At 70.6% G+C, this 57,671-nt stretch carries 38 protein-coding genes, 1 tRNA gene and 3 pseudogenes (1 of these 42 running past the window's edge); 14 read left to right on the top strand and 28 right to left on the bottom strand.

Annotated elements, in window-relative coordinates:
• The coding region (locus ABZ887_RS28790; RefSeq protein ID WP_361295083.1) for an FAD-dependent oxidoreductase at nucleotides 1-384 on the bottom strand (384 nt) is incomplete at its 3' end.
• A 239-nt stretch (nucleotides 385-623) separates the two neighbouring features.
• On the opposite strand from ABZ887_RS28790, the gene ABZ887_RS28795 reads away from it, so the two are divergent.
• Nucleotides 624-1,181 (top strand): GNAT family protein, encoded by a 558-nt coding sequence (locus tag ABZ887_RS28795; RefSeq protein ID WP_361295086.1) that lies wholly within the window; start codon nucleotides 624-626, stop codon nucleotides 1,179-1,181.
• A gap of 69 nt (nucleotides 1,182-1,250) precedes the next feature.
• Here the strand turns inward: ABZ887_RS28795 and ABZ887_RS28800 are convergent, their stop codons facing one another.
• From ABZ887_RS28800 to ABZ887_RS28810, 3 genes are all read right to left on the bottom strand, one after another.
• A complete protein-coding gene (locus ABZ887_RS28800; protein WP_361295089.1) occupies nucleotides 1,251-2,561 on the bottom strand; it encodes a cytochrome P450 in 1,311 nt (436 codons plus the stop codon).
• A gap of 324 nt (nucleotides 2,562-2,885) precedes the next feature.
• Nucleotides 2,886-3,620, bottom strand: coding sequence for a YcnI family protein (locus ABZ887_RS28805; RefSeq protein ID WP_361295092.1), 735 nt, complete (start codon nucleotides 3,618-3,620; stop codon nucleotides 2,886-2,888).
• A 51-nt stretch (nucleotides 3,621-3,671) separates the two neighbouring features.
• Nucleotides 3,672-4,313 (bottom strand): hypothetical protein, encoded by a 642-nt coding sequence (locus tag ABZ887_RS28810; protein WP_361295095.1) that lies wholly within the window; start codon nucleotides 4,311-4,313, stop codon nucleotides 3,672-3,674.
• A gap of 237 nt (nucleotides 4,314-4,550) precedes the next feature.
• Between ABZ887_RS28810 and ABZ887_RS28815 the strand changes: the two genes are divergently transcribed.
• Nucleotides 4,551-6,497: a DUF262 domain-containing protein gene (locus ABZ887_RS28815; RefSeq protein ID WP_361295097.1), complete on the top strand. Its 1,947-nt coding sequence runs from the start codon at nucleotides 4,551-4,553 to the stop codon at nucleotides 6,495-6,497.
• A gap of 59 nt (nucleotides 6,498-6,556) precedes the next feature.
• On the opposite strand, the gene ABZ887_RS28820 is transcribed toward ABZ887_RS28815, so the two are convergent.
• From ABZ887_RS28820 to fusA, 6 genes are all read right to left on the bottom strand, one after another.
• Nucleotides 6,557-8,437: a discoidin domain-containing protein gene (locus tag ABZ887_RS28820; protein WP_361295100.1), complete on the bottom strand. Its 1,881-nt coding sequence runs from the start codon at nucleotides 8,435-8,437 to the stop codon at nucleotides 6,557-6,559.
• Between the two features lie 194 nt (nucleotides 8,438-8,631).
• Complete coding sequence (locus tag ABZ887_RS28825) at nucleotides 8,632-9,990, bottom strand: GH1 family beta-glucosidase (protein ID WP_361295103.1); 1,359 nt, start codon at nucleotides 9,988-9,990, stop codon at nucleotides 8,632-8,634.
• A 38-nt stretch (nucleotides 9,991-10,028) separates the two neighbouring features.
• Nucleotides 10,029-10,889 (bottom strand): carbohydrate ABC transporter permease, encoded by an 861-nt coding sequence (locus ABZ887_RS28830; protein WP_089103974.1) that lies wholly within the window; start codon nucleotides 10,887-10,889, stop codon nucleotides 10,029-10,031.
• Nucleotides 10,882-11,874, bottom strand: a complete 993-nt coding sequence (locus tag ABZ887_RS28835; RefSeq protein WP_361295106.1) for a sugar ABC transporter permease — start codon at nucleotides 11,872-11,874, stop codon at nucleotides 10,882-10,884. Before ABZ887_RS28835 ends, ABZ887_RS28830 begins: the two co-directional genes overlap by 8 nt.
• Before the next feature lie 5 nt (nucleotides 11,875-11,879).
• Entirely contained in the window at nucleotides 11,880-13,196 is a 1,317-nt protein-coding gene (locus ABZ887_RS28840; protein WP_361295109.1) for an extracellular solute-binding protein, read from the bottom strand.
• 396 nt (nucleotides 13,197-13,592) lie between these two features.
• Nucleotides 13,593-15,737, bottom strand: coding sequence for an elongation factor G (fusA, locus tag ABZ887_RS28845; protein ID WP_361295112.1), 2,145 nt, complete (start codon nucleotides 15,735-15,737; stop codon nucleotides 13,593-13,595).
• Between the two features lie 1,066 nt (nucleotides 15,738-16,803).
• Here fusA and ABZ887_RS28850 point away from each other — a divergent pair.
• Nucleotides 16,804-17,982, top strand: a complete 1,179-nt coding sequence (locus ABZ887_RS28850; RefSeq protein WP_361295115.1) for an MFS transporter — start codon at nucleotides 16,804-16,806, stop codon at nucleotides 17,980-17,982.
• 336 nt (nucleotides 17,983-18,318) lie between these two features.
• Entirely contained in the window at nucleotides 18,319-20,025 is a 1,707-nt protein-coding gene (locus ABZ887_RS28855; protein WP_361295118.1) for a carbohydrate binding domain-containing protein, read from the top strand.
• A gap of 100 nt (nucleotides 20,026-20,125) precedes the next feature.
• Here ABZ887_RS28855 and ABZ887_RS28860 read toward each other — a convergent pair whose 3' ends face one another.
• A complete protein-coding gene (locus ABZ887_RS28860; protein ID WP_361295121.1) occupies nucleotides 20,126-23,467 on the bottom strand; it encodes a lectin in 3,342 nt (1,113 codons plus the stop codon).
• A 358-nt stretch (nucleotides 23,468-23,825) separates the two neighbouring features.
• Nucleotides 23,826-24,422: a helix-turn-helix domain-containing protein gene (locus ABZ887_RS28865; RefSeq protein ID WP_361295124.1), complete on the bottom strand. Its 597-nt coding sequence runs from the start codon at nucleotides 24,420-24,422 to the stop codon at nucleotides 23,826-23,828.
• A 181-nt stretch (nucleotides 24,423-24,603) separates the two neighbouring features.
• Between ABZ887_RS28865 and ABZ887_RS28870 the strand changes: the two genes are divergently transcribed.
• Nucleotides 24,604-25,815, top strand: a complete 1,212-nt coding sequence (locus tag ABZ887_RS28870) for a cytochrome P450 (RefSeq protein ID WP_361295127.1) — start codon at nucleotides 24,604-24,606, stop codon at nucleotides 25,813-25,815.
• Between the two features lie 95 nt (nucleotides 25,816-25,910).
• Here the strand turns inward: ABZ887_RS28870 and ABZ887_RS28875 are convergent, their stop codons facing one another.
• The 3 genes from ABZ887_RS28875 to ABZ887_RS28885 all read right to left on the bottom strand — a co-directional run bounded on the left by ABZ887_RS28875 (nucleotide 25,911) and on the right by ABZ887_RS28885 (nucleotide 31,847).
• Nucleotides 25,911-28,865 carry a hypothetical protein gene (locus tag ABZ887_RS28875; RefSeq protein ID WP_361295130.1) on the bottom strand — a complete coding sequence of 985 codons (2,955 nt, stop codon included), beginning with the start codon at nucleotides 28,863-28,865 and terminating at the stop codon, nucleotides 25,911-25,913.
• A 2-nt stretch (nucleotides 28,866-28,867) separates the two neighbouring features.
• Nucleotides 28,868-30,715 carry an HSP90 family protein gene (locus tag ABZ887_RS28880; RefSeq protein ID WP_361295133.1) on the bottom strand — a complete coding sequence of 616 codons (1,848 nt, stop codon included), beginning with the start codon at nucleotides 30,713-30,715 and terminating at the stop codon, nucleotides 28,868-28,870.
• Between the two features lie 148 nt (nucleotides 30,716-30,863).
• Complete coding sequence (locus ABZ887_RS28885) at nucleotides 30,864-31,847, bottom strand: hypothetical protein (protein WP_361295136.1); 984 nt, start codon at nucleotides 31,845-31,847, stop codon at nucleotides 30,864-30,866.
• A gap of 198 nt (nucleotides 31,848-32,045) precedes the next feature.
• Here ABZ887_RS28885 and ABZ887_RS28890 point away from each other — a divergent pair, with 198 nt between their 5' ends.
• Nucleotides 32,046-32,477 (top strand): VOC family protein, encoded by a 432-nt coding sequence (locus ABZ887_RS28890; protein WP_361295139.1) that lies wholly within the window; start codon nucleotides 32,046-32,048, stop codon nucleotides 32,475-32,477.
• A gap of 136 nt (nucleotides 32,478-32,613) precedes the next feature.
• Here the strand turns inward: ABZ887_RS28890 and ABZ887_RS28895 are convergent, their stop codons facing one another.
• From ABZ887_RS28895 to ABZ887_RS28910, 4 genes and pseudogenes are all read right to left on the bottom strand, one after another.
• Nucleotides 32,614-33,150: a GNAT family N-acetyltransferase gene (locus ABZ887_RS28895; protein ID WP_361295142.1), complete on the bottom strand. Its 537-nt coding sequence runs from the start codon at nucleotides 33,148-33,150 to the stop codon at nucleotides 32,614-32,616.
• Between the two features lie 454 nt (nucleotides 33,151-33,604).
• Nucleotides 33,605-34,849, bottom strand: a pseudogene (locus tag ABZ887_RS28900) (glycoside hydrolase family 71/99-like protein); the annotation flags it as partial.
• A gap of 46 nt (nucleotides 34,850-34,895) precedes the next feature.
• Nucleotides 34,896-38,456: a choice-of-anchor D domain-containing protein gene (locus ABZ887_RS28905; protein WP_361295145.1), complete on the bottom strand. Its 3,561-nt coding sequence runs from the start codon at nucleotides 38,454-38,456 to the stop codon at nucleotides 34,896-34,898.
• A gap of 198 nt (nucleotides 38,457-38,654) precedes the next feature.
• Nucleotides 38,655-41,393, bottom strand: a complete 2,739-nt coding sequence (locus ABZ887_RS28910) for a carbohydrate-binding protein (RefSeq protein WP_361295148.1) — start codon at nucleotides 41,391-41,393, stop codon at nucleotides 38,655-38,657.
• 334 nt (nucleotides 41,394-41,727) lie between these two features.
• Here ABZ887_RS28910 and ABZ887_RS28915 point away from each other — a divergent pair, with 334 nt between their 5' ends.
• Nucleotides 41,728-42,561 (top strand): PIG-L family deacetylase, encoded by an 834-nt coding sequence (locus ABZ887_RS28915; protein ID WP_361295150.1) that lies wholly within the window; start codon nucleotides 41,728-41,730, stop codon nucleotides 42,559-42,561.
• Nucleotides 42,562-42,597: 36 nt separating this feature from the next.
• Here ABZ887_RS28915 and ABZ887_RS28920 read toward each other — a convergent pair whose 3' ends face one another.
• Nucleotides 42,598-43,197, bottom strand: coding sequence for a DinB family protein (locus ABZ887_RS28920; RefSeq protein WP_361295153.1), 600 nt, complete (start codon nucleotides 43,195-43,197; stop codon nucleotides 42,598-42,600).
• 270 nt (nucleotides 43,198-43,467) lie between these two features.
• Between ABZ887_RS28920 and ABZ887_RS28925 the strand changes: the two genes are divergently transcribed.
• Nucleotides 43,468-44,610 (top strand): acyl-CoA desaturase, encoded by a 1,143-nt coding sequence (locus tag ABZ887_RS28925; protein ID WP_361295156.1) that lies wholly within the window; start codon nucleotides 43,468-43,470, stop codon nucleotides 44,608-44,610.
• 220 nt (nucleotides 44,611-44,830) lie between these two features.
• Nucleotides 44,831-45,835, top strand: coding sequence for an AsnC family transcriptional regulator (locus ABZ887_RS28930; protein ID WP_361295159.1), 1,005 nt, complete (start codon nucleotides 44,831-44,833; stop codon nucleotides 45,833-45,835).
• A 12-nt stretch (nucleotides 45,836-45,847) separates the two neighbouring features.
• On the opposite strand, the pseudogene ABZ887_RS28935 reads toward ABZ887_RS28930, so the two are convergent.
• The 3 genes and pseudogenes from ABZ887_RS28935 to ABZ887_RS28945 all read right to left on the bottom strand — a co-directional run.
• Nucleotides 45,848-46,581, bottom strand: a pseudogene (locus ABZ887_RS28935) (MFS transporter); the annotation flags it as partial.
• Between the two features lie 263 nt (nucleotides 46,582-46,844).
• Nucleotides 46,845-47,963, bottom strand: coding sequence for an acyl-CoA desaturase (locus tag ABZ887_RS28940; protein WP_361295162.1), 1,119 nt, complete (start codon nucleotides 47,961-47,963; stop codon nucleotides 46,845-46,847).
• Between the two features lie 7 nt (nucleotides 47,964-47,970).
• A complete protein-coding gene (locus ABZ887_RS28945) occupies nucleotides 47,971-49,029 on the bottom strand; it encodes a ferredoxin reductase (protein ID WP_361295165.1) in 1,059 nt (352 codons plus the stop codon).
• A gap of 86 nt (nucleotides 49,030-49,115) precedes the next feature.
• Here ABZ887_RS28945 and ABZ887_RS28950 point away from each other — a divergent pair, with 86 nt between their 5' ends.
• Both ABZ887_RS28950 and ABZ887_RS28955 read left to right on the top strand, forming a co-directional pair.
• Nucleotides 49,116-50,255, top strand: coding sequence for a helix-turn-helix domain-containing protein (locus ABZ887_RS28950; RefSeq protein ID WP_361295168.1), 1,140 nt, complete (start codon nucleotides 49,116-49,118; stop codon nucleotides 50,253-50,255).
• A 129-nt stretch (nucleotides 50,256-50,384) separates the two neighbouring features.
• Nucleotides 50,385-50,723 (top strand): thioredoxin domain-containing protein, encoded by a 339-nt coding sequence (locus ABZ887_RS28955; RefSeq protein ID WP_361295171.1) that lies wholly within the window; start codon nucleotides 50,385-50,387, stop codon nucleotides 50,721-50,723.
• Between the two features lie 184 nt (nucleotides 50,724-50,907).
• On the opposite strand, the gene ABZ887_RS28960 is transcribed toward ABZ887_RS28955, so the two are convergent.
• Together ABZ887_RS28960 and ABZ887_RS28965 are read right to left on the bottom strand one after the other, a co-directional pair.
• A tRNA-Leu gene (locus tag ABZ887_RS28960) sits at nucleotides 50,908-50,992 on the bottom strand.
• 137 nt (nucleotides 50,993-51,129) lie between these two features.
• Nucleotides 51,130-51,387: a hypothetical protein gene (locus ABZ887_RS28965; RefSeq protein ID WP_361295174.1), complete on the bottom strand. Its 258-nt coding sequence runs from the start codon at nucleotides 51,385-51,387 to the stop codon at nucleotides 51,130-51,132.
• Between ABZ887_RS28965 and ABZ887_RS28970 the strand changes: the two are divergent.
• Nucleotides 51,349-51,462 (top strand): annotated as a pseudogene (locus ABZ887_RS28970) (LLM class flavin-dependent oxidoreductase); the annotation flags it as partial. The gene ABZ887_RS28965 and the pseudogene ABZ887_RS28970 overlap by 39 nt on opposite strands.
• Before the next feature lie 183 nt (nucleotides 51,463-51,645).
• Here the strand turns inward: ABZ887_RS28970 and ABZ887_RS28975 are convergent.
• From ABZ887_RS28975 to sucC, 3 genes are read right to left on the bottom strand one after another with little or no spacing between them, the layout of a single operon-like run.
• A complete protein-coding gene (locus ABZ887_RS28975) occupies nucleotides 51,646-53,181 on the bottom strand; it encodes an aldehyde dehydrogenase family protein (RefSeq protein WP_361295177.1) in 1,536 nt (511 codons plus the stop codon).
• A 2-nt stretch (nucleotides 53,182-53,183) separates the two neighbouring features.
• The gene (sucD, locus tag ABZ887_RS28980; protein WP_361295180.1) at nucleotides 53,184-54,101 is read right to left on the bottom strand and encodes a succinate--CoA ligase subunit alpha; all 918 of its coding nucleotides are present in this window, start codon (nucleotides 54,099-54,101) and stop codon (nucleotides 53,184-53,186) included.
• 11 nt (nucleotides 54,102-54,112) lie between these two features.
• Nucleotides 54,113-55,243, bottom strand: coding sequence for an ADP-forming succinate--CoA ligase subunit beta (sucC, locus tag ABZ887_RS28985; RefSeq protein WP_361295183.1), 1,131 nt, complete (start codon nucleotides 55,241-55,243; stop codon nucleotides 54,113-54,115).
• A 144-nt stretch (nucleotides 55,244-55,387) separates the two neighbouring features.
• Here sucC and ABZ887_RS28990 point away from each other — a divergent pair, with 144 nt between their 5' ends.
• The gene (locus tag ABZ887_RS28990) at nucleotides 55,388-57,070 is read left to right on the top strand and encodes a thiamine pyrophosphate-binding protein (protein ID WP_361295186.1); all 1,683 of its coding nucleotides are present in this window, start codon (nucleotides 55,388-55,390) and stop codon (nucleotides 57,068-57,070) included.
• A gap of 12 nt (nucleotides 57,071-57,082) precedes the next feature.
• Nucleotides 57,083-57,671 carry the beginning of a formyl-CoA transferase gene (gene frc, locus ABZ887_RS28995; RefSeq protein WP_361295189.1) on the top strand. It continues 644 nt past the right edge of the window, so the window shows 589 of its 1,233 coding nt (coding positions 1-589); the start codon lies at nucleotides 57,083-57,085; the stop codon falls past the right edge of the window.

Below are 57,671 nucleotides of genomic sequence, written 5' to 3' on the forward strand. Positions count from 1 at the left end.
CTCGCTCGGCACGAACCACGGGCGGGCCCGCACCCCGGTGGAGATCAGCACCCGGTCGAAGGGGACCTCGCGTCCGTCGGCGAGCCGCACATGGTGCGTCGCGAGATCCAGCCCGTCGGCGGGCACGCCCAGCAGCCACTCCGCTTCGATGGCACGACGGCGCGGCAAAGTGGTGCTCCCCGCCGGCACCCACCCGGTCAGCACCTGCTTGGACAGGGGCGGACGGTCGTAGGGCTCGTACGGCTCGTCGCCGATCATCGTCAGCGATCCGGTGAACCCCTCGTCGCGCAGGGACTCCGCGGCCCGCAGTCCCGCCAGCGACACCCCGACGACCACAATGCGGCCGTCGCGCCGGAACGCACGGAGGCTGTCGGCTCTGGTCACCCCGACCTCCACAGGAAGCTGGGAGCTGAGGGCCCTCAAGGCCGCGCCACTCCGGTGCGCGGCAGGGGGCTGCGGCGAACCGCGTCCGACCAGGGACGTGTCCCCGGCCGTTGGATTCCGGTCGCGTGAGCGGCGCTCATACCGTCAGAGGGTCAGCGTAGACAGCGCCACCGATACCGGCGAGTCGACTGCGGTGCGCCTCCCGGCCTCGTGCGCACGGCAGCGTGATCAAATGGGGCATGGCATCGTCCTGGACCGGTGAACGGGTACGCCTGCGCGCTGTCGAGCCCGGCGACTGGACGGCGTTCATGCGCCTGGCAGACGACGACGGGCGGCGCGGGAGCAGGCTGGATCTGCCGCGGTCCGCCGAAAGCTACCGTGCCTGGGCGAAGGAGCAGGCCGTCGCCGAGTGCGACGACGACCGCTTCCGGCTGGCGGTCGAGGCGACGGCCACCGGAGAGCTGGTCGGCGCCGTCGGCTCACATCGCACCGGCCCCCGTTCAGGCTGGTTCGAGCTTGATGTCACGATCGGCGCCGACCACCGGCGCCAGGGCTACGCGTCGGAAGCCGTGGTGCTGCTGCTGCGCTTCATGTTCGCGGAGCGGCGCTATCACAAATGCCTGGCGGCGGTCCTCGCCGACAACGAGGCGTCGCTGGCACTCTTCCGTCGGCTCGGCTTCACCGAGGAGGGGCGCTTGCGGAAACACGTCTTCTTCGCCGGCCGGCACCACGACCTCGTCCTGATGGGCATGCTCGCCGAGGAGTTCGACCAGCGGCACACGAAGAGCCGGCCATGAGCCGACCGAGCCGGCCGTGAGCCGACCGTCCACGCGGGGCGGGAAGCGGGCCGGAGGGCCGGGTTGCCCTCAGCCGCGCGAGGTGGCCCGCAGGCGCAGGCCGGCAGTCGCGAGGCCCTCAAGGGTGGTGACGTGGTAGCTGGGTTCCGGTCCGGGCGGCTCGCTCAACTCGTGGCGGCGGGCGGTCTGTGCGGTCAGGAGCGTCAGCATCGCCATGGCCAGCGCGGTGCCCTCGCAGCCGTGCGGCCCGGTACCGAAGGAGAGGAAGGCCCCGGGTTTCGTCGGCGGGCCCGCATCGGAGAGCCAGCGCTCGGGCCGGAACCGGTCCGGCTCGGGATGTTCCCGCGCGTCGCGGTGGGCGGTGTAAGGGCAGACGAGAACGGTGGTCCCGGCGTCGACGGTGTAGTCGGCCAGCCGGGTCTCTCGCGGGGCGCGCCGGGCCAGCAGCCAGCTGGGCGGGTACAGCCGGAGCACCTCACTCACCAGAGCCTGCGTGTACGGCAGGCCGCCCAGGTGGGTGCTGGTCGTCGCGGCCGGGTCCGCGGGCAGCGCGGCGGCTTCGGCGGCGACGCGGCTCGCCGCCTGGGGGTACCTGGCCAGGTGCAGCAGGATCCACCCGGCTGCCCGGGAAGGGGTCTCGAAGGTGGCGACGGTGATTCCGGGGAGCGTGTCGAGGATGGCCTCCTCCGGCAGCAGGCCGTGGCGGGGGGAGGGCCGGAGCATCTGTCCCAGCACGTCGTCACCGAGCCGTCCCGATGCACGACGGCTGCGGACGACGGGCCGCAGGGCGTCGGTGAAGGCGATCTGCTGCCGGGTGCGGAACCGCCGTGCCGGGGTGGGCACCCAACGCGGCCACACCCAGCGCGAGGGCTGTACGAGTACCTCCCGGGCCAGGAAGAGCTGCGCGGCATGGGGCAGCAGGGCAGGAGCGTCTTCGGAGAACAGATAGCTGACGCCGATCTCTGCCAGGGCGTGCCGGACCTGAGGCAGGATCTCGACGTCCCGGCCCGTGGGCCACTGGTCGGCAAAACGAGCGGTCCGGGACGCGATCTCACCGATCCGGGCCGCTACCGCCTGCGCACGCAGTCCCCGCATGCGGGCCGCGTGAGCGTACGCACGCTCCTCGCGCTCCTCGGGTGTCGGTGCTCCGCCCGACCGGCTCAACGGCGGGAAGAGAGGCGAGGACTCCTTGGGGAAGTCCCGCGCGCGACGCAGGACCGCTTCGCACGGCCCGGCCGCGGCGGCCACATAGACCCCCGGCTCCAGCTGCCAGACGTCCCCGCACTCTTCGGCGCCACGGCGCGCCAGCGCCAGCCGGTCGCAGCTCCAGGCCGCGAAGCTGCCTTCGGGCAACCGCGGCGGCTCGTTCCCTCGGCCCATGAGACCGTCCCTGACCTCTGGCGGGCGCCCATGGGACGCCCGCCGGCGGTGCGATCACACCGAGTCGTCGCAGTACGCCGCCCAGTCGTGGGCCCCGTACGCACCGTAGTGACGGGTGAAGGACAACTTGCGAAGCAGCTTGGCTATCACGATGCGCTCCTTTCACCTCTCCGAGCCCTATCGGTCAAGGACTCAAAGGGAAGCTCTGGCTAGCACAAAATGGCATATACGTAGCATATGACGCATCACCTCATGCGCAGGACGGATGTGCCGACAGAGCCCGGGAGACCGGCCCGGGCTCCTGCCCGGCTTGCCTACGTTGGCCTACGACCGTGCGCCCCGCGTCCGTACGACGGCGAACGCGGCCGCCGCCAGGCCCAGGGCGCCGACGATCAGGCCCGCGATGCCGAGGCCGCGGGCGGTCGAGTCGCTGGAGTCGGCGGCCGCGGTCGTCGCCTTGGCGCTGCTCTTCGCGGCCGGCGCGGCCGAAGCGGTGTCCTCGTCGCCCGCCGCCGTCAGCTTGAGCGTCGGCGCCGGGTTCTCCGGCTCGTCGTCGCCGCTCTGCGCCTCCTCGATCCAGCGGACGACCTTGCCGTCGGAGTAGGTCTGGAGGGTCTTGAAGGTCAGCTGGTCGGTGTCCTCGGGCAGCTGCCCGAAGGCGACGTCGAAGTCCTGGTACTGGCCGGCGCCGATCTTGCCGCCGGTCCAGGTGACCTCGGAGACGGCCTCGGTGATGGTGCCGTCGTCGGTCTTCACGGGCGTCTTGAGCTTGGTGGTGGTCACCTTGGCGGTCCAGCCGTCCTGCGGGGTGACGAGGACGCCCAGGACCGGGTGGTCGGTGGGCAGGTAGACCTGGACCTTGGTGGTGGAGGCGGTGTCCTCCTCGTTGGGCACCCGGAAGGTCAGCACGCCGTCGGTGGCGCCCTTGGCATAGCTCTCGGGGTGGACGGTGACGTGCGCCGAGGCGACGCCGGCGGCGACGAGGACGGACGCGGCGGTGAGCGCGGTGACGGTGGCGGCGCGGCGCAGGGTGTGACGGGTCGCAGAGACAGCAGGCATGAGTGAGTCGATCTCCGTACGAGTGATGTCTGTTAGAGAGTCTTACTGGTGTTAGACCGTGTACGGGATCGGGTTCGGGGGGCCGCGTCGGCTCACGGCGTGCCGCAGCGCGAGCAGCGGGCGGGGCCGTATCGGGCCGGCCGGGGCCAGGCGGGGGCCGGCGGCCCGGGCGGGCAGTGGGGCATCCCGCCACCAGGCGGCCAGACCGGGGACGAGCGCGGCGGTCCGCCTCAGCAGCGACCACAGCGCGGCCTCGCCGCGCCGCAGCCACCAGGAGGCGACGAGCGCGGCGACGACATGGGCGACGGTGGCGTGTGCGGTCAGGACGTGGACCTGCGGGTGCTGCTGCGCGGCACCGGCCACACCCGCCATGCCGGCCATGGCATGACCGTGCATGCGCATGGGGGCCATGTTCATGGTGGACGCCGGAGCCGGACCGACCGCGCGGGCCGCGTCGAAGCCGAAGTGCAGGCCGGCCTGGGTGAGGAGCATGCCGACGCCGATCTCCGGCAGCCCACGCTCACGTCCCGCGAGGGCGCGGCCCAGGGCGAACACGGCGGCGAACCCGGCCGCGTCGGCCCACAGCGGCGGCATGTCGCCCATGGCGAGACCGTGGCCGGCGGCAGCCAGGAGCACGCACACCGCGGCGAACACCGCGGCACGCAGGCTCCGTACCGCCGGTGACGCATTCATGGTGAGCGATCCTCCCACGGTCGGGGGATACGCGAGGCACGGACGCCCCGTTCACTAACGGCTGGGGTTTTCCCGTGCGAGGGCCGTGGCCTGCTGTGAGGGCTCCGGCGCGGAGACCGAACCGCGTCCTCGCCCGCCGTCCCATTCCGGTGCCCCCCACACAGACCGGCTGATAACGTGTGAAGATCGCATGGATCCTGGTGGGGGGACGCCGCCGGGCCGGAGAGCAGGAAGACAGTGCGTATTTCCCAGATTCTCGACAAGGTGGACTCCGGCGACATCGCCCTGCCGGAATTCCAGCGCGGATACGTGTGGACGCGTGACCAAGTACGCGAGTTCTTCCAGTCGTTGTACCGGGGTTATCCGATCGGCGGCTTCCTCACCTGGAGCACCAAGGCCGAGACCACGCAGACCAGAGGCGACGGCGCGGCCCGGGACGGCGCGATCCACCTCCTTCTGGACGGCCAGCAGCGTGTGACGACGCTCTACGGGGTGACCCACGGCCGTCCGCCCCGTTTCTTCGAGGGCAATCCGGCGACCCTGGCCGGTCTTCACTTCAACCTGGACACGGAGGCGTTCGAGTTCTACGCGCCGGCGAAGATGAAGGACAACCCGGTCTGGGTCGACGTCTCCTCGCTGCTTCAGCAAGGGCTGGCAGGCCATTTCCAGCAGGTCACCGAACTCACCCAGGGGGACGGCCGGCTGTACGGCCCCTACATCGAGCGGCTCAACCGGATCACCCAGATCAAGGAACGCGACATCCACATCGACGAGGTCACCGGTCAGGACAAGACCATCGACGTCGTCGTCGAGATCTTCAACAAGGTGAACTCGGGCGGCACCAAGCTCTCCAAGGGCGATCTGGCGCTGGCGGCGATCTGCGCCTCCTGGCCGGAGGCCCGGCCCACGATGAACGCGGCGCTGTCGACCTGGTCCGACGCGGGCTTCGACTTCAAGCTGGACTGGCTCCTGCGCAACGTCAACGCCGTACTGACCGGCGAGGCACAGTTCTCGAAGCTCGCCGATGTCGATGTGCCCACGTTCCAGAAGGGTCTGACGGAGACCATCGACTCCGTCGCCCATCTGCTGAACGCCCTGGGTGGCCGGCTGGGCCTGGACCACGGCAAGGTACTCAGCGGCCGGGGCGCGTTCCCGGTGATGAGCCGGCTGCTGCACGACCACGGCGGCCGCTTCCCGGACGCGATGACGCGGGACCGGCTCTTCCACTGGTACGTGCACAGCTTTCTGTGGGGCCGGCACACGGGCGCCACGGAGACCGCGCTCAACCAGGACCTCCAGGCACTCGAGGACGGTGGCGTCGACCAGTTGACCGACCTTCTGCGCCGCAGCCGCGGTGGCCGGCTGGAAGTCAGGCCCGACGATTTCGTGGGTGCCGGGATGGGATCGCGCTTCTATCCGCTGCTCTACATGCTCACGCGAGTCCACAGGGCGCAGGACCTGGGCAGCGGGGTACCGCTGCGGGACGGCATGCTGGGGCGGCTGAGTTCGCTCCAGGTGCACCACATCTTCCCCAAGGCGCGCCTGCGCGAGTACGGGTACAACCACGCCGAGATCAACGCGGTCGCGAACTTCTGCTTCCTCACCCAGGACACCAACCTGCGGGTCGGCGCCAGGAACCCGGCGGACTACCTGGCGGAGATCACGCAACGGGTGCCGGGCGCTCTGGAGTCGCAGTGGATCCCCGTGGATCCGAGGCTCTGGCGCGTCGAGAACTACCTGGACTTCCTCGCGGCCCGTCGCGAACTGCTGTCCTACGCGGCGAACGACTTCCTGGACACCCTGCACGACGGACCCTCGCCCGTGGACCTCATGGCGGCCACTCGAACCGGTCTGCCCCCCACCACCGTGGCCGTGGCCGGGCCGGCGGTGGACGACGTCCCCGGCCTCCCGTTGCTGCTGACCGAGGTGGAGAAGGCCGGGTTCGCCGCCCCGGAGCTGGACAGTGAGGTCATCGACCCGCGCACCGGCGCCGCGATCACGGTGGCGGCCGCCTACTGGCCGCAGGGGCTTCAGGAGGAGGTGGGCGCTCCCGTGGTCCTTGCTCTGGACCCGACGGCGAAGGAGCAAGGGGCGTTGGAGGCGAGCGACTACCGCGTCTTCCACAGCGCCGACGCTCTGCGGCAATACGTCAGGAACATGCGCGCTCAGCATTTCGAGCAGTGATCCGGCCGGGTCTCGGGCGGGTCTGCTCCCGCCCGAGGTCCCGGCGCACCTGGGTCGTGCTACTTCTTCTGCTCCACCCGCACCCAGTCCACCTCCGCCTGCACTCCCCCGGCCGCGATCCTGTCCACGCTGGACTGCGGGAGGCCCCAGTAGGGGGTGGTGACCTGGTTCCAGCCGGCCGGGTAGGCGCCGCCGAGGGCGAGGTTGAGGATGACGTACTGGTTGTGGTCGTAGACCCACTGGCCGCGGGTCGACTCCAGGACGTTGCGGGTCGTCTCCTGGACCAGGGTGTCGTCGACGTAGAAGCGCATCGCCGTCGGCGTCCACTCCACCGCGTAGGTGTGCCACTGGTCGATCGTGCCGCCGTTCGGGAAGGTCTGGCGGGCGCCGATGTTGCCGTCGGCCGAGTAGCCCGGTCCGTGGAGGGAGGTGCTCGTCCAGGTCGGGTAGCCGATGTTCTCCATGATGTCGGTCTCGCCGGAGGCCGGCCAGGAGACCGACGGGTCGTCGACGTTGCTGCCGAGCAGCCAGAAGGCGGGCCAGAAGCCGTCGCCCACGGGGAGTTTCATGCGGGCGCTCACGCGGCCGTACGTGAAGTCGAAGTGGGTGTCGGTGTCGATGCGGCCCGAGGTGAAGTCGTAGGTGCCGCCGCCCGCCTGGGTGCAGCCCTTGCAGTACTTCGCCTTGAGGATCAGCTCGCCGTTCTGCGTCTGGATGTTGTCCGACGAGTCGACGTACGCCTGTGCCTCGCCGTTGACCGAGCCCATCTCGGTGCCTGTGCGCACGACCCGCCACTTGGAGCGGTCGAGCGAGGAGCCGGTGAAGTCGTCGAAGAACGTGGTCTGATAGGTGCCGGACTGGTCGCCGGGGAGGGCGGGGTAGGCCGCCGAGACGCTGCCGCCGGTGCCCCAGACCTGGAACTCGTAGAGGGAGTAGCCGAACTGCGCGGTGTAGGGCGCCGGGTTGTAGAAGCTGCGGCGCTCCTTGCCGAGCATGCGGACGTAACGGCCGGTCGTCGGGGAGGCGAGGGTGACCGTGTCGTGCAGGCCGGAGGCGTCCGAGGGGGACACGACGTTCGCGCGGCGGGCGGCGATGTCGGCGGCCGAAGGCTCGTACACCGTGCGCCAGTTGACGTTGTCGTCGGAGACCTGGAGGAGGTAGTCGACCGCGTACGCCGACTCCCAGTAGAGGTCCACGGAGGAGATCGTGGAGGTGGCGCCGAGGTCGACCGAGATCCAGCGGTCGGCGTTCCAGTCGCTCGACCAGCGGGTGTAGTCGCCCTTGAGGTCCGCCGGCCAGCCGCCGTCGGTGGCGAACGCCGGTGAATTGCCCGCGTGCTGGTAGTAGTCGGAGTACGCCGGGTGGTTCAGGGCCAGGTTGGTGACGGTCGAGGACGCGGGGGCGGGTTCGCCGCCGTAGACCTTGAAGTTCCAGAGCGAGTAGCCGTAGGGATTGGCCCGCTGGATGCCGCGCATGCGGACGTATCGGCCGGTGACCTCCTGCGGGTAGGTGTGCGCGGTGACCGAGCCGCCGGTGCCCGCGGTCTCGGTGTAGAAGGGCGTCCAGTCCGTGCCGTTCTTCGAGGCCTCCAGGACGTACTTCTTGCCGTACGCGGCCTCCCAGTCGAGTTGCACGCTGTCGATGCGGATCGTGGTGCCGAGGTCGATCCGGATCCAGGCGTCGTCGGCGAAGTTGCTGGACCAGCGGGTCGCGCCGTTGGCGTCGAAGGCCAGGCCGGGGGTGGTGCCGGCGTTCTCGTAGCCGGAGGCGGTGACGGCGGCGGGGTTCGCGGCGTAGGCGGTGTTCGCGCGGTCGGTGTCCCAGGTCACGGCGGTGGCGGCCGAGGATGCCGGGGCGGCGAGGATCGTGCCGGAGGTCAGCAGGGCGGCTGCCGCGAGGGCGGCCAGGACGGTACGGGGGATGCGGAACGGGGATGGCATGCGGGTCTCCTGAGCGTCAGTGGTCCGTTCGAGCGTTGGCGTTCCGTTCGGTTTGTGGTGTGGGCATGTTGTGTTGTGGGCATGACAGATCAAGCTCCGTGCCTGGTGCTCGTACGTGTGGCGATGACACATGACGGTCGTGTTGTGTGCGGTGGGCGCGGAACTCCCCTGGTCCGCGCCCACCGCGGTGTGTGTCAGGCCGCCCGGCGGGCCTGTCCCCGGTGGTCGCGGATGATGTCCGCGTACCGGTGGCCGCTGCCCTTGATCGTGCGGACCTGGGTGCGGTAGTCGACGTGGACCAGGCCGAAGCGCTTGTCGTAGCCGTACGCCCACTCGAAGTTGTCCAGCAGCGACCAGGCGAAGTAGCCGGCCAGCGGGGCGCCCTTGCGGGCCGCCGAGGCGCAGGCCGCGAGGTGGGCGACCAGGTACTCCTGGCGCTCGGGGTCGTCGACGGTGCCGTCGGGGCGGACCACGTCCGGGTAGGCGGAGCCGTTCTCGGTGACGTAGATCTTGCGGGCGCCGTACTCCTCGGTGAGGCGCAGCAGCAGCGTCTCGATGCCGCTCGCGTCGATCTCCCAGTCCATGCCGGTGCGCGGGACGCCGGGGCGGTAGATCGAACGGGCGTAGGGCGCGGGGCCGTTCGGGTCGTTCTCGATGTAGGCCGGGAAGTAGTAGTTGAGGCCCAGCCAGTCGAGCGGGGCGGCGATGGTCGCCAGGTCGCCCGGCCGTTCGGGGAGTTCGACGCCGTACGTCTCGACCATGTCGGCCGGGAAGCCGCGGCCGTGCACCGGGTCCAGCCACCAGCGGTTGACGTGTCCGTCGTGGCGGCGGACGGCGGCCGCGTCCTCGGGACGGTCGGAGGCGGCGAAGACGGTGGAGAGGTTGTTGACGATGCCGACCTCGGCGCCGGGCGCGGCGGCACGGATCGCCTGGGCGGCCAGGCCGTGGCCGAGGAGCAGGTGGTAGGAGGCCCGGACGGCGGCCGTCAGATCGGTCCAGCCGGGGGCCATCTTGCCCTCCAGGTGGCCGATCCAGGCGGAGCAGGAGGGCTCGTTGAGGGTGGTCCAGTGCTTGACCCGGTCGCCGAGGCGTTCGGCGACGACGGAGGCGTACCCGGCGAAGTGCTCGGCGGTCGCCCGCTCCGGCCAGCCGCCCCGGTCCTGGAGGGCCTGCGGCAGGTCCCAGTGGTAGAGGGTGACCGAGGGGGTGATGCCGGCCGCCAGCAGGGCGTCGATCAACTCGTCGTAGAAGTCGAGGCCCTTGGCGTTGACCGGGCCGTCGCCACCGGGCATCACGCGTGGCCAGGCGACCGACAAGCGGTAGGCGTTCGCGCCCAGTCGGCGCATCAGGCCGATGTCCTCGCGCCAGCGGTGGTAGTGGTCGCACGCGACGTCGCCGTTGTCGTCGCCTGCGATCTTCCCCGGGGTGTGCGAGAAGGTGTCCCAGATGGAGGGTGCACGGCCGTCCTCGGCGACGGCTCCCTCGATCTGGTACGCCGCGGTTGCCGTGCCCCACAGGAAGTCGTGCGGGAGGGCGGCGAGGTCGATGGTCACGAAATTCCCTTCGGAACTGTCCTCGTTGCGAGGTGGGTTCACTTGACGGCGCCGGCGGTCAGCCCGGCGACGAGGTAGCGCTGGAGGAGCAGGAAGCCGGCCACGACGGGGACGCTCACCACGAGCGAGGCGGCCATGATCTGGTTCCAGTACACGTCGTTGAGGGTCGAGTAGCCCTGGAGGCCGACGGCCAGCGTGCGGGTGGTGTCGTTGGTCATGACGGAGGCGAAGAGGACCTCGCCCCAGGCGGTCATGAAGGCGTAGACGGCGACCGCGACGATGCCGGGGATCGCGGCCGGTACGACGATCCGCAGCAGCGCGCCGAGCGGCCCGCAGCCGTCCACCAGCGCCGCCTCGTCCAGGTCCCGCGGCACCGAGTCGAAGTACCCGATCAGCATCCAGATCGAGAACGGCAGCGAGAAGGTCAGGTAGGTGAGGATCAGGCCGCCACGGGAGCCGAACAGGGCGATGCCGGTGGCGTTGCCGATGTTGACGTACAGGAGGAACAGCGGGAGCAGGAAGAGGATGCCCGGGAACATCTGCGTGGACAGCACGGTGACCGTGAAGACGCGCTTGCCGCGGAACTCGTAGCGGCTGACCGCGTAGGCGGCGAACACCGCGACGACGACCGAGCAGACGGTCGCCGCGACCGACACGATCAGCGAGTTCACGAAGTACTTGGCGAGCGGGACCGTCGACCAGATGTCGATGTACGGGCGGATGGTCAGCCCGCTCGGCAGCCAGCGGAACTTGCCGGTGACGTCCGCGAGGGGCTTGAGCGAGCTGGAGATCATCACGTACACGGGGATCAGCACGAACCCGGTGAGCAGCGTGAGGAAGATCCGGCGGGACCAGAGGAAGGACCGCGGCGGGGCCATCGGCGAACTGGGGCTAGACATCGGCGGTCCTCCGTCCGCGTGAGGTGAACACCAGGTACACGCCGGTCACCACGAGCAGGAACAGCAGCAGGAGCACGGACATGGCCGAGCCGCTGCCGAAGTTCCAGGTGACGAAGGAGGCCTGGTAGATGTGGACCGAGATGAGGTCGGCGGCTTCCGGGGCGGACTTGCCGAACAGCACGTACGGCGTGTTGAAGTCGTTGAACGTCCACAGGAACAGGACCAGGATCAGCACCTGGTTGACCGGGCGCAGGGACGGCAGCGTGATGCGGCGGAGCTGTTGCCACATGCCCGCGCCGTCCAGGGCGGCCGCCTCGTACAGCTCCCGCGGGATGTTCTGGAGTCCGGCCATCACGATCAGGAAGGCGAACGGCCAGCCCTTCCACACCGACACGGTCAGCAGGGCGTAGAAGCTGTTGTCGCCGATCAGCCAGAAGGACGGCTTGTCGGTGAGGTGCAGCTGGTCGTGCAGGACGTGGTTCACCAGGCCGTTGTCGTGCTGGAACATGAACACCCAGGTGATGACGGCCGCGTAGACCGGCAGCGCGTACGGCACCAGGAACAGGGCGCGCAGCAGGCCCCGGCCGCGGAACGTGTCCTGCATGAAGACCGCGGCCGCGGTGCCGATCAGCCAGCACAGGCCGACCGAGAGCAGGGTGAAGCTGACGGTGACGAAGAAGGAGTGCAGCAGGGCCTTGCCGACCGGGGCGTCGAAGTCGACGGACATCTTGTAGTTGTCGAACCCGGACCAGGGAGCGGTGGTCCAGTCCCGGATGTAGAACTGGGTGAGTTCCTTGAAGCTCATCACGACGCCGATGACCATCGGGATGAGGTGGACGAGGAGTTCGAGCAGCAGGGCGGGCAGGAGCAGCAGGTACGGCAGTCCGATCCGGCGGATCCGCCCGGGGCGGCGGCCCGAGCCGCCCGCCGCCCCGGGGGAGTTCGCACGCACCGGCTCTTGTACGGCGGTGGTGGTGGTCGTCATGGTCCTCAGGCCGCCGGCATCTGCTGCTGGGCCTTCTCCAGCTCGGCCTTCACGGAGTCGGTGGTGACGGCCTTTCCGGCGGCCACGGCGGCGAAGAGGTTCTTCACGGCCGTGCCGACGGTCGTCTCGAACTGGGACTCCGAGGCCACCTGGGGCAGTGCCGCGGCGCTGGTGGCGAGGGTGTTCTTCAGGACGGAGTTGGCCGGGGTGTTGAAGGCCGCGTCCTCCTGTGCGGTCTTGACCGGCGGGATGGAGCTGTAGGCGGTGTTGAGGATCTTCTGCTCGTCGTCGCTGGTCATGAACTTCACGAACTTGGTGGCGCCGTCCAGGTTCTTGGTGTTCTTGAAGACCGCCAGGTTGATGCCGGCGACCATCGAGTTGACCTGGGTGCCGGTGCCGGGGGTGCCGGACTGCACGGGCACCGGGGCGATGCCGTAGTCGCTGTCGCTCATGCCCTGCGACTTGAGGTTGGCGGACGCCGACTGCCACAGCAGCATGGCCTGCTTGCCCTTGGCGAAGTCGCTGACCGACTGGTTCTGCGCGTACTCGGCGTCGCCGGTCGGGATGACCTTGTCCTTGGCCATCAGGTCGACGTACTGCTTGACCGCGGCGACGATGTTGTCGTTGGTGAAGTCCGGCTTGCCGTCGGAGGTGAAGAAGTCGGCGCCGTGCTGCTTGGCGAAGACGAAGACATGGTGGATGTTCTCCGAGACGTTGCCGCCCTCGGCGCCCAGCACCGACTTGCCCTTGGCCGATATCTTCTTGCCGTCCGCGATCAGCTCGTCCCAGGTGACCGGGGGCTGGGAGATGCCGGCGTCGGCGAAGATCTTCTTGTTGTAGTAGAGCGCGTACGCCATCGAGTACAGCGGTACGGCCGCCGGGTCCTTGCCGACGGCGCCCGTGGAGCCGAGTGCGGAGTCGACGAACCGGTCCTTGCCGCCGATCTTGCCGAAGTTCTTGGCGTCCCAGGGCAGCAGCGCGCCGGTGGCCTGCAGCGAGGCGCTCCAGGTGTTGCCGATGTTCAGCACGTCGGGGCCCTGGCCGGACGTGGTCGCGGTCAGGATGCGGTTGAGAAGGTCCGACCAGGGCACGACCTCCAGCTTGACCTTGATGCCGGTCTGCTTCTGGAACTTGTCGAGCTCCGGCTGGAGCGTCTTCTTGTCGATCTCGATGCTGGCACCCTGGTTGGAGGCCCAGTAGGTGAGCGTCTTCGGGGAGTCGTTGGACCCGCCCCCGGTGGACGAACCGCCACCGCAGGCCGTGGCCGCGAGGGCGAGAGACATGGTGACGGCGCCTACGGCCGCGGCTCGGATGCTGCGCATGGCTCCAGCTGTGCCTTTCCGGGAGTCGAGAACCCCGAGAGGGCTTCGCGAAGGCCGGCGCCCGCGTGTGCGGACGCCTGGACCGACGTTCGGCTTCCAAAGCCCCTCATGGCTTAATTTAGGACGTGAGTTAATCCCCCGAACAGTAGCTCGTCAAGGGATCCGGCACGGGTATCCGTGCAGGCGGGCCCGGGAACAGCTGGTTCCGGGCCGATGGTAGGGCCGCGCCCGGCGGTGTGACCTGGGCCGGAGCGGGGTGGCCTGCGCGGAGAGGGGCCGGACGCCGTTCCACAACGGTTGTGTTTCGACGGCCGATTGCGGTCGGCGGGAGGTGTCGCGCGGTGCCGGGGTACGACGGCGGGGGCCGGGGAGGTCGTCCCCGGCCCCCGCCCCGTGTCACCGGGCGGGCGCCGCGACCGGGGTCGCGGCCGGGGCCGGCGCGTGGCCGGCCGGGCGGGCGGTGAAGGTGCCCCGGCCCTGGGTGCGGCCGCGCAGCCGCGTCGCGTAGCCGAACAGTTCGGCCAGCGGCACGGTGGCGGTGAGCACCGCCGCGCCGCCCCGGGCCGCCGAGCCGGTGACCCGGCCGCGCCGGGCGGCCAGGTCGCCGAGCACGCCGCCCACCGCGTCCTCGGGCACGGTGACCGTGACCTCGGCGACCGGCTCCAGGAGCGTCATCGCGCAGGCCCGCAGAGCCTCCCGGAGGCCGAGCCGGCCCGCGGTACGGAACGCCGTGTCGGAGGAGTCCTTCACATGCGTCGAGCCGTCGGTCAGGGTGACCCGCAGCCCCGTGACCGGATGCCCGCCGAGCGGACCCTCGGCGAGGGCGTCCCGGCAGCCGGCCTCGACCGCGCGCACGTACTCCTGCGGCACCCGGCCGCCGACGACCGTCGAACGGAACTCGAAGCCGCCCTCGCGCCCTCGCTCACGCCCGTCCCCGCGCCCGTCCGCGTCCTCGCGCCCGCCTTCGAGCCCGCTTTCCTGCCCCAGGGGTTCGACGTCCAGGACCACGTGCGCGAACTGCCCCGCCCCGCCGGTCTGGTGGACGTGCCGGTGGACGAAGCCGGTCACCCCGTGGGCCACGGTCTCCCTGAGGGCGACCCGCGGCCGGCCCACCGTGACCTCGGGGCCGCCGTCCCGCCGGATCCTCTCCACCGCGACCTCCAGGTGCAGTTCGCCCATTCCGGACAGCACGGTCTGCCCGGTCTCCGCGTCGGTCCGTACCACCAGCGAGGGATCCTCCTCGGCCAGCCTGGCCAGCGCCTGCGCCAGCCGGTCGGTGTCGGTACGGCGGCGGGCCTCGACGGCGACCGAGACCACCGGTTCCGCGACGACCGGCGGCTCCAGGAGCAGCGGGGCGTCCGGAGCGCACAGCGTGGCGCCGGGGCGGGCCGACTTCAGCCCGACGACGGCGACGATGTCACCGGCGACCGCCCGGTCCAGCGGCTGGTGCCGGTCGGCCATGACGCGGAGGATGCGCGCCACGCGTTCGGTGCGGCGCGTCACCGGGTCCCACACGGTGTCTCCCTTCTCGATCGTGCCCGAGTAGATCCGGACGTGGGTGAGGCGTCCGGTGGCGGTCGCGGTCACCTTGAAGGCCAGCGCGGCGAACGGGCCCTCGGGGTCGGCGGCCCGCCGCTGCTCGGCGCCCCGGTGGGTACCGCGCACGGCGGGGACGTCGAGCGGCGAGGGCAGGTACGCCACGGCCGCGTCGAGGAGCGGTTCCATGCCCCGGTTGCGGTAGGCGGAGCCGCACAGGACGACGACGCCCTCGCCGGTCAGGGTGAGGTCGCGCAGGGCCCCGGCCAGGGTCGCGTCGGACAGCCGGCCGGGCGGCGCGCAGAACTCCTCCAGCGCGGCCGGGTGCAGCGCGGCCACCGTCTCCTCCAGCGCACGCCGGCGCCGGTCCGCCGTCTCCCCCAGCTCCTGCGGGACGGGCCCCTCCAGCGCCGTACCGCCGTCGTCCGCCCAGACCAGCGCGCGCATGCGCACGAGGTCGACGACGCCGGTGAAGCCGTCCTCCGAGCCGATGGGCAGGTGGACGACGAGCGGGGCCGGGTGCAGACGGCCGCGGATCGACTCGACGGCCCGGTCGAGGTCGGCGCCCGCGCGGTCCAGCTTGTTGACGAAGGCGATCCTGGGGACGCCGTGCCGGTCGGCCTGCCGCCACACCGACTCGCTCTGCGGCTCGACGCCGGCGACCGCGTCGAAGACGGCGATCGCGCCGTCGAGGACGCGCAGGGAGCGTTCGACCTCGTCGGCGAAGTCGACATGGCCGGGGGTGTCGATGAGGTTGACGCGGTGACCGTTCCAGGCACAGCTGACGGCCGCGGCGAAGATGGTGATGCCGCGGTCGCGTTCCTGGGGGTCGAAATCGGTGACGGTGGTGCCGTCGTGGACCTCGCCGCGTTTGTGGATGGTGCCGGCGGCGAAGAGGATGCGTTCGGTGACGGTGGTCTTTCCGGCGTCGACGTGGGCCAGGATGCCCAGGTTGCGAACGACGGCAAGAGGGTTGACGGAGTTCGGGTGGAGTTCGGCGCGCATGGCCCGATGCCTTTCGAATGACGGATTCCCGGAACGGCTCCGGGAAGGGACGGCGCAATTTCCCGTGCGGCGAAGTTCACCGGTCACGACTGACGGCACGTCAATGCGTGGGCATATGCCGGTAGTTGATTGATCCGGTCGCGCGTCACGGAGTCCGGGGCCGGCCGCGCGGCGGGCACCGGAGGGACGGGGACACGAGGATCACCTCGTAGCGGGAACGGGGAGAGACGACAGCGGTGCGATCCCGCATGGCCCTCTCCCCTCATTCGTCCGAACTCGTCATGGCAAAGCACCCGGGCCGCGTTCCGCGGCTACGGTGCGTGATACCGGGTGAGTGTAGGCAGGCGCTGCGGGGCGCGGCACGCGGTTTTCGACCGGCCACTTCGTTCCGGCACTTCGGGCACTCCCGGCACTCCCGGCACTTCGGCAGGGGTCGCGACGGGCGGGGCGGCCCGTGGGCCGGGCAGGGATTCCGGTTCGTTCCCTTTTCTCCACCGCTCGGGGAATGAGGCGGCCCGTTGTCCCGGCATTTTCCGGACATTCATCTGGCCGGCATCGATAACGCCGTGCATCGAGAAGGCGCTTTCCGGATCGACGGACCGGAGTGGACTTGTTCACCGGCAGAGACCGCCGCAACTGCAGCGATTGGCCGGAAAACACGCTTTACGGTTCCCACGGGGACATCGGGGCGCCGATCCACCGCACCGGGGCCGCCGAGTCCGGAAAGGACGTCCGGAACGCCCCGGATGCACGTCATCCCGGGTGGCACCGGGAGTGGGCCTTCCGGCGCCGGCGCGGCGGGAGTTGGTGTGGAACATGTGTGGACATTCGGTGAAGCACTGTTCTTGGCTGAGAAATTGGGATCCCGCCTCGGGTTCCGGTGGGGCGCGCAATGACCGGGAAGCGGTCCGTCCCGGTGGCCGGTGAACGCTCTACCGCAGTACGAGCAGGCCTAATCTGATGCGCGAGCAGGGTGAATGGGCCCGGTAAGCGGACGGATTGGAATCGATTGGACACGGAAAAGCCGCGGAGAGCGCCATTCGGCGCGCTGCGCCCGGGTACCTCGATGCCGGTCGCCGCGCAGGTGCTCATCGCGGGAACGATCTTCTCCCGTCTCGGTGACACCCTTGCCTCCCTGGGCCTGGTGCTGCACGCGGCGGACCGGGACATCCGCTTCGGGGTGACCGAGGTGATGCTCGCCGAGCTCATCCCCACGGTGCTCGCGGCACCACTGATCGGCACCGTGGTGGACCGGTTCAGTGCGCGCGCGGTCTGCCTGTGGGCGCTCCTCGCGCAGGCCCTGTCCCTGGGCGCGGCCACCGCGGTCGGCGGGTTCCATGCACGGGTGGCCCTGGTCGCGCTGTCGGCCCTGGCCGGAGTGGCCTCGGTGGCCGCCGGGTTCAAGATGCTGCCCGCCGTGGCCGGCGAGGAGCACACGGGCCGGGCGAACAGCCTGCTGACGGCGGGGCTGTCCGTCGCGGGACTCGTCGGCCCTCCCCTCGCCGGATTCCTGAACTCCCAGTGGGGCACTCCCGCGCTCCTCGCGGTGGACGCCGTCTCCTTCCTCGTCCTCGCGGGCTGCACCGTGCTGGCGGTGCCGAACACCCTGGACGTGGCCATCGGCCGCCGCCCCGCCACCAGGCTCGCGGACGGCTACCGGGCGCTGCGGGACGCGCCGGTGGTGGGCACGCTGATGCCGGCGCTGGCGGCGGCGATGGTGGCCACCAGCATCGAGAGCGTCGCGGGCGTCTACTACCTGCGGGACGTCGTCAACGGCGACGACACGGTGTTCGGTCTCTTCCTGGCGACCTGGGCCCTGGGGTCCGTCCCGGGCGCACTGCTCGCGGGCCGCGCGCGCTGGGCGGACCGGCACACCCTGCTGATCGTCGGCGGCGTGATGGGCATCGCGCTGGGCCTGCTCCTCACCGGTCTGATCCCGGTGGCCGCGGTCATCTTCCCGCTGTTCCTGATCGCGGGCTTCGGCAACGGCGTCTGCAACGTAGGCCTGCGCAACGCGGTGCACGCGCGTGTGCCGGCGGAGGTGCACGGCAGCGCCTGGGCCTGCTTCCAGGCGCTGTCCCGTAGCTGCATCGGCATCGGCTATCTGCTGGGCACCCCCAACAGCGTGGTCTCCAGCCAGGGACAGGTGATCATCTCCGGGGTCATCCCGCTGGCGGCCATGGTGTGGGCGGCCCTGGCCACCGTCCGCCGGCGCGAGGCCACCGTGACCGAGCCCTCCGCCTGAGCGACCGACCGACTGGTCGGAAAGTAACGGGCCCCCGGCGCCCCGTCCCACCCGGGTCCCACAAGACGGCCGACGAGTTCCGCGTTCACCTCCGCGGGCCGCCCCAGGCAGCCGAAGCGGCCGCAGCCGGGGATCAGGATCACACGGCGGCAACAGGACCCACGGATGGCCGGTAACGGCCATCCATCCCCGTGGAGTTGGCCGTTCCGCCCCATGTAAACACTTGGTCTAGTCCTCTTGACGGAGAGTCTGACCGGTTGTTTGGTATATACCAAAGCCTTCACGACCCCCTCCCCTCTCCACCCTCCCACGGGCCCCCCGAAAGGGGTTTCTGTCATGCGCCTGGCAAGATTCGCGGCCTCCGCCGGTGCCCTCGCACTCGCGGTCACCGGCGTCACCGTCGCGCTGGCCCCCGCCGGCAGCGCCGCGGGGAGCAGCGTCTACTCCGTCGCTCCCTACGTCGACATGTCGAACGGTCAGGAAGGACTGCTCGACACGGCCATCACCGGACACGGGCTCAAGGCCTACACGGCGGCCTTCGTACTCGGCGAGGGCTGCACCCAGATCTGGGGCGACACGCTCCCCATCGGCAACGACTCCTACACCGACCCCGAGATCGCCAGGGCGAAGTCCGAGGGCGCCTCCGTCATCATCTCCTCCGGCGGGGCGAGCGGTGAGCCGCTCGCCTGGACCTGCTCCACCCAGAGCAGCATCGACGCCGGGTACCAGGCCATCATCAACGACTACGGCGTCACCCAGCTCGACTTCGACGTCGAGGGCGCCGCCATCGCGGACACCGCCGCCGCGGCCCGCCAGATGCAGGCGATGAAGGACCTCAAGGCGTCCAACCCGAACCTGCGGTTCTCCATGACCCTGCCGGTCCTGACCAGCGGGCTGACCGGCGACGGCGTCAACATCATCAAGGCCGCCAAGACCGCGGGCATCAAGATCGACGTGGTCAACGTCATGGCCATGGACTACTACGCGGGCACCGGCACCGAGATGGGCCAGGCGGCGGTCTCCGCGGCCAGAGCGACGCTGGCGCAGATGCAGTCCGTCGACTCCTCCTACACCTACGCCAATCTCGGCATCACCCCGATGATCGGCAAGAACGACGACGGGTCCACCTTCACGCCGGCGGACGCCCAGACGGTGGAGAGCTTCGCCGCGCAGAACAGTGTCGGGCGGCTGTCGTTCTGGTCGGCCAACCGGGACCAGCCGTGCAGCGGAAGCGCCAACTCGCTGTCCACGTGCAGTGAGATCAGCCAGAACCAGCTCGCGTTCACCGACGCGTTCGTGCCCTATGAGGGCTCGGGCAGCGGCGGCGGAGGCACCACCACCGACTTCTCCCTGTCGCTGTCGCCGGGTTCCGCCTCGGTCGCCCAGGGCGGTTCGGCGACCGCGACCGTCGCCACGGCCGTCACCTCCGGCAGCGCCGAGTCGGTCAGCCTGTCCGCCTCCGGGGCGCCCTCCGGGGTCAACGTCTCCTTCAGCCCCACATCCGTGACGTCCGGCGGCAGTTCGACGCTGACGGCGACGGTCGGCTCGTCCGTGGCCGCCGGCACCTACCCGATCACCGTCACCGGCTCCGCCGCCACCGGCAGCCACACCGCGACCTACTCGCTCACGGTCACCTCCTCCGGCAGCGGCGGAGGAGGCGGGGGCTCGCTCACCAACGCGGGCTTCGAGACCGGCAGTCTGAGCCCCTGGACCTGCACCGGCGGCAGCTCGGTGGTCGCCGCCCCGGTCCACAGCGGCAGCCACAGCCTGCAGGTCACGCCGAGTTCCAGCAGCACCGGCGAATGCGACCAGACGGTCACCCTGTCCGCCAACCACACCTACACCCTCACCGCCTGGGTTCAGGGTCCGTACGCCTACGTCGGGGTCAGCGGCGGCGCCAGCGCGAGCACCTGGTCCAACAGCAGCAGCTGGAACCAGCTCACGGTCAGCTTCACCACCGGCGGCAGCGGAACGGTCACCGTCTACGCCCACGGCTGGTACGGCCAGTCCAACGTGAACGCGGACGACTTCACGCTGAGCTGAGCCGAGCTGAGCGCAGGCGACATCGACGAGGGGGCCGGTTCCCCGGGCGGGTGCCCGGGGAACCGGTCCCCTCGTACGTACTGCCGTACTGCCGTGCCGTCTACTGGCCGAAGCCGTAGGCGAACAGGTGGTCGGTGCCCGAGGAGCCGGTCACCGGCAGCGTCACCGACGCCACCTGCCTGGACGGATCCAGCGGGACCTTCGTGGCGAAGACATAGGTCTTCACGCCGTCCCGGCCCCCGCTCCCGGTGTTCCGGTAGGCGGTGGTGACGGCCGTCGTGTCACCGGGCAGCGGCTTGCTCGGTCCGCCGTTGAGCGTCCAGTCCGAGAAGCCGACCGTCGCCTGCGAGGTGGTGCCGTCGGTGTAGGTGACGGTCAGCGTGCCGGAGACCCCGCTGCCGTCGGTCGGCGCGTTGACCGCCGCGCCCAGCAGGCCCAGCGACGACCCCGAGGTGCCGGCCGGCATCGGGAGGGTCTGGCCGGCCATCTCCAGGTTGTCGAGCTGACCGGAGGTCACCGTCGGCCAGGTGTAGGAGATGCCGTCGACGGTGAGCGTGGAGCCGCTGGTGACGCCGGCCGCCGAGAGCGCGTTCTGCGAGTAGGCCCAGCCGCCGCCGTCGAAGCCGCCCGAGTAGGTGGCGCCGTCGGGGTAGATGCCCTCGTTGGTGGCGTACGGCCACAGCGCGCCGGGCTTGGCGACGGCCACCCGCAGGGCCGCCCCGGACAGTGCCGTACCGCTGCCGTGGTCGGTCAGGGCGAAGTTGACCGGGTACGTCCCCTCGCTCGCGCCCGCCGTGACGTGGACCTTCGCCTCGGCGCTGCCCGAGGCGGGTACCGTCAGCGAGCCGGACGCGGTGTCGAGCGTGACGCCGGAGGGCGCCGTCGCCGTCCAGTCGACCGTGACGGCCGCGCTGCCGAGGTTGGTCACGTCGAGGGTGCCGTCACCGCCGGTGCCCGGCTGGAGGACCAGGCCGTTGGCGGGGCCGGTGGCCGCCAGCACCCGGCCGCCGCCCGTGGTGTCCGACGGCGGCACCGCCGACGGGTCGGACGCCCAGGAGGTGTTCGGCTGGGTGCCGAGCGTGTAGTCGAGCGTGCCCGCACCCTTGAACTGCTGGAACGTCAGCCAGGAGGCGTTCCACGCCTTGCCCTTGACGTTCAGCGACTGCACGTACGGCGCGTCGGGCGCGGCCTGCGGCGCGTTGATCTTCACCGTCCTGCCGTTCCCGAGGGTCACCTGGGCCGCCGGGAACGCCGGGCTGCCGAGCACCAGGGTGTCGGTACCCGGGGTCTCCGGGTACATGCCGAGCTCGGACCAGACGTACCAGGAGCTCATGGCGCCCAGGTCGTCGTTGCCGAAGGAGCCGACGGGAGCGTTGAAGTACAGGTTCTGCTGGGCGTCGCGGACGGCCGCCTGGGTCTTCCACGGCTGGCCCGTGTAGTCGTACTCCCAGGGGATCTCCACGCTGGGCTCGTTGCTCAGGTCGGCGTCGGTGCTGCCGGGGCTGGTGATGTCGTCGAGGAGGCTGTCCAGGTAGGACGAGTACGCCTTGGCGCCGCCGCGGGCCTGGATGAGTTCCTTCAGGTTGAACGGGACCATGGGGGTGTACTGGGCGGAGGTGCCCTCCACGAAGCCGTTGGAGGTGCCGGGGGTGAAACCGGTCGCGAACTGGCCGTCCTTGTTCTTCGCCTGGAGGTAGCCGGTCTGCGGGTTGAAGACGTTCATCCAGTCCTGGGCGCGGGTGGCGAACTTCGTGTAGACGTCCGTCCTGCCGAGCGACTTCGCGAAGGCGGCGAGGGCGTAGTCGGCGGAGTCGTACTCCAGTTGGGTGGAGACCGGGCCGTAGAAGTTGCAGCAGTTGTAGTCGTTCTCGTCCAGCGGGAGGTATCCCTTGGCGTCCCGAACGGGCTCGCCGGGGCGGTCGTTGTTCGGGACGGTCGCCTCGTGCTGGAGGGCGGCGAGGGCCTTGGCCGTGTCGAAGTCCGTGGCGCCGAAGGCGTACGCGTCGGTGATGATGCCGGCGGCCGGGTCGCCGACCATCACGTAGCTCTCGCCGTTGTTCGAGGCCCACTTGGGCAGCAGACCGGTCTGGTCGTAGCCGTTGAGCATCGAGGTGACGACGTCACTGGCGACCTTGGGCTCGACCAGCGCCATCAGCTGGGTCTGGGAGCGGTAGGTGTCCCAGCCCGAGTAGTTGGCGTACTGGGCCTTCTGGCCCTTGGCCAGGGTGTGGATCTGGTTGTCCATGCCCATGTACTGGCCGTTGGCGTCGGAGAAGACGTTCGGGTGCAGCAGGGCGTGGTAGAGCGCGGTGTAGAACTGCGTCTGCTGGTCAGCGGTTCCGCCGCCCACCTGGATCTTCTTCAGCACCGCGTTCCAGGCGTCGTGGTTTGCCTTCGCCACGGCGGCGAGGTTCCAGTTCTTGATCTCCTTGCCGAGGTTGTCCGCCGCGTTGGCGTCGCTCGTGTACGAGATGCCGACCTTCGCCGTCACCGTGGTGTCCGTGGAGGTGTCGAAGGTGAGGTACATGCCGTTCGCACCGGTCGTGGGCGGCTGGGCGGCCTGGGCGGCCTTGGACAACCGGGAGGCGGCGTTGGCGCTCGGGGTCAGGGAGGCGGTGCCGGAAGTCTTGGCCGAGGCCTTGGTGGTGCTCCCGTGGATCGTCGGGGCCGGCTTCGCGGGGACGGTGAAGTGCTTCTCCTTCAGCGGCTTCGACGTGGACTTCTGCGGGGCCTGCTCGACCTTGCCCGCCTTCAGCGACTTGGCGTCGGGGGTGATGGTGCTGCCGACCCACGTACCGCTCGCGGCGAACGGGCGGTCGAACTTGATGTCGAAGTGCAGCGTGTACCGGTTGCTCGCGCCGCAGAAGTGGCCGCTGTCGATCGCGCCGCTGATCTCCTTGCTGTTCACCACCTGGACGCGGGTCCCGTCCACCTGGGTGGCGCCCCCGCTGAGCTTGAACAGCAGGTTCGCCTGCTGTCCGGCCGGGAAAGCGAAGGTGCCGAGCCCGGCGCGGGTGGTGTCGGTCAGCTCGGTCGTGACCCCGTTGGCGTCGGTGACCTTGTAGGACCCGATGCCGGCCTTCTCGTCGGCGTGGCTGAAACCGACCGACGTACTGCCGAGGTCGCCCGACAGGGCGCCGGTCACCGGCAGCACGGGCAGGTCGCCCGCGACCGGGCAGCCCGGCCCCGAGACGTGGGTGAGGCTGAAGCCGGAGAGCTTGTTGTCGGCGTACTCGTAGCCGCCGCCGTCAGGACGGTTCGGCGTCGTGTCGGGACCCCACTGCACCATGCCGGCTGGCATGTCGGGGCCGGGGAAGGTGTCCACCGCACCGGAGGTGCCGATGAGGGGGTTGACGAGGGACGCGGGGTCGGTCACGAGGGCCGGACTCGCGGTGCTCGCGGCATGGGCGGTGCCGACCGTCGAGAGCGGCAGGGCTGCCATGCCCAGGACGCAGACCACGGCAAGGCGCCCGCGGAATCCTGCTCTGGTGGGGGGTGGTGCGGCTGAACGTCGGGGTCTCACCATCGGTTGCCTCCGCAGCAGTTCGTGCTTCGCACATCAGGTGTCGGCGCGTCGGGAAGCGCCGGAAAGCCAGGCGACAGGCAACGGATCGGGTCGCGCTCGCACGGCCTGACAACGTTGCCATACACGAGTGTTGAGTGAAACGCCTGCGCTTGCGGCATGTCAACGAGGCCAACAGGACTTTCCGCGCGCGAAGTTCAAAGAGTGACCCACGCCGGGATCAACGCCTGGTTTTCTTGCGGAAGTCACGCCCGCTCGGCAACGGCCCCGCGCGGCCCTACAGCCCCCGGGTGACGTGGCGCAGCGCGTCGGCGAGCTGTTCGCGGTGCCGGCGCAGCGCCTCGGGGGTGATGCCCTGCTCGGCCACCGTCCGGGCGAGGTCGTCGGTCGCCACCTTGAGCACGGCGCTCATGGTCGCGGCCCGCATACGGACGTCGAGCAGGTCGGCGGAGGCTCCCGCACGTCCGGCGAGCACCTCGGCGAACGTCTGCTCCGCACGCTCGCGGAGCACCAGGTAGACGGCGCGCAGCGCGGGCTCGCCGTAGGTCAGCCGGATCACGGTGAGGACGGCCTCGGCGTCGCCGTCGGCGGACGCGTCGGGGGCGGCCCGGTAGGCGGCGCGCAGATGCTCCGTCAGGTCGGCCTCCGGCGGCCAGGCGCGCAGGACCTCCTGGAAGGCCGCGACCGACTGCGCGAGCAGCGGCTCCACGCAGCTCTCCTTGCTCGGGAACCAGCGCCACAGCGTGCGCTCCGAGACGCCGGCCGCCCGCGCTATCTGCTCGCCGGAGGTGGCGGCCACGCCCTGCTCGGCGAAGAGCCGGACCGCGTGGCGGGAGATGTCCAGGCGCCGGTGCCGCCGTTGGCGCTCGCTCACCGGGGGCCGTCCCCGGCGGGGCGCCATCGGGCCACTGTCCACCGTCACGTCCTCCATCGGGCGATCCAATCACGCCGGGGCCGCGGGGCGACTGGCCGGAAACATTATTGGCAGTGACTGACAATAAAGTGTTACGGTCGAAATGCCGGAAGATCGCGTTCCGAGGTCCAGGAGGAGGACCATGAACGGTGCCGCCGAGCGTTCCCGACTGCCCTTCGCACGGCCGAACGTGCTCGATCTCGCGCCTCTCTACGAGGTGCTGCGCCGGGAGGCGCCGATCACGCCGGTCACCACCCCTGCCGGGGATCCGGCCTGGCTGGTCACCCGTTTCGAGGAGGTCCGCGACCTCCTCGGCGACAAGCGGCTCGGCCGCTCCCATCCCGACCCGGAGCGGGCGTCCCGCATCACGACCGCCGCGGTGCAGGAGGGCCCCTCGGGCACCTACGCCACCGAGGAGGCCGACCACACCCGGATGCGCCGGCTGCTCACCCCGGCCTTCTCCGCCCGGCGCATGGTGATGCTCTCCGACCATGTCCGGCACCTGGTGGACGGCTGTATCGACCGGCTGACCGCCGAGCGCGCCGCCGCCCCCGACGGGGTCGTCGACCTGCATGCCGGGCTGGCCTTCCCGGTGCCGGTCGCCGTCATCTGCCGGCTGCTCGGCGCGCCCGAGAGCGACCGCGAGTACTTCGCCGGGCTGTCGGGGCGCATGGCCGACTACGCCATCGGGGACGAGGCCGAGCGGGCGCGGGCCGAGTTCAACGACTACATGACCACGCTCGCCGAGGCCAAGCGCGCCCGGCCCGGCGAGGACGTCATCTCCGACCTGGTCCGTGCGCAGAGCGCCGACGCGGACTTCGACTACGGCGAGATGATCAGGCTCTGCGTCGGGCTGCTGTTCGCCGGGCACGAGACCACCGTCAACCGCATCGGCCTCGGCACGCTCTTCCTGCTCACCCGGCCCGACCAGTGGCGGGCGCTGACCGCCGACCCCGCCGGCCGGGTCAACGCCACCGTCGAGGAGATCATGCGCCTGGGCGCGCCCGGCGACCTGGGCCTGCTGCGCTACGCACACACCGACGTCGACGTCGCCGGGGTCACCGTCCGCAGCGGCGACGCCGTGATCCTCTCCGTCAACTCGGCCAACCGCGACGCGGCCGTCTACACCGATGCCGAGACGTTCGACCCCGACCGTCCGGAACGCAACCATCTCGGATTCGGCCACGGCCCGCACTTCTGCATCGGGGCGAGCCTGGCCCGCACGGAGCTGCGCATCGTCTTCGCCGCCCTGGCCGAGCGCCTGCCCGGTCTGCGGCTCGCCAAGGACGTCGACGAACTGGAGGTCCGCACCACCCTCACCGGCGGGGTCAGCGAGCTGCCCGTGACCTGGTGAGGGCGGTGCGGCCGTCGAGTCGCCTCCGTCGCTCGTACGGGCGGCGCGCCCGTCGGGTCACCCCCGTCGCGCGTACGGGCGGTGCGCCCGGCGGGTCACCCCTCGTCGCGCAGCCGGGCCGCCAGGGAGGTCAGCGAGTCGGTCTCCTCGGTGTGGCCCAGCGCGGTGAGGCGGGAGACCGCCGCGTCGAGGCGGGCCAGGGCGGGTTCGGGGCGTTCCAGGTAGAGGCCCTCCACGACGGCCGCGAGCCGGACGCACTCGGCCCACTCGCCGACGTGGTCCCGGTCGTGGGACTCGGATTCGGGTTCGGGTCCGGGTTCGCCGAGCAGGGTGAGCGCCTCGTCCAGGGCGGTCAGGGCGGTCTCGTACTCACTGGCGTAGGCGTTGACCCGCCCGTGCTCGTAGGCCAGGGCGCTGTCCAGGTCACGGCCGCGGGCCTCGTACCCCGCGGTCCGGGCCTCGTCGGCGACACGGCCGGCGTCGGCGAGCAGGGCGAGGGCGTCGGCCAAGCCCTCGGCGCCCTGCTGCTGGGCCTGGAGCCGGGCGAGTTCGCGCAGGCAGCTGCTGAGCTGCTCGTAGCGCGGCTCCCGGGCATGCGCGGCGAGGGCCTGGTCCGCGGCCTCCCGGGCCCGGCCGAACTCGCCGGACTCGGCCAGGAGTACGGCCGTCTCCGCGGCGATCATGGCATGGCTCCCCGGGTCGTCGTCCCAGCCGGCCGACTCGGCCGCGAGGGCGGCGTACTCCGCTGTCGCGGCCTTGAGGTCCTCGCCCGCGTGCAGCGCGCGGGCGCGGGCCAGACGGAGCTGGGCGACGAGCCGGTCGTCCAGCTCCCCGGCGGTGACGTCCGGTTCGGCCAGGAGGGAGTCGAGGAGCGCGATGCAGTCCTCGATCCGGCCCAGGTCGAGGCTGAGCTGGGCCGCGTTGCTGTAGGTGCAGAACGCGTCGAACCGGCTGCCGTGGCGCAGTTCCAGCTCCGCGGAGCGCGTCAGGTGCCGCAGTGCCTCGTCGGGGCGGCCCAGACGCATGCAGGCCTGCGCGAGATCAGCGTGCAGGCGGGCGGTGTCGACGGTGTCGGCGGGCCATGCGGCGGCCAGTCGGAGGGCCTCGGCCAGGTCCGCGTGGGCCGCCTGTGCGTCCCGGAGGCCCAGCCGGATCCGCCCGCGCAGGCCGAGCGCGTGGGGCAGGTGCCAGGCCGGGCCGTGTGCCTCGAGCCGGTCGAGCAGGGCATCGGTCCCGCTGACCGCGGCAGGCAGGTCGCCGCGGAGGGCGTGGGTGCCGGCCCGCAGCAGCAGGGCTCCGGAGATCTGCCCGACGATGTCGTGCCGGACGGCGAACGCGTCCAGCAGGTCCACCTCGGCGAGGACCGGCGCGAGATGCTCCTCGTCGTGCGAGGTCTGGAACCGCAGGCCGAGCGCGGTCGCCCGCAGCCGCAGCAGACGGGCCTCCTGGTACGGGGTGAGGTCGGTGGCCGCCTCGTGGAGGCGGACCATGGACGCGTGGGCGTCGGTCAGCGCGGCGGTCCTCGCCTCGGCTTCGTCGGCGCCCTGCGGGGCGATCTGCGCGGCGGCGAGCAGGGCACTGGCACGGGCGACCGCCGCCCGCCCCGGCTCCGCGGCGTCGTCGTACAGGCCCGCGGCCTCCTCGTAGAGCGCGGCGGCTTCGTCGAACAGGTCCTTCTCGCCCACCCGGCTCGCCTCGTCGGCCAGCAGGTCCGCGCGCAGGCGTACCAGCGGTCCCACGGCCGGGTCGTCGGGGTGGACGTAGTCGGGGGCGGCGACGAGCGTGCGCAGGCGTGCCCAGTGGGCCGTCGCGTCCGGATGCCCCTCGGCCGCCGACTCCCGGGCCCGGGCGATGAGTTCGGGCAGCGACTCGGGCACGGCGGCGGGCGCGGCGGCGGGGCCGGGGGCGGGTACGGCGGCCGGGGTCACGTCGTCGAGGCCGCGGGTGCGGAGCGTCAGTTCGAGTGCGTCCAGGAGGGGGGCGCGGTCGAGGCGGGAGCGGCGCCGGTCGGCGTGGGCCGTGGTGCCGTTGCGGGTGTCGAAGCGGGCGGCGAGGTCGTCGGCGCGGCCGCGGACCTCGGCGCGCAGCCCGGCCACCGTCCAGGTGCGGCCCGGGTAGCCGGCGGCGGGCAGACCACCGTGGCCGAGGGCCTCGACACGCTGGAGGAGGACCTCCACGCCGGTGAGGAAGCTGAGCTGGTCCAGCGGCGATTCGACGTCGTCGAACAGGTTCCGGTTCTCGGCGAGGAGTTCCAGGCCGCGTGCCTCGTTGCCGGTGAGCGCGCAGAACTCCAGGTGCCGGCCGACCTCGCCGGACATCGAGGGGTTGCGGCGGCAGGCGCGGTAGCCGGCGAGGTGCAGCTCGCGGGCGCGGTCGGCGCCGCCGGTGCGCAGCAGGGGAAGCAGTGCGTAGGAGACGGAGCGGGCGGGTTCCTCCTGGCAGGACTCCTTCCCGGCCAGGACGGGCTCCCAGGTGCGCAGCGCCTGCTCGTCGTCGCCCGCCGCGAGGTGGTGCAGGGCGCGCCCGCAGATCTCGCAGGCCTCGCAGTCGCTGAGTTCGGTGCGGGCCCGTCCCGCCCACAGCTCGTAGGCCAGGTCGGTGTCCTCGCCGACGTGGACGGCGAGCTGGTAAGCCTGTCCGTAGTAGGGCTGGAGGCCGAGACCGGCCTTCTCGTACCGGTCCCGCATCTCGGTCAGCCACTGGCGCAGGCTGGCCAGCGGCATCTCGGGCAGGGCGACCAGGGCGAGGGCCACCCACTTGAACCGCCAGAACAGGGTGTGCCGCAGCCGCTCGTCGAACACGTCGGGCTGTTCGTCGAAGAGGGTGAGCACGCGGGCGAAGACGACGGGCGACTTCCGCGGTTCGGAGCCGTAGTTGTACGCCTTCTGGAGGGCGAGGAGCGCGTGGGCCAGCGGGCGGGGTTCCGCGAACTGCTCGGCGGCGTCGACGAGTTCCTCGGCGGTGACGGTGCGGGTACGGCCGAAGGGGCGCCGGTCGTTCTCCTGGAGCGCCTGGTACAGCTCATCGGTGGTCTGGGGTGCGGTCGGCATCGTCAGCTGTCCTTGCGGAGGGCGTGGGCGAGGAGGTCGAGGAAGGAGCGGTTGATGAGGCTCGACTCGGCGGGCCTGAGCGGGCGCCGGGACAGCATCGCGGCCTGCCCGTAGAGGGCTTCGGCGCTGGTGCGGGCCAGTTCGGGCTCGTCGATGGTGACGGCGGTGCGGACCAGGGGGTTGAGCTGGTTGAGGATCAGCTGGGCGCGCGGTGCCTCCTGGCGCAGGTGGCCGAGGATGTCGCCCCAGACGCCGCCCTGCTGTTCGCGGGCGAGCTGGGAGCGGGTGCGCTCGTGCCGGGCCTCGCGGCTGTCGAGGAGGAGGGCGGGGGCGGAGGCGGGCTGGAAGGTGCGCAGCGCGACGTCGCAGTCGAAGACCGCGAGGGCGTCCCGGGCCAGGGCGAGGTAGGCCGCGGCGGCGAGTTCCGTCTCCCGGTCGACGGGGTCGAGGTGGGCGGTGAGGGTGCCCGGGTCGAGGTCGGCGACGCTGACCTCGGGCCTGATCTCCGGCAGCCGGTGGACCAGTTCACGATCGTAGGTGTAGCCGCCGTTGACGACCCCGAGCCCGGCAGCCGCGGCGATGGCCGCCACCTGCCGGAACTCCTCCACGCTGGAGGTCACGAGGACGGTGCGGTGGGTGCGCGCGAACTCGTCCAGGGTGGCGTGTCCGTCGGTGGTCTCGAACGGCAGCCACGGCAGCAGCATCCGCAGGATCTCGTCGTCGTGCACGGCCAGCGACTTCACGGCCAGGTGGTGGGTCTGGAGGAAGCGGCCGAGGAGGTCGGGGTCGCTGGCGGCGGTCCGGGCGATCCAGGCGCGCAGCCGTTCGGCGAGGGCGTCGCGGACGGCGGCGAGGGTGTCGTCCTCGTACAGGGACTCGCGGGACGCGGTCGGGCGCAGGCTCTCGGCGTCGAGGACGCAGCGGACGAAGAACGCCCACTCGGGCAGGATCTCCTCGGCCTGCTCGGACAGCAGCATGCCCTTGACGTGCACGCGGTGGCCGTGGCGGCGCCCGGCGGGCACCGCGTCGGGCAGCACGCACGCGATGCCCTTCAGTCCCACCGCCGGCAGGTCCAGGTCGATGGTGTCGAGCGGGGTGAACCCGAAGATGTCCTCGCCGTACGCGGCCAGCGCGCGGGAGCGGGCGCCCGGTGTGGGGTAGCTGCGCGCCCAGGGGGCGGGCTCGGGGTTGACGGCCGCGCCCGGGCCGCCGGTGCCGTCGTGGAAGGTCACCGGGTGACGCAGCAGGGAGCCGAAGTGCCGGGCCAGCGCCTGTACTTGGACCGGCCGGGTCCATTCGCCCGCGTCGGCGCGGGGCGTGAGGGTGACGGTGGTGCCCGGCCGGGGGCGGGCGGAGGCGGGCAGGGCGCGGACGGAGTAACTTCCGTCGCCGCGGCCCCGCCACTCCACGGCGGGGGCGTCGGGGGTGCGGGCGGAACGGCTGACGACGTGGATCTCGTCGGCGACCAGGAAGCAGGAGAGCAGGCCGATGCCGAACTGGCCGATGAAGTCGGCGCGTTGCTCGGCGACCTGCTCGGCACGCTTGCTGCTGCGGCCGATCGTGGCGAGGAACGTGTGCACGTCGGCCTCGGTGAGGCCGACGCCGTCGTCCTCCACCCGGACGACCGAGCCGTCGGCGTACACCCGGATGCCGAACGCGTCGGCGGGGGAGCCCGGTTCGAGGCCGTGCCGGGCGGTCAGCGCGTCCACCGCGTTCTGCAGGAGTTCGCGCAGGTAGACGCGGGGGCTGGAGTAGAGGTGGTGGGAGAGGAGGTCGACGAGGCCGCGCAGGTCCACCTGGAAGGTGCGGTCGGCGCCGGCCGGGCTCGCGGGGGTCTGAGGCAGAGTCATCAAGGAGTCCGGGGTGGGGTGTCGGAAGAAGGGCGGGTGCGGTTGCCGGGCGGTGCGGGAGACACCGGTGACGGCGGCAACGCGGTGCGGAGAGGCTGGTGACGGCGGCAGCGGGGTGCGGGACACACCGGTGACGGCGGCCGTCGGCTCAGGCGCGGCGCCGGAAACGGGCGTACGTCTTCTCCGGCTGCGCCATGTAGACCCAGGGCCACCGGGTGTAGGCGCCGTCCAGCTCGTGGTAGACGCGTGGGGCCACGACGCTCTCGGCGGCCAGCGACAGGGCCATGGCGAAGATGTTGAAGTCCTCCTGCCAGCCCGGCTGCCGCTCGTACTCGGGGTGGAGGATGCTGCGCTGGGCCGCGTCCCTCAACTCGCCCTGGATCTCCGGGGTGTCGAGGCAGTTCTTGTCGTCGGACTCCACCCAGTCCTCGATGTGGGCCATGGCGACCGCGCAGCCGAGGCGATGGCCGTCGGGGGCGCCGGCGAACGCCTTGCGTGCGAACTCCAGGGCCTGGCCCGGCTCGCCGTGCCAACGCGGCTGGAGGTGCGACACCCACTCGATGTGGGTCTCCAGGTCCAGCGGGTCGCGGCGCAGGGCGGCGGCCAGCCGGGCCTCGTTGACGGCGGTGCCCAGCGACATGCCGCGGCCGGAGGTGAGCAGGCGCCGCCACGGTGTGATCCACTCCGGCCGCAGCTCGGCGGCTTCGAGCAGGTGCTCCTCGGCGATGCGGAGCCGGTCGTAGAAGACGCGCCACTGGTCCCTCGACACGTCCGTGGCGCGCGCGGAGGTGCGCGCCTCCCAGCCCCAGCTGATGTGGCGCGCCCCGGATATCAGCAGGGCCGTCGCCCGGTGCTCCTCGTCCCCCTCGACGGCCCGGCCGATCCAGTCCTGCAGCCCGTCCACGTCGGACAGTTCACCCAGCACCTTGTGGTCGCTGCCGAGATCGAAGGGGGCCGACGCCATCCTGACCGCGTCCCAGTCACCCGACTCCGCCGCCACCACCAGCGCCATGACCCGGGTGTCCCCGAGGGTCTGCAGCTTGTACACCCCGTTCTGCCGGCGCGGCGCGGGAAGGGCATGCGGATCCGCCGCCGGTCTCTCCCCGCCCCTGCCGAACAGCTTGCCGAACATGCCGCGCCCTCCCCAGGTTTCGCGTGATCATTCCGGTGCAGCATAAGCGGCACCACCGACAACGCTTCCACAGAGTTTCCATGGCCTGGGCACGGGCTGGACACGGGATCGGTGGCCCCGCCCTCGCACCCCTCCCCCGGCCCTCGGGGCTCGGATATTCCGGCGCGGTCGCGAGTCACCCCCTGCTAGGGTGCGCCGATGCCTTCGATCAAGCAGTTCCAGGTCACCTTCGACTGCGCGGAGCCCGAGCGCGTCGCTCGCTTCTGGTGCGAGGTGCTGGGGTACGTCGTACCGCCGCCACCGAAGGGGTTCGCCACTTGGGACGACTACCAGGGCTCCGTGCCGGCCGAGGAACAGGGTTCCTGGTTCGCCTGCACCGATCCCTCGGGGGTGGGCCCCCGGCTGTTCTTCCAGCGCGTTCCCGAAGGCAAGGTCGTCAAGAACCGGGTGCATCTCTGCGTGCGGGTCGGCACCGGACTGGTGGGGGAAGAGCGTCTGGCCACGCTGGAGGCCGAGTGCGCACGGCTGCTCCCGCTCGGCGCGGTACGCCAGCGGCTGCTGTACGACGGCGGCGACGACTCGTGCATCGTGATGCAGGACATCGAGGGCAACGAGTTCTGCATCGACTGAGGGTCGCGGACAGCAGGTCCGACCTCCCCGCACGCGGACCCTCGGGGGCAGGGTCCGGCGTTCGTCGAGGTGAGAGGATGCCGCACCTGGAACTGCGGGGCACCGGAGCCCGAGCCCGGGTTCCCGAAGGCGCCCGTCACATGGGGAGCGAGAGCAGCCGCACCGTCCCCGAGGGCCAGCGGGCGTCGTCGCGGAGGGGGGTCACCATGGTCCGCAGCGGCATGGTCACCAGGCGCTCCTCCGGCTGTTCGACGAGCACCTCCTCGTCGAGCGGATGCCATCCGAGGCGCTGGTAGAGCGGTACGAGGGGAGGCCGGCAGAACAGGAGCGCGTGCCGGGGACCCATCGTGCGGGCGTGCTCCAGTGCGGCCGTGACCACGAGCCGTGCGAGCCCCTGACCCTGCACACGGGGTGTGACGGCCACCCCGCCGACGCCCACCACCTCGGTCTCGGCGTCGCCGATCGCGACGGGCAGCCGCAGCAGACCGGCGTGTGCCACGAGCCGGCCGCCGTGTCTGATGCCGAAGTGCTCCTCTTTCGGCAGCCAGGTCAGACCGGCCGAGGCAACGCCGAAGGGATCGTCGCCGGTACCGAGGATCTCCTCCTGGTCGGCCTTCGTGTACCGGGGCAGCCGCACCACAGTCGGTGCCACGGCGGACTGGTTCTCGGACATCCCCCCATGATGATCTCCCAGGCGGCTACGGACCAGGCGGTCCCCAGCCGATCCGCGCCGTCCGAAGCCATGCCGGCACCTCGCCGATCCCCGACGAAAAAATCTCGCCCACTTTCTGTTACGGCAGCGCCGACGGCGGACCCTCCCTTCACATGGACACCTTCTCTCCCACCCCGGAGCCCTCCGTGCCCCTCTCCCACCGCGCTCCGGCCTGGACCCGCCGCAAGCTGCTCGGCGCCACGGCGGGCGGCACCGCGATCGCGGCACTCGGCACGTTCGGCGTCCGCCGCTTCGCCTCGGCGGCCGATGCGAGCGCGAGTGCCGTGGGCGACGTCGTGGGCAAGGTCACCGTCGGCTACCAGGGCTGGTTCGCCTGCAAGGGCGACGGCGCACCGATCAACGCCTGGTGGCACTGGGCCCCCGGCGCGGCGGGCGGTGTGGTGTCACCGGTGGGGACGACCGGCTGGGTGGGGCGGGTGGCGGTCAGGGCGAGGTCGCCCTTGAGCATGCGGCCGCCGTCGCCGGTGAGGCGCAGGTAGTAGTCGGCCGAGCAGGCGGTGCCGTCCTCGTCTAGGGCGAGGAACCCGGAGTTGGTGGGCACCCATGCCTGGGTCTCGGCCGTCTTGGCGATCTGGTTGCCCTCGTTGTACTCGTCGAACATCGAGATGTAGATGCCCTGCACCCCGGCCCGGACCATGTTGTAGAACTGCCGCCACATGAAGTCGCCGTGCGCGCGCTGCCGGCCGGAGACGTCGCCGGGCAGCACACAGGGCTGGAAGTCGATGCCGTTGGCGTTGCAGTCCGCCACGTCGGGGACCGTGTAGGTGGTGTACGCGTTGTCGGCCTCGGTGACGTTCCCGATGGCGCCGACCATCCACGGCGAGATCATGTCGAAGGCGTGGTAGACGCCGAGGAAGCCGGGCTGCGAACCGCCGGTCCCCGTCCGCCATTCACGCGGGACGCCGCCGATGACGTAACAGCCCTGGTTCTTCAACCAGTTGACGACGTCGAGGCAGGCGTCGGCGGTGAAGGGGTGGTTGGGGTCGTTGAAGCCGAAGCCCCAGATGCACACGACCGGCTTGCCGTTCTGCATCGCGTACGCCGAACTGGCGGTGTGCGCGGACATCTTGTTCGTCCAGTCCGTCTTGATCTCGGACTGCATGTTCGTCCAGTTGGAGACGTCGTACATGATGTAGAACTTCCGCCCGTACGCCTCGGCGGCGCTGCGCACCCTGGTCGCCATGGCGTCCCGCGTCGGGCCCTCGCCGCCGGTGGGGTTGAAGCGCTGGAGGGCGGCGGTGTCGATGCCGTTCTGCTGCATCCACAGGAAGTGGGTGTTGACGGTCTGCTGGTCGTACGAGGAGAACAGCGTGGCGGGCTGGCCGTTGCCGAGGGCGGCGTACGAGGTCTGGTACGTGTTGGTGTAGTCACGCATGTCGGGCCAGCACTTGATGTTGGTGTTGGTCGGGGACGGCGACTGGCTCCAGTTCTGGCTCCAGTGCCACCAGCCGTTGATCGGCGCACCGTCGCCGACGCAGGCGAACCAGCCCTGGTAGCCGACGGTGATCTTGCCGACGACGTCGCCGGGCGCGCCGGCCGCGGACGCGGTCGGGGCGAGTGCGGTCTCGGTGACGCCCACGGCTCCCACCGCGGTGGCCGCCGCAGCGGCCCGTAAGAAGACTCTGCGTGTGACACCCATCTGGACTCCTCTGCTGGCCTTCGGTGTTCGGTGCCGCCGGATCGGATCAGGTGTTCCAGACCTGGAACTCGGAGACCTGGCCGGCCGGCCAGCCGTTGTTCGCGGTGATGTTCACCCGGAAGTAGCGCTGGCTGGTCGCGGTGAACGTGATGGTGACCGTGTTGTTGGTGGTGGGGTCGAAGGTGTACGTGGCCGACGACTTGACGGTGGTGAAGGAGGAGCCGTCGGCGCTGCCCGACAGGGACAGCGTCTGGTTGCGGGCGCCCCACGTCGCGGGGAGCTGGAGGACGACGCGGCTCGCGCTCTGCGCGGACCCGAGGTCGACCTGGACCCACTGCGGGAAGGCGTTGTTGGCGCTCTCCCAGTAGGTGCCCTGGTTGCCGTCCGTGACGTTCGACGACGGGTAGACGTCGGTGTGGCTGGACTCGGTGGTGGCCGCCCCGGCTGCCAGGTTCCTGCTCACCGTGCCGGCGCCGGTGCCGGTCAGCGCGACCGTGGTCGTGCCGTTCGACGCGTTGCTGGCGATGCTGAGATCGCCGGTGCGGGTGCCGGACGCGGTGGGCGTGAAGGTGACGGCCACCGTGCAGGAGGCCCCTGCCGCGATCGACGTCCCGCAGGTGTTGGTCTGCGAGAAGTCGCCCGTGGTGGTGACGCCGGAGACGGTCGCGGCCGCGGTTCCGGTGTTGGTCACCGTGACCGTCTGCGCGCTGCTCGCGGTGTTGAGCGCCTGGGTGGCGTACGTCAGCGACGTCGGGCTGGCCGACAGGGTCGCCGGCGAGGAGCCGCCGGTGCTGGGGAACACCTCGAAGTCCGACAACTGGGCCGCGTTCCACCCGGTGTTGGCGGTGATGTTCACCCGTACGTAGCGCGCCGTGGCGGCGCTGAACGTGATGGTCACCGTGTTGCCGTTGGCGTTCGGGTCGAAGGTGTACCCGGCCGATGCCTTGATCGTGGAGAAGCTGGAGCCGTCCGTGGAGCCCTGTACCGACAGGGTCTGTGTGCGGGCCGTCCACGCCGTCGCCGGCGGGAGCCTGAGCACGACCTTGCCGACGCTGTAGTTCTGGCCGAGGTCCACCTGGGCCCACTGCGGGAACGAGCCGTTCGTGCCCTCCCAGTACGTCGACGCGTCCGTGTCCGTGAGGTTGGAGGCGACGTACGGGCTGTTGCTCGAACTCGCCGACGCCGGCCGCCCGGCGGCGATGTTGGTGGTGGAGTCGATGCCGCTGCCGGTCAGGGAGACGACGGTCGGGCTGTTGTTGGCGTTGCTGGTGACGGTCAGGTTGCCGGTGCGCGTTCCGCCCGTGGTGGGCTTGAACCCGACGGTCACCGTGCAGGACGCGCCGACCGCGAGGGTGGCGCAGTTGTTGGTCTGGCTGAAGTCACCGGTCGCGGCGACGCCCGAGACGGTCGCCGACGTGGTGCCCGAGTTCGTCACCTTGACCGTCTGCGTGTCGGCCGAGGAGCCGACCACCGTGGCGGCGAAGGCCAGACTCGCCGGGTCGGTGTTCAGGACCGGGCCGGGCGCGGTGCCGGTACCGGAGAGGGTGACCGAGTTGGTGACCCCGCCCGCGTTGACGGTCAGGGCGCCGCTACGGCTGCCGGTCGCGGTCGGCGCGAACTTCACACTGACGGTGCACGAGCCGTTCGCCGCGATCGAAGAACCACAGGTGTTGGTCTGGGAGTAGTCGCCGCTGGTGGCGATCGAGGAGACGGACGCGGCGGTGCCGGTCGGGTTGGAGACGGTCACGGTCTGCGCGTCGCTCGTCGAACCGGCCGGTACCGAGCCGAAGTTGAGCGCGCCGGGGGTGGCCGTCACGCCTTCGGACGGGTAGGGCGGGTAGACCGGGGCCGGCCATCCTCCGCAGTACGGCGTGCCGCTGATGCCGGAGTTGCCGCCGCCGTCGGTCACCGTGAAGCTCCCGACCGAGCAGCTGTACACCGGGGAGGAGTAACCGACGCCGGTGGCCGTGACGTTGGTGAACTTGGCCGCACCGCCGGTCTGTTCCTGCAGGGCGAAGGTTCCGGTGCCGGCGATGGTCACGTTGTCGAGGTTGACCCCGCTGATGGTGCCCTCGACCCACTGAACGGCCTCGTACGGGCTCTGCTGGATCAGCGCGTTGCTCACGTTGATCGGGCCGGTGATCGCGCCCTGGCTGCCGTCGAACCACAACGCGCCCACGCCGAACTGCCAGTTCGGGTCGAGGCTGCCGTCCCGGACCATGGTGTTGCCGGAGATCGTGGTGGTGCCGACCGGCGTGGAGGAGAAACGTTGCCCCACGTGGATGCCGCCGCCCTGGGTGATGCCGCTGTCCACCACCCGGTTGCCGCTGACGGTGTTGTCGTGGCCGCCGTAGATCGCGATGCCGTTGGCGAGGATCTGCAGGGACACGGTGTTGTTGGAGATGGTGTCGTTGGCGTCGGCGCCGATGCCGGAGTCCGCCCAGGTGGCGATGCCGTCGTCGCCGGTGTTGCGGATCTCGCTGTTGGTGACCTTCGAGTTGGTGACGGCGCCGTGGAAGTTGATGCCGTCGGCGGTGGTGTCACGGATGCGCATGCCGGTGAACGTCAGCCCGTCCATCGGCCCGTCCATCCAGGCGCCGACCTTCATGTGGTCGATCCACAGGCTGGAGACGGTCGAGTTGCTCATCGCGCCGCCGATGCCGTTGACCTGGGCGCTGTCGTTGCGCTCCTGCACATCGCCGAAGACGGCGAAGTTCTGGAGGTGCACGCCGGTGCTCGCCGAGGGTACGGAGTTGCCGTAGAAGCCGGGGGCCGTGCCGGTGACGGTCGAGTACCACATGCCGGCGCCGGCGATCGTGACGTTGTTGACGCTGATGTGGCCGGGGATGTTGTAGGTGCCCGGCGGGATCCAGACGGTGCCGCCGGGTCCTGCCGCGCTGATCGCGGCGTTGAACGCGCTGGTCGCGTCGGCCGCACCGGTCGAGTCGGCGCCCTTGCTGGTCACCGAGACCGACCCGGAGGGTGCGGTCAGGGCGGCGCCGACCTGCTCGAAGTCGGCGAAGTCGATGGTGTACGAGGAGGCGTTGTCCCCCGAGTCGACCTGCAGCTTGAAGGTCGTGCCCGCCGGATAGGTGGTGGAGAACAGGCGGTGGGTCTCGTCGTAGAAGTGGTGCGGGTTGCTGCCCGGGGTGTTGGTGAAGGGATAGCTGCCGTAGTACCAGCTGTAGGCGTTGGTCAGGGTGAAGTCGGGCTGCTTGACGCCGTTGATGTACAGGGACAGCGCGGCGGTGTAGACCGAGCCGCCCGAGGTGTCGGGGATGCTGTACCGGAAGTTGATCGAGTTGGTCGCCACCGGCGTGGTGAACGTGACGTACTGGCCGGTGCCCTGGAGCGTCGTCGCCTTGCGGTAGGAGGCCTCGTCGGCCAGCTGGCCCTGGGTGTAGCTCGGGCCGATGGTCGTGCCGTTGGTGGCGGAGTTCTCCGCCTGCACCTCGACGTACGGCAGGCTCGCGCCGCTGCCGCCGGTGGCGGTCGACGCCGCCCAGGCGGGCTGGACGGCCAGGGCGACGATGCCGAGGGCGGCCACCATCGCGGTGCTGACCGCCCAGACCAGGGCTCGTCTCAGATCTCGGATGGAATGGAACACTTACCACTCCTTTCATCAGGACATGCCGGAAATGCCCTGCTGACACCGCCGGAGAGGGAGGGGCGTGGCGCAAGGGGAGACGGGAGGCAGGGGGAAGGCAGGGGGTGCTGATGACGCGAGGGGGACCGTAATGTCGTCGACAGAGCCACGCAAGAACTAGACAGAACATTGCAACAATAAAAATTCAGCATGCAAGATCTAATGTGCTGCCGTGGGGCTGCAGCCTGCGGCGAGCCGCGCACACGGCGGTGCCGCCGGACCGGGGGTCCGGCGGCACCGTGGAGCGGACGGGGTCAGGGTCTGGGTGCGGGCGCCCCAGCCGGCGGGCAGTTGCAGGACCACGCGGGAGGCGCTCCGGGCCGAGCCGAGGTCGACCTGGACCCACTGCGGAAACGCGTTGTCGGCGCTCTCCCAGTAGGTGGACTGGTTGCCGTCCGTGACGTTCGACGACGGGTAGACGTCCGTGTGGCTGGACTCGGCGGCGGGCTTACCGGCGGCGAGGTCGGTCCCGGGTGCGTCGGTGCCCGCGGTGAAGCCGAGGTGGTTGATGTTCCAGCCGCCGGTGTCCTGGGCGAGGGTCAGGGTCTGCCGGCCCGCGGGCAGGGTCACGTGGGTGGTCACGGTGGCCCAGGTCTGCCAGTCGCCGGTGGCGGGCAGGTCGACGGCCCCGGTCAGGCTGGTGCCGTCGGCGTCCGACAGGTGCAGCGCGCCCGTCACCGCGGACGGGGCCGCGACTCGGAGGCCGAGGGTATAGGTGCCGGCCGCGGCGACGTCCACGGTGTAGCGGAACCACTGTCCGCCGCCGGTCCAGCCCAGGTTGTAACCGCCGCCGGTGTCCGAGGTGTTGTCCAGGTCCACCCCGTCGGCGCGGTAGGAGTTGGCGTTGCCGTTGACGGAGGTGACGTTGTAGGCCACGCCCTGGCCGCCAGTGTCGTAGTTCTCCGCCTGCACCGTGCCGGGCACGGCGGCCGGGGTGCCGCCGTAGGGACCCTCGGGAGCGGGCGGCGGCCAGTGGTTGTCACTCAGCGTGGCGACGAACCCGGTGGAGTTGTCGACGAAGGCCGAGGCGCCGGAGGGGAGCCCGGTCACCGTGTTGCCGGTGATCGTCGCGGAACCGGTGGGCGCGGGGTAGAACGGCGGGGAGATCGCGATGCCGTTGCGGCCGGGGTTGCTGACCGTGTTGTCCTGGAGCAGGGTGTCGGTCGAGGTGGAGAAGCCGATCCCGTCGTAGAGGGAGTCGGTGACGGTGTTGCCGGTCACCGTGACCTTGTCGACGATTCCGGTGTTCTGTCCGTCGCCGCCGTTGCCGATGTGCAGGGCGGGCTGGCCCTGGCTGTAGGCGTTGCCGCCGGAGCGGACCACGGTGTTGCCGGTCACGGTCGCGGACAGCAGGTCACTGCCGTTGACACCGAAGCGCCCGGCGCCCAGGCCGATGTAGCGGGCCGTGTCGCTGATGTAGTTGTCCCTGACCTGGTGGCCGCTGCCGCCGTAGATCCCGACTCCCTTGCCGCCCCACGGCGCGATCGACGTGTTGTCACTGACGGTGACATTGGTCATCGGGTTGTAGTACGTCCTGGAACCGTCGCCGTTGGTGTTGTAGTTCACCGAGTTGATGGCGATCGCGTCGTCCCCGGTACCGCGGACGAAGTTGTTCGTGACCGTCAGGTCGTTCCCGGTGTCCGCGCCCAGCGACACGTTGTTGACGTTGATCCCGTCCGCCCAGATCGACGTCAGCCTGCTGTTGCGCACCGTCCCGCCGGTGCCGGAGGCCCAGAAGCCGGACATGGTGTGCTGGGTCCAGATGCCGTCGGCCAGCCAGCCGGTGCCGGTGGTGTCCATCGCGCCGCCGTCCCCGCCGACGGTGCTGCGGCTGACGGCGTTGGCGTCGATGTGGAAGTTCCGTACGGTGCAGGAGGTCAGGTCGAAGAGGGCTGCCAGCGGTGTGCTGTTGGGGACCGGCACGTCACGGTAGACCGTGCTGTACCAGAGCCCCGCGCCCGCGATGGTGATCCCCTGCGCGTGCAGTCCCTCGGTGCCCTTCACGTAGAAGGTGCCCTGGGGGATCCACAGGATCCTGCCCTGCTGCTGGGCCTGGTCGATGCAGTTCTGGATGGCGGCCCGGCTGTCCACCGACCGGCTGTCGGCGGCGCCGTCGGTCGGGTTGTCGTCCGCCACCGCACCGCAGCTCGTGATCGAGATCGAGTCCGCCGGCTGCGTCTGCGGCGCCGGCGGCTGCTCCACGTCGACCGAGTCCACGTCGTAGAAGGACGCGCTGTTGTCGGAGTCCTTCCGCAGCGAGAACGTGGCGCCCGCCGGGATCGGGGACCCGGTGACGAAGGTGTGCGACTCGTCCCAGAAGACCCTCGGGTCGCCGTCGGCCGGGTACTGGTTGTCGCTCGTGTTGTAGTTACCGTTGCCCTCGTACACCCAGCTCTGACGCGAGTTGAGGCTCAGCGCCTGCCGGAACACCCCGTTGACGTACAGGTTCAGCGTTCCGGTGACACCGCCGCCGGCCGCCGAATCCGGGACACTGGCGCGGACGTTGAGGAAGGAGATCGGCTGCCCGGTGGTGTTCGTCCACTGCACCGACTGACCCGTGCCGTCCAGGTGGACGTAGGAGTGGCCCGACGCCTCCAGGGCGGCGCTCGAGTACTGCGACGTCGGCGCCGAGGTCAGCGACCGGACGGCCGCGCCTCCGCCCGGTGTTCCCGCCTCGGCCTCGTAGACCGAGAACGGCGTCGCCGCACCCACCGCCGCGCTCCTCGCCACCGCCCCCGTCTGCGCCTGCGCCTGCGCCTGCGCCTGCGCCTGCGCCTGCGCCTGAGAGTGCGCCGGAGCCTGCTGTGTGGCGGCGGCCGGTAAGGCGGACACGCACATCGCGCCGACCGCGGCGACGGCGGCCGCCGCCAGTCGCCGGGGTCTGAAGATCGTCAGCATGTGATGCTCCTCCGGGGAATGGGGGCAAAACCGGCGCCCCGACCGTACGGAGCACCCATTCATCCCGCTAGACTCCGACGAAGTAAAGAATGAAACACGCAGATCTTCGCAAGTTCCTTACCTGATGCCCGCAAATCCTGGATGCCGTAGTCGTCGGAGGAATAGGCAGCGCCGGCCGCGGCCTTGAAGAACCGAGACCGAAAGATCGTCCGCCCGGGCGTGATCCGGTGCCCTCGGGTTCGCCGTACGCCTGGTGATCTGCTATTCAGGGGCGCCCGCTCATATGACCGCCGCGGACTCGGACCGATGCCATTTCACACAGGAGGACTGCTTCATGAACGACCGGCCCTTGACGCTCATGGCGGTACACGCCCACCCCGACGACGAGGCCACCGGAACGGGCGGCGTCCTCGCGCGGTACGCGGCGGAGGGCATGCGCACGGTGCTCGTGACGTGTACCGACGGCGCTTGCGGTGACGGACCGGGAGGCGTCAAGCCCGGCGATCCCGGGCACGATCCGGCAGCCGTGGCCCTGATGCGGCGTCAGGAACTGCAGGCGAGCTGCGACATCCTGAAGATCAGCCACCTGGAGATGTTGGACTACGCCGACTCCGGGATGATGGGCTGGCCGGCCAACGACGCACCCGGATCCTTCTGGCGGACGCCCGTGGAGGAGGGCGCTGCCCGGCTCGCGGAACTCATGCGGCGCTACCGGCCAGATGTGGTCGTCACCTATGACGAGAACGGCTTCTACGGCCACCCCGACCACATCCAGGCCAACCGCATCACGATGGCCGCGCTGGCGATGACCGAGCCGACCGCGAAGGTGTACTGGACGACGGCGCCCCGCTCGATGATGCAGCGCTTCGGGGAGGCCATGCGCGAGTTCGATGCGGACATGCCCGAGCCGGATCCCGCCGAGGCCGCCGCGATCGCGGAGATCGGACTCCCCGACGAGGAGATCACCACCTGGGTGGACACCACCGCGTTCGGCGGCCAGAAGTTCGACGCGCTCGCCGCGCACGCCAGCCAGGGCGAGAACATCTTCTTCCTCAGGATGGGCCGGGAGAGGTTCACCGAGCTGATGGGCGTCGAGACCTTCGTACGCGTCCGGGACACCACCGACGCGGCCCTGCCCGAGAACGACCTCTTCGCCGGACTGCGCTGATCCGTCCGTCCACCGGGGCCGGCAGCAGGTGTGGGATCAGCCTTCGGCCTCCCGCGCCACGCGCTCCAGCCGGCTCCGGTGGCCCTCCCACCACTCCTTGTCCCCGGGAGGCAGGTTCTCCTTGCCGGACAGGTATCCGACGGATCCGTCGATGAGCTCCCGCACGATGTCCGCGTGGCCGGCGTGCCGCTGGGTGTCGGAGATCACGCGCACCAGGATGTGGTGCAAGGTCACCTCCCGGCGTTCCTCCGGCCACCACGGGACGTGACCGGTGGCGTCGAGCGCGAGCGTCTCGATCGTGCTGTCGGAGTGCTCCCACGCCTGGCGATACAGCCCGACGATCTGTTCCCGTGATTCGTCCGCACCGGCCCACATGTCCGCATTGGGCTCCGACTCCTCGGTGTACCACCAGGAAGGCGGCGGTTGCGTCGCGAAGAACGGCCTCCCGAAGGTGTCGCCGAAGTACGCGAGTTCCACGCCGGCGACATGCTTGACCAGCCCCAGCAGGTTCGTGCCCGTGGGGGTCAGCGGACGGCGGACGTCGTACTCCGACAGGCCGTCGAGCTTCCACACCAGGGCGTCCCGTGCCTCTTGCAGGTACCGGAGAAGATCCGCTTTCGGATTCGGTTCGATCATGCCGGGCAGTTTCCCACCCGGCACCGACAACCGTTCGTGCCGCGGGCCGAACCCGGGCTCCGGCCGGACGCGCAGCATGAGGTCGAAGCGGAAGAGGCCCCTGAAGTCCGCACCGCGGGAACGCCGCCGTATCGGCTGATACGACGTCCAGGCCCAGGTCAGCGGCGTAGGGAGGGGTGGTAGCCCCCGGACGGTCGTGAGGCCGTCCCCCTGCGGATCCGGTGGCTGGCCAGCTGTCGACCCCGTGCCGCCGTGCCCAGACTCGGCGGCATGACCTTCTCCATCGACGACCCGGTCGCGGCCGCAACGCCCGCCACCCCCGCACAGTCCGCTGCCCCCGCACAGCCCACCGTCCCTGCCCAGCTCTCCGCCCCCGCACGCTCCTCCGCCCACGCCCAGCTCTCCGGCCCCGGCAGCGATTTCGCCGGACTCTCCCGACGCGTCGGCGCGGCAGGCCTGCTGGACCGGCGCCCGGGCTACTACACCGTGCGACTCGGCCTGGTGACCGCGGCCCTGCTGGGTGGCGGGGCGGCCTTCTTCACGCTCGGCGACACCTGGTGGCAGCTGACCGTCGCCGCCGCCATGGCTTTCGTCTTCGGCCAAGTGGCGCTCGTGGCACACGATCTGGCGCACCGGCAGGTCTTCCGGCGGCGTCGGCCGAGCGAGACATGGGGCCGTCTCTTCGGCAACCTGGGCATCGGCATGAGCTACGGGTGGTGGATGAACAAGCACACCCGTCACCACGCCAACCCCAACCACGAGGAGCTCGACCCCGACGTCGCCCCGGACCTCCTGGTGTGGTCCACCGACCAGGCGCGCAACAGCAGCGGCCTGGCCCGGGTCATCGGCGGCCACCAGGCTTTCCTGTTCTTCCCGCTGCTGACGCTGGAGGGTTTCAACCTGCATGTGTCGAGCCTGCGGGCGCTGCGCTCGCCGTCCATGAAGAACCGGGGGCTGGAGGGCACGCTGCTCCTCCTCCACCTGGCGGCCTACCTGTCCGCGCTGTTCCTGGTGCTCTCTCCCGGAAAGGCGGTGGCGTTCCTCGCGGTGCACCAGTGTCTCTTCGGTGTCTATCTCGGCTGCACGTTCGCCCCCAACCACAAGGGCATGCCCACCTTCACCGGTGACGAGCGGCCGGACTTCCTGCGGCGTCAGGTGCTCACCTCCCGCAACGTGCGGGGCAGTTGGTTCACGGACCTGATGCTCGGCGGGCTCAACTACCAGATCGAACACCACCTGTTCCCGAGCATGCCCACACCTCATCTGCGACGCGCCCAGGTGATCGTGCGGGAGTACTGCGCGGAGATCGGTGTGCCGTACCACGAGACCGGGCTGCTGCGGTCCTACCGCGAGGCCCTCACGCACCTGCACCGGGTGGGAGAGCCCATCAGGCGGCAGCGCAAGGCGTCCTGACGACGCACCGCGCACGTGAGACGCCTCGCGCAGGACTCGTTCAGCGCGGCGTGTTCGGCTCGGGCTCGGCGTGTTCAGCTCGCCGCGTTCACCGGCTTGCCTCCTCCCGACCGGCCACGAGCACGACACCGCCGCGGACCCCGCCCTTCGCCCCTGGCAAAGCCGCCACACGGCGGCCGAAGTTCCATAGTGACCGACAGACCACCTCTATACTTCCGTCATGGATCGGACGGACCGGCGGATCGTTCAATGCCTGCTACGCGACGGTCGGGCGTCCTTCCGCCGGATCGCCGAGGTGGCCGAGGTCTCCGAGCAGACCGTGGCCCGCCGCTATCGCGCCCTGGTCGCCGACGGAACTGTCCGCGTGCGCGGCCTGCCCAGCCACACTCTGCTCGGCGATCAGACCTGGTTCGTCCGGGTCCGGTGCCGGCCCGACGCCACCGACGCCCTGGCGGATGCTCTGGCCGCCCGCGAGGACACCGCCTACGTCAGCGTCACCTCCGGCGGCTCCGAGATCGTGTGCCAGACCCACACCGGCCCACGCCACCAGCAGGGATCGGTTCTGCACCGCCTGCCACGCACCGCGAAGGTGCTGGGCTTCGACGCCTGTGCGGTCATGCACATGTACCTGGGCAGCGGCTCCAAATGGCTCGCCTTCGACGACCCTCTCACCGACGACCAGCTGGCTCTGCTCCACACCTCCGGCCAGCAGCAGCGCGCCACCGTCGGCGGAGCGGTCCAGGAGGCCCGGAGCGCGGGAGTACCACACGAGCAGGACGAGCCGCTGCTGGCCGAACTCGCTCTCGACGGCCGCGCCGGAGTGGTCGAACTCGCCCGCGCCTGCGGCTGGTCCAAGTCCAGGGTCTCCGCGCGCCTGGAGGAACTCCTCGCGGCGGGGGCCCTGCGCATCGCCGTGGACCTCGCCTACCCGCGCTTCGGCTTCCACTGCCCCGCCTACCTGTGGCTCACCGTCGCCCCCGGCCGCCTGAACGCCACCGGCGAAGTCCTCTCCGCCCACCCGGAGACCACCTTCGCCGCCGCGGTCACCGGATCCGCCAACCTCCTGGTGACCGTCACCTGCCGCACCATGGACGACCTCTACTCCTACGTCACGACCAAGGTCGGCGCCCTCGACGCCGTGCGCCAGGTCGACGTCGTTCCCGTCCTGCGCCGCGTCAAGCAGGCGGGCACCCGACTCCACGACGGCCACCTCGTTCCGGCCTGACCGGTGTTCAGCGCGCCGGTCCGCGCGGTCCGCCAGCAAGGGAGTGCGCCCGCCGGCGAAGAATCCCGCCGCTATGACCACGCTGACCGATGCGGTGCCCGCTCCCTGATCGGAGAGGGTCCTCTGCGTGAAAATGATGTACGGCGTCAGAGTCGCGTGCATCAGCCCGGACACCACGACCAGCGTCACGAGCGCCGGCGTGGCGACCCGAAGCATCGCCCGCCATGCCGTGACGTCGCCGTGCTCCTTCTCGGCTCCGTCCTGCTCGTCCACCGCGTCCGCGCCGCGGATCTCGGGCACCCCTGACACCTGACGTAGCCGGCCGTTGCACCACGACGCACGAGCAGGTCGTACAGCAGGGCGGTGTCCGAACCGGACACACATGCCATGCCCACGCCCTGCCCGATGAACAGCGCCAGGAACACCCAGTAGTTGGCGAACGCCACCTGACCGAGCAGACATGCAGCTGTCAGCAGCCGGCCGATCACGATGCCGGCACGCCTGCCGATTCGGTCGGCGATGACTCCCGTCGGCAACTCAGCAAGTCCGCTGACCAGGTAGAGCAGTGTCTACAGGAGGGCCACTTGCCCGGCGGAGAAGCCGCGCTGATACAGGAAGAGGACGAATACGCCGCGCTGGAACAGCGAGTTGGCGAACACGGCGTAGACGTAGAACGGGCGCGTGACACTTCGTGCCGCACCGTCGACTGCAGCCGACCCGCCAAGGGCCTCCGTGGTGCCGGTCATGCTGCGGGCTCCCCCTGTGAACCGCTTGATCCGGGACGGGTGGGGCAGGTGGGCCCCGATCGTCAAGAGACGTGAAGCCCCTGGCAGGACGGCCATCACCACAAGATCGTCCGCTGCACCAGAGGCTTCAGGCTGGTCACCCATGCTGCCATCCTCGATGTCCCGCGCCACATTGTGGTGCACCGCAGACGGCCTGCCCACCCCGGCCGACAAGGGACATGTCGGCGCCGGTACGGCCGAAAGATCTGAAGCAGTACCGGGATTCAGGCCGCGACGAGCTCCTGCTCGCGGTCCGGCGTCTTGACCTTGGGCTTCTTGTTCGGCAGCGAGAGCCGGACGACCTTGTGCCACGCGGAGAACACCTGCTTGGGCAGCGGCCCGGTGACGTACTCCAGCTCGTACTTCTCGAACAGCGCGCGCACCTTCACCGCGACCTCGGCGTACCGGTTGCTCGGCAGGTCCGGGAACAGGTGGTGCTCGATCTGGTGCGACAGGTTGCCGGTCATGAAGTGCATGGCCCTGCTGCCGCTGATGTTCGCCGAGCCCATCATCTGGCGCAGGTACCACTGGCCGCGCGTCTCGCCCTTGATCGACCGGCGCTCGAAGACCTGCACGCCCTCGGGGAAGTGCCCGCACATGATCACCGAGTGGGACCAGATGTTGCGGACCAGGTTCGCGGTGAACGTGGCGGCGAGCGTGGTGAGGAACGACGGGCCCGACAGCAGCGGGTGGATCACGTAGTCCTTGAGCACCTGCTTGCGGATCTTGCGGCCCACCGCCCTGGCCCGTGCGCGGAACTCCGGGTTCTTGCGGCGGCGCTTGCGCAGGTTCTTGCCGAGTTCCAGGTCGTACGCCGCGATGCCGTACTCGAAGAAGCAGGCGTTGAGGAAGTTCCACAGCGGCTGGCCGAGGTGGAACGGGTGCCACCGCTGGTCCTCGTCGACGCGCATGATGCCGTAGCCGAGGTCGTTGTCCTTGCCGATCACGTTGGTGTACGTGTGGTGCAGCTCGTTGTGCGAGTGCTTCCACTGGTCGGCCGGCGAGACGTGGTCCCACTCCCAGGTGGTGGAGTGGATCTTCGGGTCGCGCATCCAGTCCCACTGGCCGTGCAGGATGTTGTGGCCGATCTCCATGTTGTCCATGATCTTCGCCACGGACAGACCGGCGGTGCCGAGCAGCCACGCGGGCGGGAAGAACGAGAACAACAGCACGCCCCTGCTGACCAGTTCGAGCTTGCGCTGCGCCGAGATGACCTTGCGGATGTAGGCAGCGTCCTTCTCGCCGCGGTCGGCGATCACCTCGTCGCGGATCGCGTCCAGCTCGCGGCCGAGCTCCTCGATCTGCTCCGCGGTCAGGTGGGCGGTGGGGTCGATGGCGGTCAAGGTGCTCCTACCGTTCGATGTCGCAGGGGCCCGCGGCGGCGGACACGCAGGTCTGGATGAGGACGCCCGGCTCGGCCTCGGTGATCTCGCCGGTGCGCAGGTCGCGGACGGCGCCCGCCTTGAGCGGCGTGACGCAGCCGAAGCAGATGCCCATGCGGCACCCGGAGGGCATGAGCACGCCGGCCTCCTCGCCGATGTCCAGCAACGGCGTGGCGCCGTCCGCGTCGACGGTCTTGCCGGTGGCGCTGAACGTGACCTCGCCACCGCCGTCGCCGGTGACGACGATGCCGGGGCGGAAGCGTTCGGTGTGCAGGCGCTCTTGTACGCCGTGCGCGGTCCAGTGCTCCTCGGCGGCGTCGAGCAGGCCCGCGGGCCCGCAGGCCCAGGTCTCGCGCTCGGCCCAGTCGGGCACGAGTTCGTCGAGACGGGCGATGTCGAGCATGCCGTCCGTGTCGGTGTGCACCTCGGTGAGCCGCAGCTTCTTGTCCGCTACCAGGTCGTGCAGTTCCTTGCGGAAGATCACGTCTCGCGGCTGTGGCGCGCAGTGGACCATGACGACGTCGTCGAACTCGGTGTCGCGCAGCATGCCCATCACAGGCGTGATGCCGCTGCCGGCCGTCAGGTAGAGCACCTTGGCGGGCTTGGCCTGCGGCAGCACGAAGTCACCGGTCGCCTGGTCGAGCTGGATCAGCGTGCCCGGTTTCGCCCTGCGGACCAGGTGGTTGCTGACCTTGCCGTCCGGGATCGCCTTCACCGTGATCGTGACGCGGCCGTCCTGGCGCTTTGCCGGTGAAGTGAGCGAGTACGCACGCCACAGGCGCACCCCGTCGACGTCGACCCCGATCCGCACGTACTGACCGGCCGTGTGGCCGCGCCAGCCCCGTCCCGGCCTGATCACGATGGTCGCGGCGTCACCCGTCTCGGGGTGCACGGCCTCGATGCGCCCCCGCAGGTCGGCGCCCGCACGCAGCGGGCTGACCAGGTCGAGGTAGTCCGACGGCAGCAGCGGCGTCGTGACCATCTCCAGCAGCTTCCACGCCCTGCTGCGGAGGGCTGTACTCGTCATGGCTCCAGCTTGCTGTGCCTCAGGGCGTAAGGTCCTGACCGTAGGACGTAAATCTGTACGGCAGAATTGTTCGCAGGGAATAAAACGTGAACCATGTGATCCGGAGGGCCAGTGAACTGGCCCTGGATGAGACGACGGTCACCGTACTTCGGGCCGGGCTGAAGGCCACCGCCGACGAGGTCGTCCAAGCGATCATCGACGAGGTCCCTCCCTACGCCAACGCCCTTACGGGCCACATGGGCGCCACCATCCGCCGAGCCGTCCGCACCGCCCTGGGGCACTACCTGGACCTTGCCAGCGGGAACGCCACGGGCGGCGACGGCGGCGACGCGGCCTACGGGCTGGGCCGCGGCGAGGTGCGCGACGGCCGTTCGATGGACGCCCTGCTCAGCGCCTACCGCGTCGGCGCCCGCGTGGCCTGGCGGTGCCTGGCAGCGGGTGCCGTACCCGCAGGTCTGCCCGCCGCCGAGGTCGCCAAGTTCGCCGAGCTGACCTTCGCGTACATCGACGAGCTGTCCGCCGCGAGCGCCGCGGGCCACGCCGACGAACTGGCCGCCCGGGGCAGGGATCACGAGCGCCACCTGGAGCAGCTGGCCCGCGACCTCCTCGCCGGTGCGAGCCCGGACGTGCTGCTGGCCTCTGCTCAACGGGCCGGGTGGCAGCCTCCGGTCTCGCTGACCGCGGTCCTGCTGCCTGCCGCCCAGGCCCGGCCCGCCTACCGCGCGTTCGACCCGAGCACCCTCGTCCTCGACGATCTGCCGGACGCCACCGGTGTGCTGCTCGTCCCCGATGCCGACCGGTCACATCTCCTGCGGCAGCTGGCCGACCGCGCCGCCGTGGTCGGCCCGGCCCGGCCATGGGCTCGTGCGTCCGCCTCGTACGCACGAGCCGTACGCGCGCGCTCCCTCTCCTCCGACATACGCGACACCGAGGGCCACCTGCCCGAGCTGGTGCTGAGCGCCGACGTGGACGCGTTCGCGGACCTGCGGGCCCGAGCCCTCGCACCGTTGCGGACCTTGCCTGTCGCGACCGCACGGCGGCTGGAGGAGACGTTGCGGGAGTGGCTGCTGCACCAGGGCAGGCGGGACGAGGTGGCGGCGGCGTTGTTCGTCCATCCCCAGACAGTCCGGTACCGGATGTCGCAGCTGCGGGAGCTGTTTCCGGATCTCGCATCGCCACACCGGGTCCTTGAACTGACGCTGGCGGTCGGTCTTCGGGCCGGCTGACGCGCACTTCGCCGTCCAGGACCGCGTCCGTGAGCGGTCCTGGAATCGTGCCTCGCTCTCGGTGCCATCGGCCGGCTCATGCGAGGGATGATGGAGGTGGAATGACGGAACGTGAGGTCAGGAGCTTCCATGACGAAGCGGGTTCACCGACCCCGTGAGGACGCGGAGTTCGATTTCATCCTCAGGATGAGCGGAGTTCCGGTCTTCGCATACTTCACTGGGACATGGCCCAAGGCAATCGAGCCCTGCCGGGTGATGGACCTCGTCGTGGGTGGCATCGCCGACGACTACACGGGCCGCCTGACGGCCGTCCGCGCCGACATCACGCGTTGTCCGGCCGCAACAGAGCGGTACGGGATCACCGGAGCCCCGTCCTACGTCCTGCTGAAGGAGGGAGAGGCGGTGGCGCACGGCACGGGGCCCATGACCATCGCCGAGGTACGGAAGTTCCTGGACGGCCACCTCTGAGCGGGCAATCGCCCACTTGCACAGCGAGAAGATCACCCTGGCTTACGAGCCCGCGACCAGACCCCTGACCGCGGACACACCCCAGGCCGCAGGCGCCGCAACGACGAACACCCGCCACGGCCGGGAGCCGTAAGCGGGTGCCAATATCCCCTGCCCTGAAACAGGGCACTGTAGGGCAATTCTGTGTCCGAGGGGGGACTTGAACCCCCACGCCCGTTAAAGGGCACTAGCACCTCAAGCTAGCGCGTCTGCCATTCCGCCACCCGGACTAGGTGTCTGCCGCCCGGCCGGGGGTGTTCCCCGCGGCGACATGGACAACAATACCAAGCTTTCGGAGTGCCTTTCACCTGCGTTTCCGTCGGTATTCCCGCAGGTCGGCGCCCCCTCACCGTACGTATCCAGCACGTTACCGGCCGGGCGGCAGCGCACGCTGGGCGCGGATGTGCGTCGCCGTCGTCTGCTCGTCCGGCGGGGCCGGAAACCGCCGCTCGGCCGCCAGCCGCGCCTCCTCGGCCTGCCCCGTCCGCGCACGCCCGGCATCGGTCAGCCCGACGATGCTGCGCCGCCGGTCCTGCGGGCTGCGCCGGCGCTCCGGCTCGACGAGACCGTACGGATCCTGAAGCTGATGTGGACCCGGGAGGTCTTCGACTTCGAGGGGGCGCACTACCGGCCCCGCGGGACGCAGAACGCGCCCGAGCCCGTGCAGCGTCCGGGGCCCCCGCTGCTGATCGGCGGCTGGGGCACCCGGCTGCTGCGGCCGGCGGCCGAGCACGCGGACGTCTGGAACGTGCCCGGGCATGCGCGGATGGGGCAGGCCGGGATGAACCGCATCGCGCTGAGCCTGCCGCGCCCCTGTCCGGACCGGGTGGCCGGGTGGTCCACAGGCTCGCCGAGGAGGTCGTCGCCCCTGTGCTCGCCGGCGTCACGGCATGAGCTGGTACTCCGGGAAGTTGCCCGGCAGCCGCTCCCCCGCCGGTCCCTGCGTCACCGCCCGCACCAGCAGTTCCCCGCCGACGAAGGCCCCCCGCCAGGACGCGCCGAAGCCGCCGAACAGTTCGTCGCGGTCGCCCCGGGAGCGCGGCTTGCCGTGGCCGACCTTGAAGGCGCGGATCTGCGGTGCGAGCCGCGCGAAGGTGGCCTCGTCGTCGGTGGAGAGCGTGGCGACCAGCGCGCCGTTGGAGGCGTTCATGGCAGCCAGCAGTTCGGCCTCGGTGTCGACCAGGACGATCGTGTCGACCGGGCCGAAGGGTTCCGCGTGGTGGAGCGGGGAGGACGGGGGCGGGTTGAGGAGGGTGACCGGGTGGACGTACGACGCGGTGTCCTGGCCGGGCAGGAAGCGGCCGTCGGCCGGGCTGCCGCGGTGCAGCGGGACGGCACCGCGGTCGACGGCCTCGGCGACCTGGTCGGTCAGGTCCTTGGCCTTGGCCGTGTTGATCACCGGCCCGAAGTCCAGTTCGGGGAGCGGGTCGTCGGGGTCGGCGACCGCCAGCGGGTGGCCGATCCGCAGGGCGCGGACCGCCGGGAGGTAGGCGGCGAGGAACTCGTCGAACAGCTCGCGCTGGACGACGAAGCGCGGGTAGGCGGTGCAGCGCTGTTTGCCGTAGTCGAAGAGCTTGGGGACGGCGGCGGTGAACGCGGTCCAGTCGGTGAGGTTCCAGATGCCCCAGGTGTTGAGTCCCTCCTGTTCGAGTATGTGCCGTTTGCCGAGGTCGGTGACGGCCGTGGCCACCGCCGCTCCCGTGTCCCGGCCGCCGACGAAGGAGACGCAGCCGATCTCGGGCGCCCGCACCAGCGCCTCCGACAGCTCGCCCCCGCTGCCGCTGAGCAGTGTCACCGGCAGGCCCTCCCGGGCGGCCAGCGCGCAGGCCAGGGTGAGACAGGCGACCCCGCCGTCGGTCGGGGTCTTCGCCACCACCGCGTTGCCCGCCAGAGCCTGGACCAGTACCGCGTGAACGAGCACGCTCATCGGGTAGTTCCAGCTGGCGATGTTGGACACCGGACCGTCCAGCGGGGCCCGTCCGGCGAGCATCGGCTCGATGCCGTCGACGTACCAGCGCACCCCGTCGATCGCCCGGTCGACGTCCGCCTGGGCCAGCCGCCAGGGTTTGCCGATCTCCCAGACGAGCAGCAGGGCGAGGAGTTCGCGGTGTTCGGTCAGGGCGTCCAGGGTGGCGGCCACCCGGGACCGGCGCTCCGCCAGGGGGACGTGCCGCCAGGCGCGGTGCTGGTCGAGGCAGGCACGGACGGCCCGGCGTGCGGTGTCCCGGTCCAGGCGCGGGGCGCCGGCGATGGGGCTGCCGTCGACGGGACTGGTCGCGGGCAGCGGGCGGCCGTCGGGCCGCCACCCGGCGGCCCAGAGGTTGAGGACGCGGTCGTCCCGGAAGGCCTCGGGGGCGACGGTGAGGCAGCGCCGCCAGGCGTCGTCCCAGGCGGTGCCCGGCTTGCAGACGAGGACCATGATCAACCCCCGGCTTCCAGGAGCTCGAGCACCAGCCGGGCGGTCTCGGTCGGCGTGCTCCCCACCCGCACCCCGACCGCCTCCAGCGCCTCCTGTTTGGCCCGTGCGGTGCCGGCCGAACCGGAGACGATGGCGCCCGCGTGGCCCATGGTGCGGCCCTCAGGCGCGGTGAACCCGGCGATGTAGCCGACGACGGGCTTGGTGACGTGCTCCCGGATGTAGGCGGCGGCCCGTTCCTCCGCATCGCCGCCGATCTCCCCGATGAGGACGACGAGTTCGGTGTCCGGGTCGTCCTGGAAGGCGGCCAGGCAGTCGATGTGGCTCGTCCCGACGACCGGGTCGCCGCCGATGCCCACGCAGGTGGAGAAGCCGATGTCCCGCAGCTCGTACATGAGTTGGTAGGTCAGCGTGCCCGACTTGGAGACGAGACCGATCCGGCCGGGCTTGGTGATGTCGGCGGGGATGATGCCGGCATTGGACTGGCCGGGGGTGATCAGCCCGGGGCAGTTGGGCCCGATGATCCGGGTGCCGTTCCGCCTGGCGTACGACGTGAAGGCCACCGAGTCGTGGACGGGTATGCCCTCGGTGATCACCACCGCCAGCCCGATACCGGCGTCGGCCGCCTCCAGGACCGCCGCCTTGGCGAAGGCGGGCGGCACGAAGACGACGGTGACGTCGGCGCCGGTCGCCGCCATGCCCTCGGCGACCGTGCCGAAGACCGGGACGGCACTGGGGGCACCTCCCAGGCCCTCAAGGCACTGGGGGACGTCGAAGTCGACGGTCTGCCCGGCCTTGCGCGGGTTGACCCCGCCGACGACGTCCGTCCCGGCGGCGAGCATCCGGCGGGTGTGCTTCATGCCCTCGCCGCCGGTCATGCCCTGGACGAGGACCTTGCTCTCCTTGGTGAGATAGATCGCCATGTCCCGGCTCCTCAGGCGGTGTGGGCGAGTTCGGCGGCGCGGCGGGCGGCGCCGTCCATGGTGGTGGCCTGTTCGACCAGGGGGTGCGCGCGGCCGTCGAGGATCGCCCGGCCGCGTGCCGCGTTGTTGCCGTCGAGGCGGACCACCAACGGCTTGGTCAACCGGACGGTCTCCAGGGCCCGGACGATGCCGTCGGCGACCGCGTCGCACGCGGTGATCCCGCCGAAGACGTTGACGAAGACCGACTTCACCGACGGGTCGGAGAGGATCACCGACAGGCCGTCGGCCATGATCTGCGCGGACGCCCCGCCGCCGATGTCCAGGAAGTTGGCGGGCCGCGCGCCACAGCCGGCCACCACGTCCAGGGTGGACATCACCAGGCCCGCGCCGTTGCCGATGATGCCGACCTCGCCTTCGAGCTTGACGTAGTTGAGCCCCTTCGCGGCGGCCGCCGCCTCCAGCGGGTCATGGCGGTCGCCCTCCTCCGCTCCCCAACGGGCCTGTCGGAAGCGGGCGTTGTCGTCGAGGGTGACCTTGCCGTCGAGCGCCAGGATCCGGCCCTCTTCGGTACGCACGAGCGGGTTCACCTCGACGAGCAGCGCGTCCTCGCGGACCAGCACCTGCCAGAGCCGTACGAGGACGTCGACGGTCTGCGGCGGCAGTCCGGCAGCCGCGGCGATCTCCTGGGCCTTGGCGGAGGTGACGCCGACCGCGGGGTCGACGCGGACCCGTGCCACCGCCTCCGGGCGGGTCGCGGCCACCTCCTCGATCTCCATGCCGCCCTCGGCGGAGGCGATCGCCAGGAAGCCGCCGGCCGCCCGGTCGAGGACGTAGGAGACGTAGAACTCGCTCTCCATGCCGACGGGTTGGGCCAGCATCACCTTGCCGACCGTGTGCCCCTTGATGTCCATGCCGAGAATCTGACGTGCCGTGAGTTCCGCCGCGGCCGGGTCCGCGGCGAGCTTCACGCCGCCCGCCTTGCCCCGGCCACCGGTCTTGACCTGCGCCTTCACGACGACCTTGCCGCCGAGTCGGCGGGCGATCTCCCGGGCCCCCTTGGGCGAGTCGGCGACCTCGGCCCTCGGCACCACGATGCCGTGTTCCTCGAAGAGTTCCCTTGCCTGGTGCTCGTACAGGTCCATTCCGGCTCCTGTCTTAAAAGTGCCGCACGCCCCCTGGACACCACCCACCGGATGCGGGATAACAAGGTTCATACAGTATTCGTCGACTGTATGCAATATACGACGACGGCATCCCACCCCCCTACGAAGGGACAGGACTTCGCCATGCCCGACGACACCCAGGACGTGATTTCCGGTGGTCATCTCGTTGCGAAGGCGCTGAAGGCCGAGGGGGTCGACCGCATCTACACGCTGTGCGGCGGCCACATCATCGACATCTACGACGGCTGCGTCGACGAGGGCATAGAAGTCGTCGACGTCCGCCACGAGCAGGTGGCCGCCCACGCCGCCGACGGCTACGCGCGCATCACCGGCAGGCCCGGCTGCGCGGTCGTCACGGCCGGACCGGGTACGACCGACGCCGTCACCGGGGTCGCCAACGCCTTCCGCGCGGAGTCCCCGATGCTGCTGATCGGCGGCCAGGGGGCGCTCACCCAGCACAAGATGGGGTCCCTGCAGGACCTGCCGCACGTGGACATGATGGCGCCGATCACCAAGTTCGCGGCGACCGTCCCGGACACCGCCCGCGCCGCCGACATGGTCTCCATGGCGTTCCGCGAGTGCTACCACGGCGCGCCCGGCCCCTCCTTCCTGGAGATACCCCGCGACGTCCTCGACGCCAAGGTCCCGGCGTCGAAGGCCCGCGTCCCCAAGGCCGGCGCCTACCGGGCCGCGACCCGCTCGGCCGGCGACCCCGAGGCGATCGAGAAGCTCGCCGACCTCCTCGTGCACGCCGAGAAGCCGGCCATCCTGCTCGGCAGCCAGGTCTGGACGACCCGTGGCACCGCGGACGCCATCGAGCTGGTGCGGACCCTCAACATCCCCGCGTACATGAACGGCGCGGGGCGCGGCACCCTGCCGCCCGGCGACCCGCACCACTTCCAGCTCTCCCGCCGGTACGCGTTCTCCAACGCCGACGTCATCGTGATCGTCGGCACCCCCTTCGACTTCCGCATGGGCTACGGCAAGCGGCTCTCTCCGGAAGCGACGGTCGTGCAGGTCGACCTCGACTACCGCACGGTCGGCAAGAACCGGGACATCGACCTCGGGATCGTCGGGGACGCGGGGCTGGTCCTGAAGTCGGTGGCCGAGGCGGCCTCCGGGCGCGTCAACGGAGGGGCCTCCCGGCGCAAGGAGTGGCTGGACGAGCTGCGCGCCGCCGAACAGACGGCGATCGAGAAGCGGTTGCCGCAGCTGAGGTCGGACGCCTCCCCCATCCACCCGTACCGCCTGGTCAGCGAGATCAACGACTTCCTCACCGAGGACTCGATCTACATCGGCGACGGCGGCGACATCGTCACCTTCTCCGGGCAGGTCGTGCAGCCCAAGTCGCCTGGCCACTGGATGGACCCGGGTCCGCTCGGCACCCTCGGCGTCGGCGTCCCCTTCGTACTGGCCGCCAAGCAGGCCCGCCCCGACAAGGAGGTGGTCGCCCTCTTCGGCGACGGCGCCTTCTCCCTCACCGGCTGGGACTTCGAGACCCTGGTCCGCTACGACCTCCCCTTCGTCGGCATCGTCGGCAACAACTCCTCGATGAACCAGATCCGTTACGGCCAGGCCGCCAAGTACGGCAAGGAGCGCGAGCGGGTCGGCAACACCCTCGGGGACGTCCACTACGACAAGTTCGCCCAGATGCTGGGCGGTTACGGCGAGGAGGTCCGCGACCCCGCCGACATCGGCCCCGCCCTGCGCCGGGCCCGGGAGTCCGGCAAGCCGTCGCTGATCAACGTCTGGGTCGACCCGGACGCGTACGCCCCCGGAACCATGAACCAGACCATGTACAAGTGAGGTGGAACGCCCATGACCACCAAGGCACTTGAGGGCATACGCGTCCTCGACATGACCCACGTCCAGTCGGGCCCCTCCGCCACCCAGCTGCTCGCCTGGCTCGGTGCGGACGTGGTCAAGCTGGAGGCGCCGACCGGTGACATCACGCGGGGGCAGCTGCGCGACCTCCCGGACGTCGACTCCCTCTACTTCACGATGCTCAACTGCAACAAGCGGAGCATCACCCTCAACACCAAGACCGAGCGCGGCAAGGAGCTCCTGACCGAGCTGATCCGCCGCTCGGACGTGATGGTGGAGAACTTCGGGCCGGGCGCGGTCGACCGGATGGGGTTCACCTGGGACCGCATCAAGGAGATCAACCCGCGGATCGTCTACGCCTCCATCAAGGGGTTCGGGGACGGCCCGTACACCAACTTCAAGGCGTACGAGGTCGTCGCCCAGGCGATGGGCGGGTCGATGGCGACCACCGGCTTCGAGGACGGGCCTCCGCTGGCGACGGGCGCGCAGATCGGTGACTCGGGCACCGGGGTGCATACAGTAGCCGGAATACTGGCGGCACTCTTCCAGCGTGAGCACACCGGTCGGGGCCAGCGCGTCAACG

This window comes from Streptomyces sp. NPDC047061 (assembly GCF_040643955.1).
Classification (GTDB): domain Bacteria; phylum Actinomycetota; class Actinomycetes; order Streptomycetales; family Streptomycetaceae; genus Streptomyces.

Bases quoted from the DNA above. Each gene is read 5' to 3' on its own strand.
- ABZ887_RS28930 (WP_361295159.1), top strand. From the start codon at position 44,831: ATGGATCGGACGGACCGGCGGATCGTTCAATGCCTGCTACGCGACGGT.
- ABZ887_RS28880 (WP_361295133.1), bottom strand. From the start codon at position 30,715: ATGACTCTGCCTCAGACCCCCGCGAGCCCGGCCGGCGCCGACCGCACC.
- ABZ887_RS28820 (WP_361295100.1), bottom strand. From the start codon at position 8,437: ATGCCATCCCCGTTCCGCATCCCCCGTACCGTCCTGGCCGCCCTCGCG.
- ABZ887_RS28915 (WP_361295150.1), top strand. From the start codon at position 41,728: ATGAACGACCGGCCCTTGACGCTCATGGCGGTACACGCCCACCCCGAC.
- ABZ887_RS28855 (WP_361295118.1), top strand. From the start codon at position 18,319: ATGCGCCTGGCAAGATTCGCGGCCTCCGCCGGTGCCCTCGCACTCGCG.
- ABZ887_RS28920 (WP_361295153.1), bottom strand. From the start codon at position 43,197: ATGATCGAACCGAATCCGAAAGCGGATCTTCTCCGGTACCTGCAAGAG.
- ABZ887_RS28850 (WP_361295115.1), top strand. From the start codon at position 16,804: ATGCCGGTCGCCGCGCAGGTGCTCATCGCGGGAACGATCTTCTCCCGT.
- ABZ887_RS28925 (WP_361295156.1), top strand. From the start codon at position 43,468: ATGACCTTCTCCATCGACGACCCGGTCGCGGCCGCAACGCCCGCCACC.
- ABZ887_RS28890 (WP_361295139.1), top strand. From the start codon at position 32,046: ATGCCTTCGATCAAGCAGTTCCAGGTCACCTTCGACTGCGCGGAGCCC.
- sucD (WP_361295180.1), bottom strand. From the start codon at position 54,101: ATGGCGATCTATCTCACCAAGGAGAGCAAGGTCCTCGTCCAGGGCATG.
- ABZ887_RS28830 (WP_089103974.1), bottom strand. From the start codon at position 10,889: ATGTCTAGCCCCAGTTCGCCGATGGCCCCGCCGCGGTCCTTCCTCTGG.
- fusA (WP_361295112.1), bottom strand. From the start codon at position 15,737: ATGCGCGCCGAACTCCACCCGAACTCCGTCAACCCTCTTGCCGTCGTT.
- ABZ887_RS28810 (WP_361295095.1), bottom strand. From the start codon at position 4,313: ATGAATGCGTCACCGGCGGTACGGAGCCTGCGTGCCGCGGTGTTCGCC.
- ABZ887_RS28835 (WP_361295106.1), bottom strand. From the start codon at position 11,874: ATGACGACCACCACCACCGCCGTACAAGAGCCGGTGCGTGCGAACTCC.
- ABZ887_RS28895 (WP_361295142.1), bottom strand. From the start codon at position 33,150: ATGTCCGAGAACCAGTCCGCCGTGGCACCGACTGTGGTGCGGCTGCCC.
- ABZ887_RS28885 (WP_361295136.1), bottom strand. From the start codon at position 31,847: ATGTTCGGCAAGCTGTTCGGCAGGGGCGGGGAGAGACCGGCGGCGGAT.
- ABZ887_RS28800 (WP_361295089.1), bottom strand. From the start codon at position 2,561: ATGGGCCGAGGGAACGAGCCGCCGCGGTTGCCCGAAGGCAGCTTCGCG.
- sucC (WP_361295183.1), bottom strand. From the start codon at position 55,243: ATGGACCTGTACGAGCACCAGGCAAGGGAACTCTTCGAGGAACACGGC.
- ABZ887_RS28955 (WP_361295171.1), top strand. From the start codon at position 50,385: ATGACGAAGCGGGTTCACCGACCCCGTGAGGACGCGGAGTTCGATTTC.
- ABZ887_RS28875 (WP_361295130.1), bottom strand. From the start codon at position 28,865: ATGCCGACCGCACCCCAGACCACCGATGAGCTGTACCAGGCGCTCCAG.
- ABZ887_RS28990 (WP_361295186.1), top strand. From the start codon at position 55,388: ATGCCCGACGACACCCAGGACGTGATTTCCGGTGGTCATCTCGTTGCG.
- ABZ887_RS28805 (WP_361295092.1), bottom strand. From the start codon at position 3,620: ATGCCTGCTGTCTCTGCGACCCGTCACACCCTGCGCCGCGCCGCCACC.
- ABZ887_RS28795 (WP_361295086.1), top strand. From the start codon at position 624: ATGGCATCGTCCTGGACCGGTGAACGGGTACGCCTGCGCGCTGTCGAG.
- ABZ887_RS28860 (WP_361295121.1), bottom strand. From the start codon at position 23,467: ATGGCAGCCCTGCCGCTCTCGACGGTCGGCACCGCCCATGCCGCGAGC.
- ABZ887_RS28870 (WP_361295127.1), top strand. From the start codon at position 24,604: ATGAACGGTGCCGCCGAGCGTTCCCGACTGCCCTTCGCACGGCCGAAC.
- ABZ887_RS28910 (WP_361295148.1), bottom strand. From the start codon at position 41,393: ATGCTGACGATCTTCAGACCCCGGCGACTGGCGGCGGCCGCCGTCGCC.
- ABZ887_RS28945 (WP_361295165.1), bottom strand. From the start codon at position 49,029: ATGACGAGTACAGCCCTCCGCAGCAGGGCGTGGAAGCTGCTGGAGATG.
- ABZ887_RS28975 (WP_361295177.1), bottom strand. From the start codon at position 53,181: ATGGTCCTCGTCTGCAAGCCGGGCACCGCCTGGGACGACGCCTGGCGG.
- ABZ887_RS28840 (WP_361295109.1), bottom strand. From the start codon at position 13,196: ATGCGCAGCATCCGAGCCGCGGCCGTAGGCGCCGTCACCATGTCTCTC.